Origin of the sequence: Bradyrhizobium sp. CCGE-LA001 (assembly GCF_000296215.2) — a bacterium.
Lineage (GTDB): Bacteria > Pseudomonadota > Alphaproteobacteria > Rhizobiales > Xanthobacteraceae > Bradyrhizobium.
Genome location: NZ_CP013949.1, coordinates 57,471 through 113,760, shown reverse-complemented (window position 1 = coordinate 113,760; position 56,290 = coordinate 57,471). Strand labels below are relative to the sequence as shown.

At 65.2% G+C, this 56,290-nt stretch carries 51 protein-coding genes and 1 tRNA gene (2 of these 52 only partly in view); 22 read left to right on the top strand and 30 right to left on the bottom strand.

All coding sequences use genetic code 11. The features are described from left to right. From BCCGELA001_RS00500 to BCCGELA001_RS00475, 6 genes are all read right to left on the bottom strand, one after another. Nucleotides 1-63, bottom strand: the 5' portion of a protein-coding gene (locus BCCGELA001_RS00500; RefSeq protein WP_008539960.1) for a sn-glycerol-3-phosphate import ATP-binding protein UgpC. 1,026 nt of this gene lie to the left of the window's left edge; the window shows 63 of its 1,089 coding nt (coding positions 1-63); it begins with the start codon at nt 61-63; its stop codon lies off the left edge, out of view. 108 nt (nt 64-171) lie between these two features. Further along, nucleotides 172-1,020: a sn-glycerol-3-phosphate ABC transporter permease UgpE gene (gene ugpE / locus BCCGELA001_RS00495; protein WP_008539961.1), complete on the bottom strand. Its 849-nt coding sequence runs from the start codon at nt 1,018-1,020 to the stop codon at nt 172-174. Further along, nucleotides 1,020-1,901: a sn-glycerol-3-phosphate ABC transporter permease UgpA gene (gene ugpA, locus BCCGELA001_RS00490; RefSeq protein ID WP_060734367.1), complete on the bottom strand. Its 882-nt coding sequence runs from the start codon at nt 1,899-1,901 to the stop codon at nt 1,020-1,022. Before ugpA ends, ugpE begins: the two co-directional genes overlap by 1 nt. A 47-nt stretch (nt 1,902-1,948) precedes the next feature. Further along, nucleotides 1,949-3,265, bottom strand: a complete 1,317-nt coding sequence (gene ugpB, locus BCCGELA001_RS00485) for a sn-glycerol-3-phosphate ABC transporter substrate-binding protein UgpB (protein WP_060734366.1) — start codon at nt 3,263-3,265, stop codon at nt 1,949-1,951. Between the two features lie 219 nt (nt 3,266-3,484). Continuing rightward, nucleotides 3,485-4,705, bottom strand: a complete 1,221-nt coding sequence (locus BCCGELA001_RS00480) for a CaiB/BaiF CoA transferase family protein (protein ID WP_060734365.1) — start codon at nt 4,703-4,705, stop codon at nt 3,485-3,487. A gap of 174 nt (nt 4,706-4,879) precedes the next feature. Further along, entirely contained in the window at nt 4,880-5,305 is a 426-nt protein-coding gene (locus BCCGELA001_RS00475; protein WP_008539979.1) for an organic hydroperoxide resistance protein, read from the bottom strand. 153 nt (nt 5,306-5,458) lie between these two features. Here BCCGELA001_RS00475 and BCCGELA001_RS00470 point away from each other — a divergent pair, with 153 nt between their 5' ends. Beyond that, entirely contained in the window at nt 5,459-5,920 is a 462-nt protein-coding gene (locus BCCGELA001_RS00470; protein WP_060734364.1) for a MarR family winged helix-turn-helix transcriptional regulator, read from the top strand. Between the two features lie 3 nt (nt 5,921-5,923). On the opposite strand, the gene BCCGELA001_RS00465 is transcribed toward BCCGELA001_RS00470, so the two are convergent. The 3 genes from BCCGELA001_RS00465 to BCCGELA001_RS00455 all read right to left on the bottom strand — a co-directional run bounded on the left by BCCGELA001_RS00465 (nt 5,924) and on the right by BCCGELA001_RS00455 (nt 6,893). Next, nucleotides 5,924-6,160, bottom strand: coding sequence for a GIY-YIG nuclease family protein (locus BCCGELA001_RS00465; protein WP_060734363.1), 237 nt, complete (start codon nt 6,158-6,160; stop codon nt 5,924-5,926). Between the two features lie 158 nt (nt 6,161-6,318). After that, a tRNA-Ala gene (locus tag BCCGELA001_RS00460) sits at nt 6,319-6,394 on the bottom strand. A gap of 94 nt (nt 6,395-6,488) precedes the next feature. Next, nucleotides 6,489-6,893 carry a TIGR02300 family protein gene (locus tag BCCGELA001_RS00455; RefSeq protein WP_060734362.1) on the bottom strand — a complete coding sequence of 135 codons (405 nt, stop codon included), beginning with the start codon at nt 6,891-6,893 and terminating at the stop codon, nt 6,489-6,491. A 158-nt stretch (nt 6,894-7,051) separates the two neighbouring features. Here BCCGELA001_RS00455 and aroA point away from each other — a divergent pair, with 158 nt between their 5' ends. The 12 genes from aroA (at nt 7,052) to BCCGELA001_RS00395 (ending at nt 19,297) form a co-directional block, all read left to right on the top strand. Next, nucleotides 7,052-8,389: a 3-phosphoshikimate 1-carboxyvinyltransferase gene (gene aroA, locus BCCGELA001_RS00450; protein WP_008539993.1), complete on the top strand. Its 1,338-nt coding sequence runs from the start codon at nt 7,052-7,054 to the stop codon at nt 8,387-8,389. Beyond that, a complete protein-coding gene (gene cmk / locus BCCGELA001_RS00445) occupies nt 8,386-9,024 on the top strand; it encodes a (d)CMP kinase (RefSeq protein WP_008539994.1) in 639 nt (212 codons plus the stop codon). Before aroA ends, cmk begins: the two co-directional genes overlap by 4 nt. A gap of 264 nt (nt 9,025-9,288) precedes the next feature. After that, nucleotides 9,289-10,995 carry a 30S ribosomal protein S1 gene (rpsA, locus tag BCCGELA001_RS00440; protein ID WP_060734361.1) on the top strand — a complete coding sequence of 569 codons (1,707 nt, stop codon included), beginning with the start codon at nt 9,289-9,291 and terminating at the stop codon, nt 10,993-10,995. 345 nt (nt 10,996-11,340) lie between these two features. Further along, a complete protein-coding gene (sppA, locus tag BCCGELA001_RS00435; protein ID WP_008539996.1) occupies nt 11,341-12,321 on the top strand; it encodes a signal peptide peptidase SppA in 981 nt (326 codons plus the stop codon). A gap of 171 nt (nt 12,322-12,492) precedes the next feature. Continuing rightward, complete coding sequence (locus BCCGELA001_RS00430) at nt 12,493-12,798, top strand: integration host factor subunit beta (protein ID WP_008539997.1); 306 nt, start codon at nt 12,493-12,495, stop codon at nt 12,796-12,798. Between the two features lie 71 nt (nt 12,799-12,869). Beyond that, a complete protein-coding gene (locus BCCGELA001_RS00425; protein WP_060737429.1) occupies nt 12,870-13,262 on the top strand; it encodes a lipopolysaccharide assembly protein LapA domain-containing protein in 393 nt (130 codons plus the stop codon). A gap of 65 nt (nt 13,263-13,327) precedes the next feature. Next, a complete protein-coding gene (locus BCCGELA001_RS00420; RefSeq protein ID WP_060734360.1) occupies nt 13,328-13,987 on the top strand; it encodes a phosphoribosylanthranilate isomerase in 660 nt (219 codons plus the stop codon). Further along, a complete protein-coding gene (trpB, locus tag BCCGELA001_RS00415; protein WP_060734359.1) occupies nt 13,984-15,201 on the top strand; it encodes a tryptophan synthase subunit beta in 1,218 nt (405 codons plus the stop codon). The genes BCCGELA001_RS00420 and trpB overlap by 4 nt, the downstream gene beginning before the upstream one ends. Next, nucleotides 15,198-16,034 (top strand): tryptophan synthase subunit alpha, encoded by an 837-nt coding sequence (gene trpA, locus BCCGELA001_RS00410; RefSeq protein ID WP_008540002.1) that lies wholly within the window; start codon nt 15,198-15,200, stop codon nt 16,032-16,034. The genes trpB and trpA overlap by 4 nt, the downstream gene beginning before the upstream one ends. A gap of 111 nt (nt 16,035-16,145) precedes the next feature. After that, nucleotides 16,146-17,087 (top strand): acetyl-CoA carboxylase, carboxyltransferase subunit beta, encoded by a 942-nt coding sequence (gene accD, locus BCCGELA001_RS00405; protein WP_008540003.1) that lies wholly within the window; start codon nt 16,146-16,148, stop codon nt 17,085-17,087. Beyond that, complete coding sequence (locus tag BCCGELA001_RS00400; protein WP_008540004.1) at nt 17,084-18,427, top strand: bifunctional folylpolyglutamate synthase/dihydrofolate synthase; 1,344 nt, start codon at nt 17,084-17,086, stop codon at nt 18,425-18,427. Before accD ends, BCCGELA001_RS00400 begins: the two co-directional genes overlap by 4 nt. 129 nt (nt 18,428-18,556) lie before the next feature. Further along, nucleotides 18,557-19,297: a metallophosphoesterase family protein gene (locus BCCGELA001_RS00395; protein WP_060734358.1), complete on the top strand. Its 741-nt coding sequence runs from the start codon at nt 18,557-18,559 to the stop codon at nt 19,295-19,297. Nucleotides 19,298-19,436: 139 nt separating this feature from the next. Here the strand turns inward: BCCGELA001_RS00395 and BCCGELA001_RS00390 are convergent, their stop codons facing one another. From BCCGELA001_RS00390 to ubiE, 12 genes are all read right to left on the bottom strand, one after another. Beyond that, a complete protein-coding gene (locus BCCGELA001_RS00390) occupies nt 19,437-20,444 on the bottom strand; it encodes an ATP-dependent DNA ligase (protein ID WP_060734357.1) in 1,008 nt (335 codons plus the stop codon). 145 nt (nt 20,445-20,589) lie between these two features. After that, a complete protein-coding gene (gene trxA, locus BCCGELA001_RS00385; RefSeq protein WP_008540017.1) occupies nt 20,590-20,910 on the bottom strand; it encodes a thioredoxin in 321 nt (106 codons plus the stop codon). A gap of 68 nt (nt 20,911-20,978) precedes the next feature. Next, nucleotides 20,979-24,488, bottom strand: coding sequence for a double-strand break repair helicase AddA (gene addA, locus BCCGELA001_RS00380; protein ID WP_060734356.1), 3,510 nt, complete (start codon nt 24,486-24,488; stop codon nt 20,979-20,981). Next, nucleotides 24,482-27,628, bottom strand: a complete 3,147-nt coding sequence (gene addB, locus BCCGELA001_RS00375) for a double-strand break repair protein AddB (protein ID WP_060734355.1) — start codon at nt 27,626-27,628, stop codon at nt 24,482-24,484. The genes addA and addB overlap by 7 nt, the downstream gene beginning before the upstream one ends. 215 nt (nt 27,629-27,843) lie before the next feature. Further along, nucleotides 27,844-28,566, bottom strand: a complete 723-nt coding sequence (locus BCCGELA001_RS00370) for a nucleotidyltransferase family protein (RefSeq protein ID WP_008540040.1) — start codon at nt 28,564-28,566, stop codon at nt 27,844-27,846. 124 nt (nt 28,567-28,690) lie between these two features. After that, nucleotides 28,691-29,008 (bottom strand): PilZ domain-containing protein, encoded by a 318-nt coding sequence (locus BCCGELA001_RS00365; protein WP_008540042.1) that lies wholly within the window; start codon nt 29,006-29,008, stop codon nt 28,691-28,693. A gap of 87 nt (nt 29,009-29,095) precedes the next feature. Then, complete coding sequence (gene tsaE / locus BCCGELA001_RS00360; protein WP_008540044.1) at nt 29,096-30,613, bottom strand: tRNA (adenosine(37)-N6)-threonylcarbamoyltransferase complex ATPase subunit type 1 TsaE; 1,518 nt, start codon at nt 30,611-30,613, stop codon at nt 29,096-29,098. Then, complete coding sequence (locus BCCGELA001_RS00355; RefSeq protein ID WP_060734354.1) at nt 30,610-33,114, bottom strand: PAS domain-containing sensor histidine kinase; 2,505 nt, start codon at nt 33,112-33,114, stop codon at nt 30,610-30,612. Before BCCGELA001_RS00355 ends, tsaE begins: the two co-directional genes overlap by 4 nt. A gap of 189 nt (nt 33,115-33,303) precedes the next feature. Beyond that, nucleotides 33,304-33,762 carry a dUTP diphosphatase gene (gene dut / locus BCCGELA001_RS00350; protein WP_008540055.1) on the bottom strand — a complete coding sequence of 153 codons (459 nt, stop codon included), beginning with the start codon at nt 33,760-33,762 and terminating at the stop codon, nt 33,304-33,306. Next, entirely contained in the window at nt 33,759-35,213 is a 1,455-nt protein-coding gene (gene coaBC, locus BCCGELA001_RS00345; protein ID WP_060734353.1) for a bifunctional phosphopantothenoylcysteine decarboxylase/phosphopantothenate--cysteine ligase CoaBC, read from the bottom strand. Before coaBC ends, dut begins: the two co-directional genes overlap by 4 nt. 55 nt (nt 35,214-35,268) lie before the next feature. Continuing rightward, complete coding sequence (gene ubiB / locus BCCGELA001_RS00340; RefSeq protein WP_060734352.1) at nt 35,269-36,843, bottom strand: 2-polyprenylphenol 6-hydroxylase; 1,575 nt, start codon at nt 36,841-36,843, stop codon at nt 35,269-35,271. Next, nucleotides 36,840-37,601, bottom strand: coding sequence for a bifunctional demethylmenaquinone methyltransferase/2-methoxy-6-polyprenyl-1,4-benzoquinol methylase UbiE (gene ubiE / locus BCCGELA001_RS00335; protein ID WP_060734351.1), 762 nt, complete (start codon nt 37,599-37,601; stop codon nt 36,840-36,842). The genes ubiB and ubiE overlap by 4 nt, the downstream gene beginning before the upstream one ends. 81 nt (nt 37,602-37,682) lie before the next feature. On the opposite strand from ubiE, the gene mutM reads away from it, so the two are divergent. Next, nucleotides 37,683-38,564 carry a bifunctional DNA-formamidopyrimidine glycosylase/DNA-(apurinic or apyrimidinic site) lyase gene (gene mutM / locus BCCGELA001_RS00330; protein ID WP_008540079.1) on the top strand — a complete coding sequence of 294 codons (882 nt, stop codon included), beginning with the start codon at nt 37,683-37,685 and terminating at the stop codon, nt 38,562-38,564. Nucleotides 38,565-38,671: 107 nt separating this feature from the next. On the opposite strand, the gene BCCGELA001_RS00325 is transcribed toward mutM, so the two are convergent. Then, on the bottom strand, nt 38,672-39,415 hold the full coding sequence (locus BCCGELA001_RS00325) for a ParA family protein (RefSeq protein ID WP_008540081.1): 744 nt from the start codon (nt 39,413-39,415) through the stop codon (nt 38,672-38,674). A gap of 239 nt (nt 39,416-39,654) precedes the next feature. Here BCCGELA001_RS00325 and ggt point away from each other — a divergent pair, with 239 nt between their 5' ends. Then, on the top strand, nt 39,655-41,334 hold the full coding sequence (gene ggt / locus BCCGELA001_RS00320) for a gamma-glutamyltransferase (RefSeq protein ID WP_060737428.1): 1,680 nt from the start codon (nt 39,655-39,657) through the stop codon (nt 41,332-41,334). Between the two features lie 140 nt (nt 41,335-41,474). On the opposite strand, the gene BCCGELA001_RS00315 is transcribed toward ggt, so the two are convergent. Beyond that, complete coding sequence (locus BCCGELA001_RS00315) at nt 41,475-42,830, bottom strand: serine protease (RefSeq protein WP_060737427.1); 1,356 nt, start codon at nt 42,828-42,830, stop codon at nt 41,475-41,477. Between the two features lie 264 nt (nt 42,831-43,094). Between BCCGELA001_RS00315 and BCCGELA001_RS00310 the strand changes: the two genes are divergently transcribed. After that, on the top strand, nt 43,095-43,898 hold the full coding sequence (locus BCCGELA001_RS00310) for a HesA/MoeB/ThiF family protein (protein ID WP_008540093.1): 804 nt from the start codon (nt 43,095-43,097) through the stop codon (nt 43,896-43,898). 6 nt (nt 43,899-43,904) lie between these two features. Here BCCGELA001_RS00310 and BCCGELA001_RS00305 read toward each other — a convergent pair whose 3' ends face one another. Next, a complete protein-coding gene (locus BCCGELA001_RS00305; protein ID WP_008540095.1) occupies nt 43,905-44,912 on the bottom strand; it encodes an aldo/keto reductase in 1,008 nt (335 codons plus the stop codon). A gap of 116 nt (nt 44,913-45,028) precedes the next feature. Between BCCGELA001_RS00305 and BCCGELA001_RS00300 the strand changes: the two genes are divergently transcribed. Continuing rightward, complete coding sequence (locus tag BCCGELA001_RS00300; RefSeq protein WP_008540096.1) at nt 45,029-45,940, top strand: LysR family transcriptional regulator; 912 nt, start codon at nt 45,029-45,031, stop codon at nt 45,938-45,940. Here the strand turns inward: BCCGELA001_RS00300 and BCCGELA001_RS00295 are convergent. Beyond that, a complete protein-coding gene (locus BCCGELA001_RS00295) occupies nt 45,937-46,938 on the bottom strand; it encodes a 2-hydroxyacid dehydrogenase (RefSeq protein WP_008540098.1) in 1,002 nt (333 codons plus the stop codon). The genes BCCGELA001_RS00300 and BCCGELA001_RS00295 overlap by 4 nt on opposite strands. A gap of 337 nt (nt 46,939-47,275) precedes the next feature. On the opposite strand from BCCGELA001_RS00295, the gene BCCGELA001_RS00290 reads away from it, so the two are divergent. Then, complete coding sequence (locus BCCGELA001_RS00290) at nt 47,276-47,806, top strand: SH3 domain-containing protein (RefSeq protein ID WP_060734350.1); 531 nt, start codon at nt 47,276-47,278, stop codon at nt 47,804-47,806. Nucleotides 47,807-47,942: 136 nt separating this feature from the next. Here BCCGELA001_RS00290 and irrA read toward each other — a convergent pair whose 3' ends face one another. Continuing rightward, entirely contained in the window at nt 47,943-48,434 is a 492-nt protein-coding gene (gene irrA / locus BCCGELA001_RS00285) for an iron response transcriptional regulator IrrA (protein ID WP_008540102.1), read from the bottom strand. A gap of 350 nt (nt 48,435-48,784) precedes the next feature. Between irrA and fabA the strand changes: the two genes are divergently transcribed. The 3 genes from fabA to fabI all read left to right on the top strand — a co-directional run bounded on the left by fabA (nt 48,785) and on the right by fabI (nt 51,507). Continuing rightward, nucleotides 48,785-49,306 (top strand): bifunctional 3-hydroxydecanoyl-ACP dehydratase/trans-2-decenoyl-ACP isomerase, encoded by a 522-nt coding sequence (gene fabA / locus BCCGELA001_RS00280; RefSeq protein ID WP_008540104.1) that lies wholly within the window; start codon nt 48,785-48,787, stop codon nt 49,304-49,306. Between the two features lie 39 nt (nt 49,307-49,345). Further along, the gene (gene fabB, locus BCCGELA001_RS00275) at nt 49,346-50,569 is read left to right on the top strand and encodes a beta-ketoacyl-ACP synthase I (RefSeq protein WP_008540106.1); all 1,224 of its coding nucleotides are present in this window, start codon (nt 49,346-49,348) and stop codon (nt 50,567-50,569) included. A 137-nt stretch (nt 50,570-50,706) separates the two neighbouring features. Beyond that, nucleotides 50,707-51,507 carry an enoyl-ACP reductase FabI gene (fabI, locus tag BCCGELA001_RS00270; protein WP_008540107.1) on the top strand — a complete coding sequence of 267 codons (801 nt, stop codon included), beginning with the start codon at nt 50,707-50,709 and terminating at the stop codon, nt 51,505-51,507. Here fabI and BCCGELA001_RS00265 read toward each other — a convergent pair. From BCCGELA001_RS00265 to BCCGELA001_RS00255, 3 genes are read right to left on the bottom strand one after another with little or no spacing between them, the layout of a single operon-like run. Then, a complete protein-coding gene (locus BCCGELA001_RS00265; protein ID WP_008540109.1) occupies nt 51,504-52,100 on the bottom strand; it encodes a glutathione S-transferase family protein in 597 nt (198 codons plus the stop codon). The genes fabI and BCCGELA001_RS00265 overlap by 4 nt on opposite strands. Next, nucleotides 52,097-52,561 carry a GNAT family N-acetyltransferase gene (locus tag BCCGELA001_RS00260; RefSeq protein WP_008540111.1) on the bottom strand — a complete coding sequence of 155 codons (465 nt, stop codon included), beginning with the start codon at nt 52,559-52,561 and terminating at the stop codon, nt 52,097-52,099. The genes BCCGELA001_RS00265 and BCCGELA001_RS00260 overlap by 4 nt, the downstream gene beginning before the upstream one ends. A 4-nt stretch (nt 52,562-52,565) precedes the next feature. Then, nucleotides 52,566-53,492 (bottom strand): hydrogen peroxide-inducible genes activator, encoded by a 927-nt coding sequence (locus BCCGELA001_RS00255; RefSeq protein ID WP_060734349.1) that lies wholly within the window; start codon nt 53,490-53,492, stop codon nt 52,566-52,568. Between the two features lie 115 nt (nt 53,493-53,607). On the opposite strand from BCCGELA001_RS00255, the gene katG reads away from it, so the two are divergent. After that, entirely contained in the window at nt 53,608-55,773 is a 2,166-nt protein-coding gene (gene katG, locus BCCGELA001_RS00250) for a catalase/peroxidase HPI (protein WP_060734348.1), read from the top strand. 63 nt (nt 55,774-55,836) lie between these two features. On the opposite strand, the gene BCCGELA001_RS00245 is transcribed toward katG, so the two are convergent. Then, nucleotides 55,837-56,290: the 3' portion of a superoxide dismutase gene (locus BCCGELA001_RS00245; protein WP_060734347.1), read on the bottom strand. The gene runs 278 nt beyond the window's last position; the window shows 454 of its 732 coding nt (coding positions 279-732); the start codon falls outside the window, past its right edge — the gene reads right to left on this strand; its stop codon occupies nt 55,837-55,839.

The following is a 56,290-nucleotide window of genomic DNA, read 5'->3' as shown; positions in this document are numbered from 1 at the left end:
CTTGATGGCCTCGAAGCCGCCGGGATAGGTCTTTCGGACGTTGCGCAGGGTGACGTTAGCCATGGGTTGCACCGGCGAATAGCGAGCAGGGAATAGCGAATGGGGAAGGGGTAGTACGCCAGGCGGACGCAGCGACCCCATTCGCTACTCGCCATTCACCATTCGCCATCTTCACTTTTCCGTCTCGACCAGCCCGCGCACGAACAGCTTCTGCATGACGACGACGACGAAGACGGGCGGCAGCATGGCCAGTACGGCGGTTGCCATCACGATCGGCCATTCGGTCAGCGCATCGGTGGTGGTGATCATTTTGCGGATGCCGATCTGGATGGTCTGCATGTCGTCGCGCGTGGTGATCAGCAGCGGCCAGAGATATTGATTCCAGCCGAGGATGAACAGGATCACGAACAGCGCGGCCATGTTGGTGCGCGACAGCGGCAGCAGCGTATCCCAGAAGAAGCGGAAGGGACCGGCACCGTCGATGCGCGAAGCTTCCAGCAGCTCGTCCGGTACGGTCATGAAGAACTGGCGGAACAGCAGCGTTGCGGTCGCGGATGCGATCAGCGGCAGCGACAGGCCGGCATAGCTGTCGAGCATGTGGAGATCGGCGACGATCTTGTAGGTCGGATAGATGCGCACCTCGACCGGCAGCATCAGGGTGATGAAGATGATCCAGAAGATCGCCATCCGGAACGGAAAGCGGAAATAGACGATCGCATAGGCCGAGATGATCGAGACCGCGATTTTGCCCACGGCGATCAAGAGCGCCATCACCAGCGAGTTCAGCATCATGTTGCCGACCGGCTCGCGGGTGGAGCCGCTCGTGCCGACGAAGATCGTCTGATAGTAGGTTTCGAGGAAATGGCCGCCCGGCAGCAGCGACATCTGGCCGTTGGCGATCACCGCGTTGTCCTGCGTGGAGGCGACGAAGGCGAGATAGACCGGGAAGGCGACGATCGCGATCCCGATCCAGAGGATGATGTGGGCGATGTAGCGCCGAAAGCCCTCTTCCTCCACCATCAGTAGGTCACCTTGCGTTCGACGAAGCGGAACTGGATTCCGGTCAGGACGATGACCATGATCATCAGGATCACCGATTGCGCTGCCGAGCTGCCGAGATTTCCGCCGAGCAGGCCGTCGGTATAGACCTTGTAGACCAGCGTCTCCGTCGACTTGCCAGGCCCGCCGCGGGTCATGGTGTCGATGATGCCGAATGTGTCGAAGAAGGCGTAGACGATGTTGACGACCAGCAGGAAGAAGATGGTCGGCGACAGCAGCGGAAAGGTCACGGTCCAGAACCTGCGCATCGGACGCGCGCCGTCGATTGCGGCGGCCTCGAGCACGCTGCGCGGGATGCTCTGGAGGCCGGCCAGGAAGAACAGGAAGTTGTAGGAGATCTGTTTCCAGGCGGCGGCGAGGATGATCAGCGCGGCGGCTTGGTCACCGTCGAGCAGCGGATTCCAGTCGATGCCCAGATTGCGCAAGTACCGCGAGAGCACGCCGAGCGAGGGATGCAGCATGAAGATCCAGAGCACGCCGACGACCGGCGGCGCCACCGCATAGGGCCAGATCAGCAGCGTGCGGTACAGCGTTCCGCCGCGCAGCGGCTTGTCCGCCATCACGGCGAGCAGCAGTGCGAACGACAGCGACGACACCGCAATGGCGAACGAGAAGAAGAAGGTCCGGACGATCGCCTCGAAATAGGCGCGGTCCTTGAACAGGTCGAGATAATTCTCGAACCAGACGAAGCTGGTCGACAGGCCGAAGGCGTCCTGGAGCAGGAAGGACTGGATTACGGCCTGCAGGGCCGGCCAGTAGAAAAAGATCAGCACGATCGCGAGCTGCGGCGCAACCAGCGCATAGGGCAACAGCTTTGATTGGAAGATGGCTTGCTTTTGCATGGTGCCCCGAAGCGGCAGGCCGCCTTAACGGCCTGCCGCTTATAATCTCACTTTACGGCGGTCTTTTCGAACTGGCGCAGCATCGTGTTGCCGCGTTCGACGGCGGCATCGAGCGCCTGCTTGGCGGTCTTCTTGCCGGCGAGCGCCTGCTCGATCTCTTCCGCCCAGACGTCGCGCAGCTGCACCATGTTGCCGAGGCGCAGGCCGCGCGAATTGTCGGTCGGCTCCTTGTTGGTCAGCTCGAGCAGCGGCGTCTCGAGATAGGGCTGGTCCTTGTAGAAGCCGTCGGCCTTGGCCTTGTCATAGGCGGCCTTGGTGATCGGCAAATAGCCCGAGGACTTGTGGATGAAGACCTGGCGATCGGTGTCCGAGAGGAAGGTCAGGAATTTCGCCACGCCCTTGTATTCGTCGGCCGACTTGCCGCCCATCACCCAGAGCGAGGCGCCGCCGATGATCGAGTTCTGCGGTGCGCCCTTAGCGTCGGGATAATAAGGCATCGGCACCGCGCTGAAGGCGAACTTGGCTTGCGCCTTGACGTTGCCGAAGAAGGCCGACGAGGTCAGGTAGAGCGGGCATTCGCCCGACGTGAAGCGGCCTTCGCCGGTGTTGGTGCGGCCGGCATAATCGTAGGTCTTGTCCTTCTGGAGCTCGACCAGGTTCTCGAGGTGCTTGACCTGGAGCGGTCCATTGAACGAGAGCACGGTGTCGAAGCCATCGAGGCCGTTGGCCTTGCTGGCGAGCGGCACGTTGTGCCAGGCGGAGAGCTGCTCGAGATTGACCCAGGTGACCCAGGAGTTGGAGAACCCGCAGGTGGCGTGGCCGGCCGCCTTCAGCTTCTTCGCCGCGTCGAACACCTCAGGCCAGGTCTTGGGAATCTCGACATTGGCCTTCTTCAGCGCGTCGAGATTGACCCACATCACGGTCGACGACGAGTTGAAGGGGAAGGACAGCATCTCGCCCTTCGAGGTCGAGTAGTAGCCGGTGATCGCAGGCAGATAGGCCTTGGGATCGAACTTCTCGCCGGCGTCCTGCATCAGCTTGTAGACCGGTTTGACCGCCCCGGTCGCGGCCATCATGGTCGCGGTGCCGACCTCGAACACCTGCATGATGTGCGGCGCGTTGCCGGCACGGAACGCGGCGATGCCGGCGTTCATCGTGTCGGCGTAGTTGCCCTTGTAGGTCGGAATCACCTTGTAGTCGCTCTGCGCGCCGTTGAAGTCGTTGGCGAGCTTGACGATGACGTCGTTGTTCGCGCCCGTCATCGCGTGCCACCACTGGATCTCGGTCACGGCCAGCGCCGGCGAAGCCGACAAGCCGACCGTGATTGCGAGTGCGGCAGCCGCACCAAAATGTCGAAGAGCCATCAAGAAAACCTCCCTTGCCCGTCACTAAAGAAGCGCTTGCGCTAGCAGCGCCATATGACGTTCACATGACTGTGTAAGCGGGAGAAACGAAAGCGGCAAGCGCAGGAAATGGGAAGCCGGAAAATAGGCGAATGCCGAGGGCAGCCGCTTTCGTTCGCGCTGCACCTGCGTGCCCGCGCCGCAATGCGGCATGGATATCGGATGTCGAAGGCCGGCGACCTAGCGCTTGCGCTCGGGGCCGCAGACCGTGCCCTTCTCCAGCATCGAGTCGATCTCGGCCTTGGAGTAGCCGAACTCGCCGAGCACCTCCGCCGCGTGCTGGCTGAATTTCGGCGGGACGCGGCGCAGGCTCGGCTTGCTGCGGTCGAGCCGGATCGGCGAGGCCACGCCCTTGTACCAGTCCTTCTCGATGATATCGCCGCGCGCGACCGTGTGCGGGTTGGTCAGCGCCTGGTCGATCTTCTGCACGGGACCTGCGGGCAGGCCCGCCGCGAGCAGACGGTTGCACAGCGGCTCGGCCTCGTGCTGGCTGAACACCGCGGCAAGCTCGGCGCGTAGCGCCTCGCGGTTGGCGATGCGGTCCTTGTTGCGGGCGAAACGCGGGTCGGTGCCGAGCTCGGGCTTGCCGATCTCCTTGACGAGCTTGCGGAACGTGCCGTCGTTGCCGACGCCGATGAAGATGTTGTCGGTCTTGGTCGGGAAGATCGCGTAGGGCACGAGGTTCGGGTGCTCGTTGCCGGTCAGCGAGGGTGGCTTGCCATGCATGAAATAATTCGCGGTGTGCGGATGCATGATGGCAAGGCCGGTCTCGTACAGCGTCGTCTCCAGGAACTGGCCCTTGCCCGAACGCTGCCGCTCGGACAGAGCCATCAGGATACCGATCGCCGCATAGAGACCGGTGGTAATGTCGACCAGCGGCACGCCGATCCGCATCGGTCCGCTCTCGGGCGAGCCGGTCGCGGCGATCATGCCGGTCATCGCCTGGATGATGGCGTCATAGCCGGGATTGCCGCCGCGCGGGCCGTCGGCGCCGAAGCCGCAGATCCGGCAATGCACGAGGCGCGGAAATCTTTTGCTGAGGACATCGTTGCCGATGCCCCATTTCTCCAGCGTGCCCGGCTTGAAATTCTCGATCAGGACGTCGGCGGTCTCCAGCATCTTGAGCAGCACGGCACGGCCGCCCTCGGAGGCGAGGTCGAGGCCGATCGAGCGCTTGTTGCGGTTGATACCGATGAAATAGGCCGCGTCCTCCTCGTGGAACGGAGGGCCCCATTCGCGCACCTCGTCGCCCGCAGGCGGCTCGACCTTGATCACGTCGGCGCCATGGTCGGCGAGGATCTGGGTGCAGTAGGGGCCGCCGAGCACGCGCGTGAGATCGATGACGCGCAATCCGCTCATGGCGCCCAGAACGGCTTCAGAACCCGCGGCTTTAGAACTCATGCCTTCGCTTCCCTGTGTCGACAATTGATCACAGGCCTAGCGAGGTTCGTGCACGCCAGCAATGGCCCCGCGGGCAGGGGCGTATGCGCCGCCTTGGCGCAATCCCGCGGAATGGCAAATCGGCGAAAGCGGCTGGCCCGAGGGGGATCCCGGGCCAGCCAATTCGCATGTCGGTCAGACGACTGTCAGGCGAACGTCGACATTGCCGCGCGTGGCATTGGAGTACGGGCACACCTGGTGCGCCTTCTCGACCAGCGCCTCAGCTTCAGTGCGGGCAAGGCCCGGCAGCGAGACGGCCAGATCGATGTCGAGACCGAAGCCGCCCTCCGAGCGCGGGCCGATGCCGACGGTCGAGGTCACGGAGGCGTCGGCGGGAACCTTGGGGCCGCCCTGCGAGGACACGAACTTCATCGCGCCGATGAAGCAGGCGGCATAGCCGGCCGCGAACAGCTGCTCGGGATTGTTGCCGGCACCGCCGCCGCCGCCGAGCTCCTTCGGCGTGGTCAGCTTGACGTCGAGCGCGCCGTCGAGGGTTGCCGCATGGCCGTCGCGGCCGCCGGTCGCCTTGGCGCTGGTCTTGTAGAGGACGTTCACGGACATTTTCATCTCCCTGGGGGTTCGGGTGGACGCGGTCTATATCGCAGACAATTAGATTGTGCGCAATCTAAATCGTAAAGTCTCACATTTAATTGTTCGCAATTGAATATGCGGCCGCGCACCCCCACAATGCGGCAAATCCCCGTGAGATTCTCCATGGCCCGAAAACCATCGGCGGCGGACGCGCCGCTGCGGCTCGACAACCAGATCTGCTTCGCGGTCTATTCGGCCGCGCACGCCTTCAACCGCGTTTACAAGCCGCTGCTCGACCGGCTTGGCCTCACCTATCCGCAATATCTGGTGATGCTGGTGCTGTGGGAGCGCGACGACGTGCCGGTGAAGGACATCGGCGAGAAGCTGTTCCTGGATTCCGGCACGCTGACGCCGCTACTCAAGCGGCTCGAGGCTGCTCATCTCGTCAAGCGCACGCGGTCGAAAGAGGACGAACGTCAGGTGCTGATCGCCCTGACGCCACAGGGCCACGCGCTGAAGGACAAGGCGCGCGCCGTGCCGCAATCGATCCTGGCGGCGTCGGATTGCTCGGTGTCGGAGCTGGTCGCGATGAAGGACGAGATCGTCGCGCTGAGGGATCGGCTGAATGCGGTGATCGGGGAGTAGGGGTTAGAGACGTTTCTTCGCAAAGGCACGGCCGGATGCTGACTTCAGGTACTTGTCAAACGCAACGGCTTGCTTTGCGTTACTGAACGCGACGTAAGTCTTGAGACGCCAAGGTCCGTATTTGGAAGTGTGGGGCACCTCGCCAGCGTTGTGCTTTGCCAGTCGGGCGCGCAAGTCGTCGGTGATGCCCACATAGAAGTGCAGGGTATCCAGGCTCTCGAGGATGTAGACGTACTTCACCGCACGCTCCCCAGGTGTCGAGGGAGGAGCTTACATCCCCGTTTTATCTGGTGAAGCCCGGCTTCGCCCTTCGGGCTACGCCGCGGCAGCCTTCGGTCACTTCGCTACGAGGGACTTCCCAAGCTTGCCGAGCCGAAGCTCGCGAAGCGAGCGAAGGCTGGTGGAGCCAGGCGGGATCGAACCGCCGACCTCTTGCATGCCATGCAAGCGCTCTCCCAGCTGAGCTATGGCCCCTTAACCTTCGACGGGTGAATCTGGTGGATCACCCCAACCGGCGAGCCCTAGGCGACTCGCGCGGTGCACCCTTTTTCACAGATCAGGACTGATCTCAAGTCTCTTCATCGCCTCCGACATCACCAATGATGTCGGTCACGTCCTCATCGCCCTCTTCCTCGTCGGCAATGAAGGTCGAATCATCGTCATCGTCGTCATCCAGGGTCTCGTCGACCTCGATGTCGTCCTCGGATTCGGGCACCACGGCCTTGACCTTGCCGGTGTTCTCCTCGGCGTCGGCCTCCTCGAGCGAGACCATCTCTTCGGCCTCCGCCGGCTCCGGCGCGGTGTCCTGGGCCACGTTGCGCTCGGCGCCGCGGGACGCGCGTGCGGGGGCAACGGGCGCGATAGGCACCACCTCGCCGGTATAGGGCGAGATCACCGGATTCTTGTTGAGGTCATAGAACTTCTTGCCCGTGGTCGGGCAAATACGTTTGGTTCCGAGTTCGGACTTGGCCACGGCAGGAATCCTGGGAATGTCTGAAAAGCGGTGTTTCACTTGGCTAGTTGGCGGCCCGCTGTCAATAGCGCATTACGGGAGAACGACATGCCCGTGACGGGGCGCGGACCATGTGATACCTGCGCGCCAGCCCATCGGGCCTATTCAAGGACACAATCTTGACTCATTCCGACCAACCGAGGCCGCTGCGGTCTCGCGCCAGCGGTCCCCTGACCGGGAAAGTACGGGTGCCCGGGGACAAGTCGATCTCTCACCGGGCCCTGATCCTGGGCGCGCTCGCGGTCGGCGAGACCAGGATTTCGGGCCTGCTGGAGGGCGAGGACGTCCTCAACACCGCCAAATCCATGCAGGCGCTGGGTGCCAGGGTCGAGCGGACCGGCGATTTCGCCTGGACGGTGAGCGGCGTTGGCGTCGGGGGCTTCGCGCAGCCCAAGGCGGCGCTGGATTTCGGCAATTCCGGCACCGGCTGCCGGCTGGTCATGGGTGCCGTCGCGGGCTGCCCGATCTCGGCAGTTTTCGACGGTGACGCCTCGCTGCGCAGCCGCCCGATGCGGAGAATCCTTGATCCGCTCGAAAAGATGGGTGCCAAGGTCGTCTCGGGCAGCGAGGGTGGGCGTCTGCCGCTGACCCTCCAGGGCGCGCGAGATCCCCTGCCGATCACCTACAAGACCCCGGTCGCCTCGGCCCAGATCAAGTCGGCCGTGCTGCTGGCGGGCCTGGCCGCGCCGGGCACCACCACGGTGATCGAGACCGAGGCCAGCCGCGACCACACCGAGCTGATGCTGAAGCATTTTGGTGCCGACGTCAGTTCGACGAGCGAAGGCCGGCACGGCCGCCGTATCACCCTGGCAGGTCAGGGCGAGCTTCATGGCGCCAACGTCATTGTGCCCGCCGATCCCTCCTCGGCAGCTTTCCCGGTCGTCGCAGCGCTGATCGCCGAGGGATCCGACGTCGTTCTGTCGGACGTGATGACCAATCCGCTGCGCACCGGCCTGTTCACCACGCTGCGCGAGATGGGCGGCTCGATCGAGGAGAGCGAGGTGCGCGGCGATGCCGGCGAGCCGATGGCGCGCCTGCGCGTGCGCGCATCGAAACTGCGCGGCGTCGAAGTGCCCCCGGAGCGCGCGCCCTCGATGATCGACGAATATCTGGTGCTGGCGGTGGCGGCGTCCTTCGCCGAAGGCACGACGATCATGCGCGGCCTGCAGGAGCTGCGCGTCAAGGAATCCGACCGCCTGGAGGCCACCGCCGCCATGCTGCGCGTCAACGGCGTCAAGGTTGAGATTTCGGGCGACGATTTGATCGTCGAGGGTCGCGGCCACGTTCCCGGCGGCGGCGTTGTCGCCACCCACATGGACCATCGCATCGCGATGTCCGCGCTGGTGATGGGCTGCGCCTCCGATCAGCCGGTGGGCGTCGACGACACCGCCTTCATCGCCACCAGTTTCCCGGACTTCATTCCGATGATGCGTTCCCTGGGGGCCGAGTTTTCATGATCATTGCCATCGACGGGCCCGCGGCCTCGGGCAAGGGGACGCTCGGCAAGCGTCTTGCCCACCATTACGGTTATCGCCACCTCGATACCGGCGTGATCTATCGCGCCGTCGCCTATGCCCTGATGCAGTCCGGTCACGATCTCAACGACGAGGCGGCCGCCGTGCAGGCCGCTTTGGAGCTCGATCCCGAAAAATTCGGCAATCCAGCCCTGAAGACCCAATTGGCGGGCGAGGGCGCCTCGATCGTGTCGGCGATCCCAAGGGTTCGGGAAGTCCTGCTCAATTTCCAGCGGCAATTCGCGGCGGATCCGCCCGGCGCGGTGCTTGACGGTCGCGACATTGGAACCGTGATCTGTCCGCATGCCGACGTGAAGATATTCGTCGTCGCCGATCCCAAGGTCCGCGCCCGCCGCCGGACCATGGAGGCCCGGGCGAGGGGCGAGGACGCGGACGAGGCCGCCGTGCTCGCCGACATCATCCAGCGCGACGACCGCGACAAGAACCGGCCGATTGCGCCTTTAAAACCCGCCCCGGATGCTTACTTGCTAGACAACTCCCAACTGGATATAGAAGGCGGCGTCCGGGCTGCCATCGACATTATCGAGGCCGTCCGAGCGGGCCGGTCGCGGGGTTAAGCCGCAGCCGTCATTGGAGGAAGTGCCCGCTCCCGCTCTTTGAGGTCGATAACTTCGGTTCCCGTTTGGGACCGGCGCGATCCAGCTTCCGGACAAGAATTTTCACGTATCGAACGCGCGGGCCTCAGCCGGCCCGCTTTCGCCGTTCCGGTGCCAGCCGGAGCAGCGAGCGGTCGCTCGAAGGTCTTGCGGACCTTCCGACACTGCGCGTGCGATGCGCCCATAAACCCAACGGCCGGCACGACATCCGCAACTGGAGAACCAATGGCTTCGACTTCTGCTGATACCTATAGCCCGTCGCGCGACGATTTCGCCGCGATGCTCGACGAGTCCTTTGCAGGTGGCAACCTGCAGGAAAGCTCCGTAGTCAAGGGCAAGGTGGTTGCAATTGAAAAGGACATGGCCGTCATCGACGTCGGCCTGAAGACCGAGGGCCGCGTGGCCCTGCGCGAATTTTCCGGCCCCGGCCGTGACTCCGATCTCAAGGTCGGCGACGAGGTGGAAGTGTTCCTCGATCGCATCGAGAATGCCCTCGGCGAGGCCGTCCTCTCGCGCGACAAGGCGCGCCGCGAAGAGAGCTGGGGCAAGCTCGAGAAGGCCTTCCAGAACAACGAGAAGGTCAACGGCGTCATCTTCAACCAGGTCAAGGGCGGCTTCACGGTCGACCTCGACGGTGCCGTGGCCTTCCTGCCGCGCTCGCAGGTCGACATTCGTCCGATCCGCGACGTTGCGCCGCTGATGAACAACTCGCAGCCGTTCCAGATCCTCAAGATGGACCGTCGCCGCGGCAACATCGTGGTGTCCCGCCGCACGGTTCTCGAAGAGACCCGCGCCGAGCAGCGTCAGGAGCTGGTGCAGAACCTCGAAGAGGGTCAGGTCATCGACGGCGTGGTCAAGAACATCACCGATTACGGTGCGTTCGTTGATCTCGGCGGCATCGACGGCCTGCTGCACGTCACCGACATCGCGTGGCGCCGTGTCAACCATCCGACCGAGGTGCTCTCGATCGGCCAGACCGTGAAGGTCAAGATCATCAAGATCAACCACGAGACGCACCGCATCTCGCTGGGTATGAAGCAGCTGCTGGACGATCCGTGGCAGGGTATCGAAGCCAAGTACCCGCTGGGTGCCCGCTTCACCGGCCGCGTCACCAACATCACCGACTACGGTGCGTTCGTCGAGCTCGAGCCGGGCATTGAAGGCCTGATCCACGTCTCCGAGATGTCGTGGACCAAGAAGAACATGCACCCCGGCAAGATCGTGTCGACATCGCAGGAAGTCGACGTGCAGGTGCTGGAAGTCGATTCCGTCAAGCGCCGCATCTCGCTCGGTCTCAAGCAGACCATGCGCAACCCCTGGGAGGTCTTCGTCGAAGGCCATCCGACCGGTTCGGTGGTCGAGGGCGAGGTCAAGAACAAGACCGAGTTCGGTCTGTTCCTGGGTCTCGAAGGCGACGTCGACGGCATGGTCCACCTCTCCGATCTCGACTGGAAGCTTCCGGGCGAGCAGGTGATCGACAACTACAAGAAGGGCGACGTGGTGAAAGCCGTGGTGCTCGATGTGGACGTCGAGAAGGAGCGTATCTCGCTCGGCATCAAGCAGCTCGAAGGCGACCCCTTCGCCGAGCCGGGCGATGTCAAGAAGGGCGCGGTCGTGACCTGCGAAGTGCTCGAAGTGAAGGAGAGCGGTATCGAGGTGAAGATCGCCGGTACCGACTTCTCCACCTTCATCAAGCGCTCGGAGCTCGCGCGTGACCGCAACGATCAGCGCGCCGAACGCTTCGCCGTCGGCGAGAAGGTCGATGCCCGCGTGATCCAGTTCGACAAGAAGGCCCGCAAGGTCCAGGTGTCGATCAAGGCGCTCGAAGTCGCCGAAGAGAAGGAAGCCATCGCGCAGTACGGCTCCTCCGATTCGGGTGCGACGCTCGGCGACATCCTCGGCACCGCGCTCAAGAACCGCGACAGCAAGTAAGCGAAACGCTTCGTTTCGCTGCATCGAAGCCCCGGCGCGAGCCGGGGCTTTTTTGTGGGCACATACTCCGCTGTCGTCCCTGACGAGCGGAGCGCAGATCAGGGGCCCAAACCACAGGGAGTGGTTTTGCGAAGACTCGCAGTTGCCAGCTCGCGTAACGACTTCTCCCTGTGGTTATTGGATCCCCGCCTTCGCGGGGATGACGACCGAGTTTGCGGCGGCTTGCTCACCCCGCCATCACAGCCTTGTTTTCTTCAAATTGCGTCGCAATTGATGTATCCAGATAAGCCATTGGTCATGCCGTGACGGCACAACGCGCCCGATCATTCATTTGGAGATATCTCGATGTCGCTCGATTCTGACATCATCGTCGATCGCCGCAGGATCCGCCGCAAACTGACGTTCTGGCGCGTGATGGCTGCGTTGATCGCGATCGCGGCGATTGCGAGCGTTGCGCTGATCGCGACCCCAGGCGCGCGCGGCACCTTCGCATCCGCCGGCTCGATCGCGCGCGTCAACATCGAGGGCTTGATCCGCAGCGATTCCGAACGCACCCAGGCGCTGGAGCGGCTGGAGAATTCGCAGGCTGCTGCCGTCATCGTGCACATCAACTCGCCGGGCGGCACCACTGCCGGATCTGAGCAGCTCTATGACTCGCTCACCCGGCTGAAGGCGAAGAAGCCGCTGGTCGTCGTGGTCGAAGGCCTTGCCGCCTCCGGCGGTTACATCACCGCGATCGCGAGCGACCACATCGTCGCCCAGCAGAGCTCGCTGGTCGGCTCGATCGGCGTGCTGTTCCAGTATCCGAACGTCACCGAGCTGTTGAAGACCATCGGCGTCAAGGTCGAGGAGGTGAAGTCGTCGCCGCTGAAGGCCGCGCCCAATGGTTTCGAGCCCACCAGCCCGGAGGCGCGCGCCGCGCTCGACGCGCTGGTGAAGGATTCCTATTCCTGGTTCAGGGGCCTGGTGAAGGAACGGCGTGGCATGGATGACACGCAGCTGGAGAAAGTGGCTGATGGCCGCGTCTTCACCGGCCGCCAAGCGATCGATCTCAAGCTGATCGACCAGATCGGCGACGAGAAGACGGCGGTGACCTGGCTGGTCGAGAACAAGGGCGTGAAGAAGGGCCTCAGCGTGCGCGATTACAAGCTCCAGCCGCGCTTGGGCGATCTGACGTTCCTCAGGACGGCCGCTGCCGTGACGCTGGAAGCGCTTGGTTTGGGCTCGATTGCGCAGCAAATCGGGCAAACCGGCGTCGTGCAGGCTGTCGATCGGTTCGGAATGGATGGAATGCTGGCCCTGTGGCAGCCGGCCGCGTCAAACTGAGGGAACCAGGCGAGTTCGGAAGGTTTTTCCCGTCTCGCGCGTGCCGGGCCAGCCTGCTTTTTCGGCATTTGTCACGCATTTTCACGACGCTCAACCTTGATTTAGCGTCTTGACAGATCACGGTATTTTCACGGAAATGGTCATCCGCACGCTTCCGGGTCCTATCTCTCGATGATCAAATCCGAACTTGTTCAGCGCATCGCCGAGCACAACCCGCATCTGTACCAGCGGGATGTCGAGAACATTGTGAATGCGATTCTCGAAGAGATCGTAGCGGCCCTCGCACGCGGCGATCGCGTCGAGCTGCGCGGCTTCGGTGCCTTCTCGGTCAAGCATCGCCCTGCACGCGCCGGGCGCAATCCGCGCACCGGCGCCCATGTGCCCGTCGATCAGAAGAGCGTTCCATTCTTCAAGACCGGCAAGGAAATGCGCGAGCGGCTGAACCGCGACCATCCGGATCCCGGCGCGGCAGACTGAGCCGGCGTCAGGGGAATCCCGCGGTCGCACACCATGCAGCCGGAAGCTTGATTCAAGGCGAACGAAGCGAGATGCGAAAGTTCCTGACCGCGCTGATCGTGATTCCGCTGGGCCTGATCCTGGTGACTTTCGCCGTCGCCAACCGGCAATTCGTCACCGTCTCCTTCGATCCCTTCATGACGGATGATCCGTCTCTTTCGGCCACCCTGCCGCTGTTCCTGCTTCTGATCCTGGTCGCCGCCTTCGGCGTCCTGGCGGGGGGATGCGCCGTCTGGCTCGGCCAGCGGCATTGGCGGCGCGCTGCGCGACGGAACGATGCGGATGCCCGGGCGGCCAGGGGCGAACTGGCCGATCTGCGGGCCCAGATGGCCGCAGCAAGGCCCGAAGCCCAGCGCCTCCCGGTCCCCTCGGGGGTCGACCTTTACGGGCCCATCGGGCGAGACAAGCAGCGCGCGACGTTGTAGAAGCGGCCCGACCTGAAAACCCGCTTCCCGGCCGCCGCTTGCGGCCTCCAGTTGCTTTTGAGACCATGTCCCTGCTCGTCAAGATCTGCGGCCTGTCCACGCGCGAGACGCTCGAAGTGGCGCTCGACGCGGGCGCCGACATGGTGGGATTCGTGTTCTTCCCTCCGTCGCCCCGGCATCTGTCGCTCGAGATGGGACGCGACCTCGGCCGCCAGGTGAAGCGACGCGCGCTCAAGGTTGCGCTCACCGTCGATGCCGATGACGCCACGCTCGACAACATCATGGATGCGCTGTCGCCGGACATGCTGCAGCTCCACGGCAAGGAGAGCGTCGCGCGGCTGCGCGACATCAAGCAGAAGTACGGCCGCCCGGTGATGAAAGCCGTACCGGTTGCGACCACCGCCGATCTCGCCGTGCTGCCCGGCTATGCCGCAGTCGCCGACAGCATCCTGTTCGATGCGCGCGCGCCGAAGGACGCAACCCGCCCCGGCGGCCTCGGCGCGCCCTTCGACTGGCACCTGCTCGAAAACCTCGATCTCAAATTGCCCTACATGGTCTCGGGCGGGCTTCACGCCGACAACGTCGCGGAAGCCCTCCGCGTCACCCGCGCCGGTGGCGTCGATGTGTCCTCGGGTGTCGAGAGCATTCCCGGCGTCAAGGATCCTGACATGATCAAGGCCTTCATCCGCGCCGCGCGCGCCATCCAAGAGTTGAGCGTACGATGAACATCGCCAAACCAAACTCCTACCGCAGCGGCCCCGACGACCGCGGTCATTTCGGCAATTTCGGCGGCCGCTTCGTCGCCGAAACCCTGATGCCGCTGATCCTCGATTTGGAGAAGGCTTACACCGCGGCCAAGGCCGATCCGGCCTTCCAGGGCGAGATGAACGGCTATCTCAAGAACTATGTCGGCCGGCCCTCGCCGCTGTATTTCGCTGAGCGTCTCACCGAGCATCTCGGCGGTGCCAAGATCTATCTCAAGCGCGAAGAACTCAACCACACCGGCTCGCACAAGGTGAACAACGTGCTCGGCCAGATCATGCTGGCGCGTCGCATGGGCAAGAAGCGCATCATCGCCGAGACCGGCGCCGGCCAGCACGGCGTCGCCACCGCGACGCTGTGCGCGCGCTTTGGCCTCGAATGCGTGGTCTATATGGGCGCCGTCGACGTCGAGCGGCAGCAGCCCAACGTCATCCGCATGGAGATGCTGGGTGCCAAGGTGATCCCGGTGCAGTCGGGCACGCGCACGCTGAAGGACGCGATGAACGAGGCGCTGCGCGACTGGGTCACCAACGTGCACAACACGTTCTATTGCATTGGCACGGTGGCCGGCCCGCACCCCTATCCGACGCTGGTGCGCGACTTCCAGTCGGTCATCGGCAACGAGACCAAGACGCAGATGCAGGAGATCGAGGGTCGCCTGCCGGATTCGCTGGTCGCCTGCATCGGCGGCGGCTCGAATGCGATGGGCCTGTTCCATCCGTTCCTCGATGATCCCTCCGTCGAGATCTTCGGCGTCGAGGCCGCAGGCCACGGCCTGACGCAGCTGCACGCGGCCTCGATCGCGGGCGGCCGTCCAGGCGTGCTGCATGGCAACCGCACCTATCTCCTGATGGACGCGGACGGCCAGATCCAGGACGCGCATTCGATCTCGGCCGGCCTCGACTATCCCGGCATCGGCCCCGAGCATTCCTGGCTGCACGAGGTCGGCCGCGTGAACTATCTCTCCGCGACCGACGAAGAAGCGCTTGGTGCGTTCCAGCTGCTGTCGAAGCTCGAAGGCATCATTCCCGCGCTGGAGCCGGCGCACGCCATCGCCAAGGTGATGGAGCTCGCCCCGAAGCGACCCCGGGATCACCTGATGGTCGTCAACCTCTCCGGCCGCGGCGACAAGGACGTCCCGCAGGTCGGCGACATCCTGAGGGGCAAGAGCAAGTGACCACGCGTATCGACACCCGTTTCGCCGAGCTGAAAAAGCAGGGCCGCGCGGCCTTCGTCACCTATGTGATGGCCGGCGATCCCGATCCGGCGACGTCGCTCGAGATCGTCAAGGCACTCTCGAAATCAGGCTCCGACGTCATCGAACTGGGCATTCCCTTCACCGATCCGATGGCGGATGGTCCCTCGATCCAGGCTGCAGGTCTACGTGCGCTCAAGGTCGGCATGACGCTGAAGAAGACGCTCGATCTCGTGCGCGACTTCCGCAAGGACGACAACCTCACGCCGCTGGTGCTGATGGGCTACTACAATCCGATCTACATTTACGGCGTCGACAAGTTCTTGGCGGACGCCAAGACATCAGGCGTTGACGGCCTGATCATCGTCGATTTGCCGCCGGAGGAAGACGACGAGCTCTGCATTCCCGCGCTGAAGGCCGGCCTGAATTTCATTCGCCTCGCGACCCCGACGACCGACGACAAGCGCCTGCCGGCGGTGCTCGCGAACACGTCAGGCTTCGTCTATTACGTCTCGATCGCCGGTATCACCGGTGCAGCGGCGGCGGACGCGAACGTAGTCGGTGAAGCCGTCGCGCGCATCAAGCGGCATACCAAGCTGCCGATCTGCGTCGGCTTCGGCATCCGCACGCCGGAAGCGGCGCGCGCCATTGCCGAGAAGGCCGATGGTTCGGTGGTCGGCACCGCACTGGTCGATGCGCTCCAGAACAGCCTCGATGCCGAGGGACGCGCGACGGCCAAAACGGTTAACGCGGTGGCTGAGTTGACGGCGGCCCTGGCCCAGGGCGTCAAGGGCGCGCAACAGGCGGCGGAATAGGCCATTATTTTCGCTGTTCGGACGGGTGACACGGCGGCTTGCCGGGCAGGGGCCCGGCAGCCATATATCCTTTCAGGCAGCCCTACGCGGGTTCGCACATCGGAGCAAACCATGAACTGGCTTACCAACGTGGTCCGGCCGAAGATCCGCAACATGCTGCGGCGGGAGACGCCGGAGAATTTGTGGATCAAGTGCCCGGATTCCGGACAGCTCGTGTTCTACAAGGACGTCGAGGCCAACCAGTTCGTCATCCCCGGCTCGAACTACCACATGCGCATGGGCGCGGTGGCCCGGTTGAAGTCGATCTTCGACAACGAAACCTGGTTCGACGTTGCGCTGCCCGAGGTCACGCCCGACCCGCTCAAGTTCCGCGACGAGAAGAAATACGTCGATCGCGTCAAGGACGCGCGCGCCCGCACCAATTTGAATGATGCGATCAAGGTCGGCTACGGCAAGCTCGAAGGCGCTGCGGTCGTCGTCGCCGTGCAGGATTTCGATTTCATGGGCGGCTCGCTCGGCATGGCCGCGGGCGAAGCCATCGTCCGCGGCATGGAGCTTGCGGTCGAGAAGAACTCGCCGTTCATCGTGTTCGCCGCGTCCGGCGGCGCGCGCATGCAGGAGGGCATCCTGTCGCTGATGCAGATGCCGCGCACGACCGTTGCGGTACAGATGCTGCGCGAGGCCAAGCTGCCCTATATCGTCGTGCTTACCAATCCCACCACCGGCGGCGTCACCGCGTCCTATGCGATGCTCGGCGACGTGCAGATCGCCGAGCCCGGCGCGCTGATCGGTTTCGCCGGCGCGCGCGTGATCGAGCAGACCATCCGCGAGAAGCTCCCCGAAGGTTTCCAGCGGGCCGAATATCTCAAGGAGCACGGCATGGTCGACATGGTCGTGCATCGCCACGAGCTGCGTCCGACCCTGGCGCGGCTCTGCCGCCTCTTGACCAAGGCGCCGGCGCAGGAAGGCGCATCGAAGTCGGTGCAGCCGGTCGCGAGCCCGGCGCAGATCGTCTCGGCCGCCGAGACGGCGCCGGCTGCGCCCCACGCGTGAACGCCTCCCCTGACAGTGCAAAGACCCCGCTCGGCGAAGTGATCGGGCGGCTGTCGGTCCTGCATCAGAAGCGCATCGATCTCGGGCTGGAGCGGATGCACCGCCTGCTCGAACGGCTCGGCCATCCCGAACGCAAGCTGCCGCCGGTGATCCATATCGCGGGCACCAACGGCAAGGGCTCGACGCTGGCCTATCTGCGCGCGATGCTGGAAGCGTCAGGCCAGCGCGTCCACGCCTACACCTCGCCCTATCTCGTCCGTATCAACGAATGCTTCCGGCTCGGCCGCGCCGGCGGCGGGGTGCTGGTCGGCGACGACGAGTTGCGCGCCGCGCTTGAAGAGGTCGAGCGCGTCAATGCTGGCGAAGCCGCAACCGTGTTCGAGCTGAAGACGGCGGCCGCCTTCCACTTGTTCGCGCAGAATCCGGCTGATGTGGTGCTGCTCGAAGTGGGCCTCGGCGGTCGGCTCGATTCGACCAATGTGGTCGACACGCCGGCGGCCTGCGTGATCACGCCTGTCAGCATGGACCACATGGAGTTTCTCGGGGACACCCTGGCATCGATCGCCGGCGAGAAGGCCGCGATCATCAAGCGCGGCGTGCCCGTGATTTGTGCCGAGCAGGAGCCGGACGCGATGGCGGTGATCGAAGCGCAAGCCAAACGCATGCGTGCGCCGCTGTTTGCGGCGAACGAGAGCTGGCACGTCAATGTCGAGCGCGGACGTCTGGTCTATTCCGACGATCGCGGCCTGATGGATCTGCCGGCGCCGCGCCTGTTCGGCCGCCACCAATTTGCCAATGCCGGGCTTGCGATCGCCACGCTACGCGCGCTTCCGCATCTGAAGGTCAATCACGTTGCGTTCGAGGCCGGCATCGTCGGCGCGGAGTGGCCGGCGCGGATGCAGCGCATCAGCGCGGGCGAATTGCTGTCCTGGGGGCCACAAGGCTCGGAGATCTGGCTCGACGGCGGGCACAATGCGGAAGGCGGCCGCGTCGCCGCGGCGGCGCTCGGCGATCTCGAAGAGCGGGTGTCGCGGCCGCTGGTGGTCATATCAGGCATGATGGCCAACAAGGACGCGCAGGGCTTCCTCGCCAATTTCGCCGGCCTCACCCGTCACATCATCGCGGTGCCGATCCCCGAGATCGAGAACGCGATGCCGGTCGACCGTCTCGCGGACGCCGCGCGCAGCCTCGGCATGCGCGTCGAGCCCGCGCCCGGCATCGAAACCGCGCTGCGCGGCTTGGCAAAGCTCGCCTACGAGGTCCCGCCGCGCATCCTGATCACGGGATCGCTGTATCTGGCCGGCCACGTGCTGGCGATCAACGGCACGCCGCCTGCATAGACGGTCTCGTGTCCCGGACGCGCGAAGCGCGAGCCGGGACCCAGAATGCCGCCACATGGGCCCCGGCTCTGCAGCGCACCGCGGAAGACGCGCTGCGCTGCGTCCGGGGCACGATAGAGAGACTGCCCCATGCGTTTCGCCGCGATTGCCGACGTCCACGGAAATCATCTCGCACTGGAAGCTGTCTTCGCCGACATCCGTGCCCTCGGCATTGCCGACATCGTCAATCTCGGCGACATGCTGAGCGGGCCGCTCGATGCGCGCCGCACCGTCGAGATCCTGATGCAGCTGGACGCCGTGCATGTGCTCGGCAATCACGATCGCTACCTGCTCGACCGTCCCCCGGAGAAGATGGGCTCGTGGGACCGTCCCGCCTATGAACAGCTCGATGCCGCGCACCTCGACTGGCTGCGGGCGCAGCCGATGACGCGGGTCTTCCGCGAGCAGGTGTTCCTGTGCCATGCGACGCCGGGGAACGACGAAGTCTATTGGCTCGACACCGTGAATCCCGACGGCGTGGTGGCGCTGTCGCCGCTCGATCGGATCGAGCAGCTCGCACAGGGCGTCACGCAGTCCCTGATCCTCTGCGCCCACACCCATCTCGCCCGCGCCGTGCGCCTGCGCGACGGTCGGCTGATCGTCAACCCCGGCAGCGTCGGCAGCCCCGGCTATCGCGACAAGCATCCGTATCCGCATGTGGTCGAGACTGGCACGCCGCACGCGCGTTATGCGATCCTCGAACTCGTCGGCGGCGCCTGGCAGGTGACGTTCCGACATGTCGGCTACAATCACGAAGCCATGGCCAACCTTGCACGGCGCAATGGACAGCCCGAGCTGGCGAACGCGCTCGCGACGGGATGGATTGGATAGTCACGGCTCGTGTCCCGGACGCGGTGCAGCACTAAGCGCTGCTCCGCAGAGCCGGGACCCAGAATGCCGCGGCATGGGCCCCGGCTCTGCAGCGCATCGCTGAAGACGCGCTGCGCTGCGTCCGGGGCACGAGACCGCGTCACTTCAACAGCTTCATCGGATCCGCCGCCTTCTGCTTCAGCTGATCGAAGCTGCATTGACGCGGCGCCTTGTCGGGGCGCCAGCGCAGGATCGATGTGCCGTGGCGGAAGCGTTCGCCGCTGAAATGGTCGTAGCAGACCTCGATCACAAGCTTCGGCTTCAGCGGGCACCATTTTGCGGAACGCTCGGTCGACCAGCGGCTCGGTCCGCCCGGCGCGTTGCCGGTGAAGCCGGGCTCGCCGATCAAGGCTTCGAGCCGGTCGGTCAGATCAGGCTTAGCCTCCGCCTTGATCGCCGAGGTGAAGCCGACATGATGCAGCAAGCCGTCATCGTCGTAGAGCCCGAGCAGCAGCGAGCCGACGACGTTCCGGCCCCTGATCTTGTTGGTGGCATAGCGGAAGCCGCCGACCACGCAATCGGCGCTGCGGAATTTCTTGATCTTCTGCATGCCGTCGCGATTGCCCGCCTGGTAGGGCAGGTCGATGCGCTTGGCGATGACGCCGTCCGAGCCGCAGCCGGATTGCGCCAGCCATTTCTTGGCCGTGGCGTAGCTCGTCGTCGACGGTGAAACGAGGAAGAGGCTGCCCTTGAGATTGGTCTTCGCGAAAGTGTCCAGCGCCGGCCGGCGCTCGAGCAACGTCTTTTCCGCCAGACCTTTCTCCAGAGCCGTCGCGAGCAGATCGAACACGAGGTAGAGCGCCGGTGTTTCCTGCGAGAGTTTCTTCACGCGGCTCGCCGCCGGATGAATCCGTTGCAGCAGCGCGTCGAAGGAAAAGCTCTTGCCGTGCGGCACGACGATCTCGCCGTCGAGCGTGAAGCGGTCCGTCTTTAGCTTCAACGCAGCGGCAACGACTTCCGGAAAATAACGCGCGAGATCCTCGCCCGACTTCGAGCGCAGATCGACATCGCTGCCGCTCCGCGACAGCAGGCAGCGGAAGCCATCCCATTTCGGTTCGTATTGCCATTCCTTGCCGCGCGGAATCTCGTCGACCGAACGCGCCTCCATCGCGACGAGAGAGGTAGCTTTGCGATCGCGCGTTCGGGGAGAAGCTGGCAAGGGCGGGACTCGTCATACGCTGAACACGTCCCATCAACGCAGAACGGCCGGCATTTCGCCGGCCGTTGTCGAAAATGATTGGAAGCGTGGTGGATCAGACCGCGGAGGTGATCCACTGCTGCAGCTTCGCCTTCGGCGCCGCGCCGACCTGGCGCGAGGCCATCTCGCCGCCCTTGAAGATCATCAGGGTTGGGATCGACATCACGCCGTACTTGGACGCGGTCTTGGGGCTTTCGTCGACGTTCAGCTTGACGATCTTGACCTTGTCGCCCATCGCACCGGCGATCTCGTCGAGGGCAGGCGCGATCATGCGACAGGGGCCGCACCATTCGGCCCAGAAATCGACGACCACTGGGCCGTTCGCCTTGAGCACTTCGGCTTCGAAATCGGCGTCGGAAACCTTGCTAACGGCCATTGGAGTACCTCACTCGGGTTGAACGAATCGGCGCGACCTGGAATCGCGCCCGGGATCATGGGGTGAACCTATGAACGGCTCCTTGCCGGGTCAAGGACGCTCACCCCGAGATGAAGGGATGCCAGCGCCGCGTCCAGCGCGGGGGCCGAAATCTCCATATATTCAAGGGTCTCGGTCCAGAGCAGGGCGGCTCTGACAGGCTTTTGGGGATAAAGCCGCGTCAGCACCGCCTGGTACAGCGCAAGCTGCCGGACATAGGCCGCGGGTGCTTCGGTCGCGCTCTTGGGCGCCGCCTGGTTGGTCTTGAAGTCGACGATCAGGACCTCGTCGGGGCGGACGACCAGCCGGTCGATCTGCCCGGATACCAGCGCCGGCGGCCGGCCCGGCCGTTCCAGTTTGCCTGCGATGGCGACCTCCGCCCGGCTGCCGGGGCCGAAGACCGGGGCGAAACGCGGCTTGGTGATCAGGGCGAGCACCTTGTCGGCGAGTGCAGTGCGGTCGGCCTCCAGCCAATCCGAGGCATTGCGCGCCATGAAGCCGAGCGCGGCCTCGCGGCGACGCTCGCTGGCGATGTCGGGCAGGGATTGCAGCAACCGGTGCACCAGCGTGCCGCGTTGCAGCGCGAGCGCGCGGGACTGGACCGACTCGCCCGACCGCACCGCACGCCCCTCCTCGGCAGGCTGGCCGGAGGGACGCACAGGATCATCGTCGGCGATCTCGCGCGGGGCCGGCAGACGCAGCCAATCGGGCAGGGCGATGGTCTGGCTGACGGAGGTCGCCGGCGTGCCGAGAGCTGCGACATCCTCGGGGCGGGCGAATCGCGTCACCTTGCCGAGCGGCGTCTCGATCACCTGCTTGTCGAGGCCTGAGCCTTTGAGCCCGGTGTCGACCAGATCGTACCAGCTCAGCTTGCGCACCGTCCTCATGTTGCCGGGCATGCAGCCGCCGACGATCAGGCGGTCGGCGGCGCGCGTCATCGCGACATAGAGCAGGCGGCGGTATTCGTCCTCGGTCTCCTCGATCATCGCCTTGCGCGCATCGGTGACGGGCTTGGGATCGTCGGCCTTGCGGCCGGCCCAGACCACGACCTCGCCGCCATTGCCGCGCGGCACGTGGATCAGCCGCAGCCGCTGCGAATCCGCGGGCGAGGAGGTGGTATCGACCATGAACACGACCGAGGCCTCCAGGCCCTTGGCACCGTGCACGGTCATCACCCGCACCTCGTCGCGCGAGATCTCCATGTCGCGCTTGACCTCGGTATCGGCCGAGCGCAGCCAGGCCATGAAACCTTGCAGCGAGGCCGGTGCCTTGCGCTCGTAGTTCAGCGCCAGCTCCAGGAACTCGTCGAGTGCGTCGTTAGCCTCATGGCCGAGGCGGCGCAGGATGCGCGCACGGCCACCATCGCCGCCGAGCAGCCAGGCGTAGAACGCGAACGGCGTCTCCTCGCGCGCGCGCATCTCACAGGCTTCCAGCCGCCGCAATGCCGTGGCGAACTTTTCGCCTCCAGCCGCATGCTCGCCGAGCGCGCGGCGCAGCGAGCCCTTGCGGTTATGGGCAAGCGTGAACAGGTCGTCGTCATCGAGCCCGAACAGCGGGCTCTTCAGCGCCACCGCCAGCGCGAGATCGTCCTGCGGCAGCAGCAGCGCGTCGGCAAGGTTCATCAGGTCGATGATGGCGATATGCTCGGTGAGCTTGAGCCGGTCGGCGCCGGCGACCGGCACGCCCGCGTGCTTCAGCGCCTGGATCACGGCGTCGAAGGCATTGCCGCGCCGGCGCACCAGGATCAGCATGTCGCCATACCGCAAGGGCCGGCGCTCGCCTTCGTGGCCGGTCAGCGTGCCGCTCTCGACCAGCCGCTTGATCTCGGCCTGGATGCGGCGCGCGAGCTTTACTTCCGGGCTGGTGACGGCGACGCCGTCGAAGGGGGCGCGCCAGCCCTCGATGTCCTGCCGCTCGTCGGCTTCCGCGAGATCCCACAGCTCGATTACGCTCGACCCGGCATCGGCGAGCGCATTGTGCAGGGGATGACCGATTTCGACGGAATGGATGCTCTTGTAGATCTGGGGATCGCGGAAAACGTGGTCGACCGAGTGCAGGATCGTCGCGCCCGAGCGGAATGAATAGGTGAAGGCGACGGGATCGAACTTCAGCCCCGCCGCGGTGAACTTGCGGTGCAACTCGCGCCGGCGCGCATCGAACTCGTGGGGAGCGGCGCCCTGAAACGAGAAGATCGACTGCTTTTCGTCGCCGACCGCAAACACCGTGCGGTTCAGCCCTTCGCGCGCGCCTTCTCCAGCTGTGAATTCCGAGATGATGTGTGCGACGATATCCCATTGCCGGGGACTGGTGTCCTGGGCCTCGTCGATCAGGACGTGATCGACGCCGCGGTCGAGCTTGTAATGCACCCAGCCCGAGGCGATGCGATTGAGCATCGCCAGCGTCTTGTCGATCAGATCGTCGTAGTCGAGCAGCCCGCGCTCCTGCTTCTCGCGGCGGTAGTTTGCGGCAGCAGCGGTGGCGATGTGGAGCAGGGCTGCGGTACGGTCGCGAACCGTCACGGCGCGACGCTTCTCGATCAACCCTGCAAGGCGCTGCGCCTCGGCTTCGAACAGGCGGGCCACCGACGGATTGTGATCGCAAAACTTCTTGGTCAGCACCGCCTTGCGCGGCAGCTTGTCGTCGGTGAGGAAGACGCAGAGATAGGCATCGACCTGCGCGCCGCCGGAAAAGACCTTGGCCTCGCGCAGCCGGCCGGCCTGGTCGTTGTCGGATTTGCTGCCGTCCTCCAGCGCGAAGGCGATGTCGTCCCAGCGCGACCGCGGCAGGAACGGGCCGTCGAGGATTTCCGTCTCGACATCCTCGATACGCTCGCCCGCATCGACGCCCAGCACAGCCGCCATCTGCTCGACCGCGGCCGCGGCATTGCCGGCCTCGTCGGTCCAGGCCATGAAATGGTCGCGGCTGAGACACGCCTCGCGCACGACCTCCTTGAAGGTGACGTCGGCGGCGCTCGCCATCGCGGTCAGCAGCGCGCGGCCGGTGACGCTGTCAGGATCGCGGGCGGCCTCCAGCAACACCTTCAGATTGGCGCGCTCCATCATGTCGGTCTGGTCGCGCTCGTCGATCACGGCAAAGCGCGCGGGAACATTGGCCTCGAATGGGAACTGCTGCAGCAGGCGCGTGCACAGCGCATGGATGGTCTGCACCTTCAACCCGCCCGGCGTCTCCAGCGCGCAGGCGAACAGTTTTCGCGCGTCGCGTCGCAGCTTCGCGCCGGGATGCGGGATGCCGACCGCGCGGATCGCGGCATCGAGCGCGGTGTCATCCAGCGTCACCCAATGACCAAGCGTGGTAAATACGCGCTCGGCCATATTGGCGGCGGCGGCCTTGGTGAAGGTGATGCAGAGGATCTTCTCCGGCGGCACGCCCGACAGCAAGAGACGGATCACCCGCTGCACCAGCACATGTGTCTTGCCCGAGCCGGCATTGGCCGACACGAAGGCCGATGCGGTCGGATCGGACGCGCGCGCCTGTCGCGCGCGCACCTCGTCGGGAATGGGACGCGGCGCCTTCACCATTCCTCGATCCCCAATCCGCCGGCCGCCGACCATTCCTTGATGCGGGCGAGATCGTCATAGGCGCCGTAGCGATTCGTCCACATCGGCAGGTTCAGCGAGGTATAGGGCTGGTTCTCGTCGTCGAAAGCGCGGATCAGCGCCTCCAACTTGGCACGTGCTTCTGCGGCAGCCGTATCTGGCGGCTGCGGCTCGTCGCCCTGCTTGTACTTGAGCTCGAGGATGCGCTCCTCGCCCGGTGGGTTGTTGCCGCTGAGGCGGACATAGACGAGCTGGCTCACGGACGAGCCGGCGTCGATATCGGCAAAGCCGCCCTCCCGCAGGATCGCGGCTTCGAGCGTGAGCTGCGGCGACAGGCCCATGCGGACCTGCTTGCCTGTCGGCGGCTGTCCCGTCTTGTAGTCGAGGATGGCATAGCCGCCGCCCCGGCGACGCTCGATGCGGTCGGCGCGCGCGGAGAGACGGAAGCTGCGCTGATGATCGAGCTTGATCGAGATCTCGCCATGAGTCTCGGCCGTGATGGCCTCGATCGCATAGCGCCTTGCCGTCTCCCATTCGCCGAACCAGCGCGCGATGCGCTGGAAGCGCGGCCACCACAGCGCTCGCGCCTCGGGGCGCTCCATCAGCGGGGCGAAATATTTCGCACCGATTGTGCGCAGCACGCGCGCGGGATCGTCGGGCAGGCGAGCGGCGTAAGTTTCGGTGAATTCACCGAGTGCATCGTGGATCGCCGAGCCGCGGTCGGCCGCGGACAGCGGCATGTCGACAGGATCGAGCGCATCGAGCCGCAGAATGTGCCTCGCGTAGATCGTGTAGGGATCGCGCAGCCAATCCTCGATCGCGGTGACCGACATTCTCAGCGGCCGCACCGCGCGCGGCGGCCGCGGCTCGGGCTGCTTGATCGGCTTGACCTCCGTGGGCTGGTCCAGCGCGGCGGCGAACTGCACATATGTCTCGCCGGCGCGAATGGCCGTCTTCCAGAGATCGTCGCCTGCGACAGCCTCCAACCGATGCAGGAAGCGCGAAGCGACGGCCGGCGCGCCGCCGGCCTTGGCGGAATGGGTGAGGATCACCTCGCTGCCGCCGAGCAGTTGCGCGAAGTCGTGTGCGGAGAGGCCGATGCGGCGCTCCGGCAGATCGAGGCCGAGCTCGTGCCGCATCGGCCGGCTGAGCCAGGGATCAATGCGCGGCGCCGGCGGCCAGACGCCCTCGATCAGGCCGCCGACGATGATGCGGTCGGACTGCATGAGGCGAGACTCGAGCGGGCCGTAGATCTGCAGGCGCGCGCCCGGTCTGTCGCGCCGCCGCACCGCGCGATCACTGAACGCGGTCTGGAAGACGTCGGGATAATCGGGCAGCGGCACCATCAATCCGCTGGTCGTGCCGCCGCGGAGGAGGTCGTCGAAGGCGCTGGCGAGCGCGAGACCTTCGCGTTCCTCGAACGCTAGCGAAAGGCCGTGCTCGTCGCGCGACAGCTCGATCATGAGCTCGCGATGCCTGTGCGCAAGCTCGGCGAAGTCGTACGGCTTCGATGCCGCCAAGCTCTCGATCGGTGCCAAGGCTTTTTGCAAGGCATCGATCAGCGACTGGACGCGATCGAGGTCCTCGGCCTTGAGCCGCGCACGGGGCTCGGCCCTGTGGAGCGCGGATGTCTCACTGCGCCACAGCTTTGCCAGCTCGTCGCGGAAGCGGTTGAATTCGCGGAGCAGGCCGGCCGTGCCTGCGGGCGGGCGTGTGCCGCGCAACACCGCGAGCTCCAGTCCCTCGATCGCGGCCTTCCATCCGCCAGGCGGCCGGCTGAGCCGGCACAGCGGATGTTTCAGCATCGCCAGCAGCGTCGGCGGCTCCAGGCCCTTGGTCGCGGCCTCCGCGGTGAGCCGGGCAAACACCCCGGCGGATGTTTCCATCAGTACGTCGCCGCCCGAATCATCAAAGGCGAGGTCCCATCGGGTCAGTGCGGCCATCACCCGACGCGCCAGCGCGCGGTCGGGCGTCACCAGCGCCGCCGTTTTGTCGAGATGCCGCGCCTCGCGCATGGCGATGGCGATGGCGAGCGCTTCCATTTCAGGATTGGGAGCTTCGACGACCTTGAGGTTCGTCATGCCGGCGGCGATCTTTGCGGCGACGTCCGGCTGCTTCAGCCGATCGTGCCAGACTTCCGTCTTGGCCGAGGGCCGCATCGATTCCGAGGCGAGCAGGTCGCGGCCGCCTTCGGCCGGCAGCTGGATGATCTCGACGTCGCTGCGCTTGATGCCGACGCGATCCAGCAGCGCATTCATGGCGTATTGCGGATGGTTCGAGGCCGGATGCTCCACGAATTTGCCGAGCGCATCGCGCACGCCGCCGATGCTGCGCCAGGCGTCGTCGTCGAGATCGGTGTCGAGCCCCGGCAGCACCACCGCGCCATGCGGCAGCGATGCGACCGCATGAAGGAATTTTGCGGTCGCAGGCATCGAGCCGGTCGAACCGGCCGCGATCACGGGACCACCAGGATGCGCGATCAGCCGTTTGGCTTCCGCCGCGATCAGCAGATCGCGCCGCGCCGCCGGCTCAATGCGGTTGATCTCGGCGAGATGGCCGGGCCAGGCAATGCGCGCGATGCGCAGGAATTCCAGCGAGTGTTGCCAGTAGCGGTCGAGGTTGTCAGGCACGAGCCCATCGAGCGCGCTCCAGTCGACGCCGCGCGTGACCATGTCGTCGATCAGGCGCGCGAGATCGGACGCCAGCGCGAGCGTCGAGGCGGGACCGCCGACCACCAGCGGCGACAGCACCGGACCCCTAGCCCAGGCCGCGACCAGCTGCGCCAGCGTCAGCCGCCGTTCGAGCTCGCCGAGCCGCGGCGGAATGTCGAGCGGCGTCGCGCCGGAAAACTGCTCACCTTCGTCAGCGAAAGCGAGCTCGTCCTCGTCGATGTCGCCGAGCGCGACGATGCGCGGCAGCACCACGGCGTCCGCCTTCATCTCGTCGAGGAAGATCTCGCGCACCACGCGCATCGCGCGCCGCGTGGGCAGATACAGCGTCGCATCCGCCAGCCGCGCCGGTTCCTTGCGCGCCTCGAACCCGTCGACCAGCCGGCCGTCGAGCAGGGCCGTGACGACCGTGCGCAGGAACGGAACTGAGAGGGGGACGCTGAAAACGCGCATGAGCTGCCTGATTCGAAGATCAGGGCAATATAGGGAGGTGGACTCAAATGGTCATGGGTGCGGGTGAGTAGTCCCCGCTGTTCGCCGGACTGGAACGGTGCCGTAGGGTGGGCAAAGGCGCACTTGCGCCGTGCCCACCATCTTCGTCACTCGGAGTCAGCTTTAGTCGTGGGCACGCTTCGCTTTGCCCACCCTACGGCACCATTTGCGTGCCCCTACGCCACGCTCTCCAAAAACGCCTCTTCGGCCGCATGCACCGCATCGGGCGTGCCGACATGCATCCAGACGCCGTCGAGGCGCAGACCGAACAGCCGCTCCTGCTCGTTGGCGCGGTCGAACATCTTCGTCAGCGAGAATTCGCCCTTGGGTGCATTGGCAAAGATCGACGGCGACATGATCGCCGCGCCGGCATAGACGAACGGAACGACCTCTTTCTCCTTGCGCTTGCGCAAGGCGCCGTCGGCCAGCATGCCGTAATCGCCGCGGCCGCCATAGCCGATGCTGGTCGCGGTCGGCGCCATCAAGAGCAGGATGTCCATGCGCGCGGGATCGAAGTTCTCCGCAAGCCGGGTCAGGTTCGAGCGCACGCCGTCGATCCACAGCGTGTCGGAATTGACGTGGAAGAACGGCGCATCACCGAGCAACGGCAGCGCCTTGACCACGCCGCCGCCGGTGCCGAGCACCTGGTCGCGTTCGTCGGAGATGGTCACGCGCGGATGCTGGCGCGATGCGGTGTGATCGATGATCTGGTCCGGCAGGTAATGCACGTTGACCACCGCCTCGGTCACGCCGGCCTGGCCGAGCTTGTCGAGCACGTGGTCGAGCAGCGGCTGGCCCGCCACCGGCACCATCGGCTTCGGCATCTTGTCCGTCAACGGACGCATGCGCAGGCCGAATCCTGCGGCAAGCACCATGGCTTTGGTCGGTTTGACGGACATCCTTCGCTTTCTCAGATCCCTCGATTTCGCTTTCGCGGCAATCCTAGCATGAGCCTCGGCCAGCCGCACCGCATCCCAACCGCCTTAATTGCCCGCCGTGACGGTTGTACGACGGGTGTTGCAGTCATGCTCCAACAGCTGTGGAGCGGACCTTTTTCTTCTTGTCGCCCACTTTGAGGAAATTGACGCCGATCTGGTCGCCATTGACCCAGGCCAGCTCGCAGCGCCGGTACGCAAGTCCGGTTGACGACAGCAGCAGAAAAAATTCCTTCAGATGAAGCCCTTCCACCGAGCCGTCGATGGTCAGCTTGGCGCCGGTCTCGGAGACGTCCTCCATGGTGCAGTCGCGCCGCCAGGTGCCGTCGATGCCCATCATCTGGGCCGGAACTCCGCGCTCGAAAATAACCCGGCTATTTCCGCGCTGATCCGCTTTCGCCGCCATCCGCCTCGCTCCAGCCCCGTGATCATCCGGCGCCCTCGCTGTCAGAATAGCGACATCTTGGCTAACGGCCGGTAAACCGGTCCTGAATCAGCCTGGCGGCGGGACGTTGGCGAGATACCAATCGCGCAACGGGCCAAGCGTGGGATGCGCCAGCGAGCGCTGGAGATAGGTCCAGATCCGCGGCTGGTGACGCAGATAATGCGGCTTGCCGTCGCGGCGGTTGAGGCGGGCGAAGGTGCCGAGCAAGCGCGTGTTCCGCTGCGCCGACATGATGGCGTAGAGCTCGGCGAAGCCGGCAGCATCGAAGCCGGGATCGTTCGCACGGCGCGCCTTGATGTAGCGCGACAGCAGCGTCAGCTCGATATTCTCGGGCACGTCGATGCGGGCGTCCTGGAGCAGCGACACCACGTCGTAGGATTGCGGACCGAGCACGGCATCCTGGAAGTCGATCACGCCGACGCGCTCGATGCCGCTGCGGTCCCCGAGCCAGATCAGATTGGGCGAGTGGTAGTCGCGGATCACCCACGTCTTCGGCGCCGCCAGCGGCTTTTTCAGCAGCGCGCGCCACATCGCGAAAAATTCCGCCCGCGCCGCTTCGCTCAGCGGCGCGTTGCGGTCGGGCAGATACCATTCCGGCATCAGGCCGATCTCGATCAAAAGCGCGTCGATGTCGAAGACCGGGATGTCGTAGCCTTGGCCGGCCAGCGGCAGGGTTTCCGGCAGCGACTTGGCGTGCAGCATGGCCAGCACGTCCACCGCAGCCTCGTAACGCTCGGGAATCGGCCGCGGCGGCTCGCCTTCGATCACGCCGTCGCTGCCGAAATCCTCGGTGATCAGGAAGCCATGGTCGAGATCGGAATGGTGGATGGCCGGGGCCGAAATGCCCTGTGCGCGCAGGGCTTCGTCGATCGCGACGAAGGGCTTCACATTCTCGGCAAGATGCACCGCGGCGCTATAGGATTTTCCATTGTACGTCGCAGCGCCGTCGGGCCGCTGCGGGAAGTTCATGAGGATGACGATCGCCTCGTCGCGCAGCAGCCGCGCATAGGAGCGGGTCGAAGCGTCGCCGGGCATGCGTTTGCGCGTCGCATTCATGTAGCCGGAGGCATCGAGGAATTCGCGCAGCGCCTGCAGCCGCGCGACGATGGCGGCGCACTTGCCGTGACCGGTGACGTCGGCGGCGCGTGCAGTCGAGCCCAGCGCCGGCCGATGCGTCAGCGCGATGTCGATGCGGTCCTGCGGCATCGCCGAGGGCGCGCGCTCCGGCCACTCGATCAGGACCAGCGTGGCATCGGGCAGCGGCGACAGGCCGATCTCCTCAAGCTCGCTCTCGTCCTCGACGCGGTAGAGATCGGCATGCAGCACGGGGAAGGGCGGCAGCTCGTAGCCCTGCACCAGCGTGAAGGTCGGGCTCGGCACTTCCAGCGCGTCGTCGGCGGCGAGATAGCGGATCAGGCTGCGCGCCGCCGCAGTCTTGCCGGCACCGAGATCGCCGGTGAGGGTGATGACATCGCCCGCGCCGACCAACAGCGCGAGGTCGGCCATCAATTGCGCCGTGGCCGTCTCGTTGTGAAGCGCGACGGAGAATGTGACGGGCTCGGTCATTCGGCGGCGTCGCGATGCGCCGCCTGGTCGGTCGGGAAATCGCAGATCACGACCGTGCCCCGGCCGACGATCGAATCCACCCGCACCTTGCCGCCATGCAGCTCGACGAAGGAGCGCACCAGCGACAGGCCGAGCCCGGCGCCGCGGTGACGCGAGCCCTGCGAGCGGCTTTCGAACCAGTTGAACACCTTGTCCTTCATGTCGGCGGGTATTCCAGGTCCCGAATCTGTCACGGTGAAGACCACGCTGCGTTCGGTGCGGCGCGCGCTGATCCCAACGGTGGAATCCTGTGGAGAAAACCCGACGGCGTTGGCGAGGAGGTTATAGAGCACCTGCACCACGCGCTTCTCGTCGCCGATGAAGCTGCCGATATCGGGCGCGATCTCGACCTTGAGGCGGATACGGTCGGTGGCAAGCCGGTCCTGGATGCCTTCGGCGGCAAGCTCGATGGTCTTGCTGACGTCGACCGGGCCGAGCTCCAGCTTCATGGCGCCGGCATCGATGGTGGCGAGGTCGAGGATGTTGTTGGTCAGCGCCAGCAGTGCGTTGGTCGATTTGGTGACGTATTCGAGATATTCGGCCTGTTTCGGCGTCAGCGGCCCGGTGGAGGGATCGCTGAGGAAATGCGCGAAGCCGATGATGGTGGTGAGCGGCGAGCGCAGCTCGTAGGAGACGTGGTGGACGAAATCCACCTTCATCTGATCCGCGGCCTCCAGCGCCTCGTTGCGCTCGCGCAGCGCGCGCTCGACGTTCTCGGTGTCGGTGATGTCCTGGAACGTCAACATGGTCGCGCCGTCATGCAGCGGGCGGATCATGCCGTCGAGCACGCTGCCGTCCTTGCGCTCCAGCTTCAGCGGCACGTCGGCGCGGTTCTCGATCGAGGTGATGGCCTCGCGGATCTGGCGCCAGACCACGGGGTCATCGAACAGCTGATGGCACCAGCCCTCCACGGTCTGGATGTGCGGCTCGTCGCGCATGGCATCGGCGGACAGCTTCCACATCCGGACGAAGGCCGGGTTGAACAGCTGCGCCTTGCCGTTGCTGCCGAACACCGCGACGCCCTCGGCGAGGCTGTCCAGCGTCTCGCGCTGGACCCGGATCATGCCGTCGAAGCGGCGGGCCAGCTCGAGGCTCTCGGTGACGTCGTCGAACAGATAGGTGACGCCGCCTTCGGGATTCGGCGTGGTGACGACGGACAGCGCGCGGCCGTCCGGCAAGTACCAGGTGTCCTTGGCGGTCTCGACAGCGCGATAGGCCTCGTGCAGCTTGGCCTTCCAGGCGCGGAAGTCCGGCTGCTCGGGCAGCTTGCGCGCGGCGCGGAGCTGGTCGAGCACGCTGGAATCGTCAGGGTTGGCGTCGAGGAAAGTGCGATCGAGGTCCCATAGCCGGCGATAGGAATCGTTGTAGAAGGCAAGGCGGCGCTGGCCGTCGAACACGGCGACGCCTGATGACAGCTGGTCCAGCGTGCGGCGATGCGCCTCCGCCATGCGCACGAGCGCCGAGCTCAGCGCATCCGCTTCGCTGGCATCGATGGCGACGCCGACACTGCCGCTGCCGACATTGACCGCGCGCACGTCGTAGATGCGCCGCTCGCCGCTGATGACGATCGGCAGTCGCGAGTTGAAAGTGGCAGCGTCCTTCAGGCCGCGCTCCATCGCGGTGCGGTCGGCACTGTCGAGCAGCTCGAGCTTGCGCTCCTGGGCGTCGGTGACGCTGGCGCCCTCGGTCGCGCGGACATAGGCCGGATTGGCATAGGTCAACGCGCCGTTCTCGCCCTTGGCCCAGATCGGCCAGGGCGCGGCGGCGGCGAAGCCACGCAGCATCTCGGTCTCATCGGAGAGCGCCTTGTAGCGCAGATGGGTCTCGGCGAGGTCGCGCCGCAGACCCGAGAGCTCGCGAATCCGGACAATGGCCTGGCCGCCGATGGCGCGGCCGATGGCCTCGAGCGTGTGGCCATGCGCGGTGGTCAGCGTGAGCTGGAATCCGTCGCCGCGCTCGCGCAGCGCGTCGACAGCGTGGTCCATCTGGAGCGCCGGTTCCGGCGGGAGCCAAGTTCCGAAAGCGAGCACGCGCTGCGGCGAGGAATCACGCGGCAGCACCATGGAGATATCGCCGGAAATCTGCGCGCGATTGTCGCCGGCCGGCCAGGAGATCAGGATCTGCGGTTCGGCGAACAGCAGCGCGCCGAATCGGTCGGCCTGGAGTTGCAGTTCCCCGATCCGTGCGCGTAGCCGGGCCTCGTTTTTAGCGGTGCGCACGCGCGTGCGCATCAAAAGGATGGCCGCCATCACCGAGAAGCCGAGCAGGGCCAGCGCGGTGGCGAGCACCGCGAGTTCCTGCCGGTTGAAATCCAGCATGATGGAGAGAGTGTCGATGACGTCGGCGGCCTCAGCCGGCGCAGCCGGCAGCAGAGCCGCCAGAGCGCCTCCCAATAGGCCGTTGCGCACGAGCGATGTGCACGACAGCAGCGTCCGACGCATCGACACGATCACGCCTGACATAGTTGCCCCAAGATCGCACGGATTTGCGCGCGACGACCCCCGTCGCGCGCGAATCAAAAGACAATACCCTCACCGTGACTCCGCCGGTAAGAGTCCAGATCGTGAACGTAAAGGCGGCCCAAGAAAAATGCGGGATGCGTTGTTCAAGCCACGCAATTCTTCGGATGATTCGGCTGGGATTGCCGTGCGTTAGCGGCCGGTCGAGCCGAAGCCGCCGGCGCCGCGATCGGTTGTCGACAAGGTGGCGACGGGAACCAGCTCAGCCTGCACCACGGGGGCGATCACCATCTGGGCGATGCGCTCGCCGCGCTTGATCACGAACGGCGTCTGGCCGTGATTGATCAAGATCACCTTGATCTCGCCGCGGTAGTCCGCATCGATCGTGCCCGGCGAGTTCAGCACGGTGACGCCGTGCTTGGCTGCAAGCCCCGAGCGCGGCCGCACCTGGGCCTCGTGCCCGGGCGGCAAGGCGATGGCGAGCCCCGTCGGCACTAGCGCATATTGGCCAGGCGCCAGCGTCAGCGGCTCGCTCTCCAGCACGGCAGCCATCAGGTCGAGGCCGGCGGCCTCGGCGGTCTGATAGGCGGGCAGCGGCAGGCCTTCGGCATGAGCGAGGCGTTGCAGTTCGACGGTGACCTTCGTGCTCAAGATGCCGGCTCCGGGGATTTCTCGGTCACGCTTTTCGTGACATGCGCGACCAGTTCGATAGCGACCTGTTCCTTGGTCATCACCGGCCAGGAATCAACTGCGATCTCGCCGTCCTTCGCACCATTCTTGCGGCTGATGAGATGGACGGTGTTGCGGTCGCCCCCCATCACGCCGGTGGCGGGCGAGACGTCGTTGGCGACGATCCAGTCGCAGCCCTTGCGGGCGAGCTTCGACTTGGCGTTGTCGATGAGGTGCTCGGTCTCCGCAGCAAAGCCGATCACCAGCGGCGGGCGCTTCTCGGTCAGTTTTGAAATCGTGGCGAGGATGTCGGGGTTTTCCACCAGCTGAAGCGGGGGCATGCCGGCCGCGGTTTTCTTCAGCTTCTGCTCGCCTTCATTGGCGACGCGCCAGTCGGCGACGGCGGCGGCAAAGATTGCGATGTCGGCGGGAAGCGAGGCCTGCACCTGCTCCAGCATCTGCCGCGCCGATTCGACATGTTTCACCGTCACGCCGGCGGGATCGTCGAGATCGACGGGGCCGCTGACCAGGATCACCTCGGCGCCAGCCGCCTGCGCGGCGGCGGCAATGGCAAAGCCCTGCTTGCCGGAGGAGCGGTTGGCGATATAGCGCACCGGATCAATCGGCTCATGGGTGGGGCCGGCGGTGATCAGCACGCGCTTGCCGGCGAGCGGCTTCGGCACCGGCGGCCGCAGCAGCCGCTCGGCGGCATTGGCGATCTCGATGGCTTCCGACATGCGCCCTGTCCCGGCTTCGCCGGCTTCCGCCATCTCGCCGGAATTCGGCCCGATCAGCACCGCGCCATCGCGCTGGAGCACACTGACGTTGCGCCGAGTCGCTGCGTTGTTCCACATCAGGGGGTTCATCGCCGGCGCCAGCAACACCTTGCGGTTGGTCGCGAGCAGGATGGCGCTGGCGAGATCGTCGGCATGGCCGTTGGCCATCTTGGCCATGAGGTCGGCGGTCGCCGGCGCCACCACGATCAGGTCGCAGTTGCGGGCCAGGCGAATATGGCCGGCGTCGAACTCGCTCTGAGGGTCGAACAAATCGGTATAGACGCGTTCATGCGACAGCGCGCTCACGGCCAGCGGCGTGACGAATTGCTGCGCGGCCTTGGTCAGGACGCAGCGGACCTCGATGCGGCGCTCCTTGAGCCGGCGGATCAGGTCGAGTGATTTGTAGGCCGCGATGCCGCCGCCGATGATCAGGGTGACGCTGGCCTGGGGGAGGGCGCCGGTGCGCTGGGGCGTCGGGGTGGTAGAAGACGCTGCCGGTGGCACAGCAAATGGCGTCAGCGGCTCCTCACGACCCTCGATCAGCTCCCGCAGGATGACCCGGACCTCTTCCTCGACCGACCTGTGATTCTTGGCCGAGCGCAGCCGCAGATAGGTTTTGACGCCCTCGTCGAGCTTGCGGATGGTCAGGCTTGCCATGACGCGTCTCCAGCGGAATGATAGCGATGCTATCAATCCGTTGATTGCAGTGCAATCACAAATTCCGGACTGCGATCAGGATTCCGATGAAGGTGGCGGCGATGATCCACAGCGCCACGGTGCGCCAGCGGTTCTTGCGCCCCTCGCTGCGTCCCATGGCCGCAATGCTTTCCGGCGACAGCCTGATGCCCTCGCGGGTCATGGTCTCGAGCTGCTCGAGTACTTTCACGGATCGCTCCGCGATCTCCGGCAGGCGCATTAGCACCCGCGCGATGTCTCCGGTACCCGCGAGCGCGCCCTGCACCCGGCCGATCGGCCCGAGATTGCGCTCGATCCATTCGCGCACCACGGGGTCGGCGATCTTCCAGATGTCGAGCTTGGGATCGAAACCGCGCGCGACGCCTTCGACCACCACCATGGTCTTCTGCAGCAGGATCAGCTCCGGCCGCGTCGTCATGTCGAACAGGCCGGTGACCTCGAGCAGCAGCGTCAAGAGCCGCGCCATCGAGATCTCCTCGGCGGTGCGGTTGTGGATCGGCTCGCCGATGGCACGGATGGCCTGTGCGAAATTCTCCACCGAATGATGTGCGGGCACATAGCCGGCTTCGAAATGCACCTCGGCGACGCGGCGATAATCGCGGGTGATGAAGCCGAGCAGGATCTCTGCGAGGAAGCGTCGCTCCTTCATGCCGAGCCGGCCCATGATGCCGAAATCGACCGCGACCAGCCGGCCGGCGTCATCGAGGAACAGATTGCCCGGATGCATGTCGGCGTGGAAGAAGCCGTCGCGCAGCGCGTGCCGCAGGAAGCTCTGGATCACCTTGCGGCCGAGATCGGGCAGGTCGACCTGGGCCTCCGCCAAGCGCTTGTGATCGTTCAGGGCGATGCCGTCGATCCACTCCATCGTCAGCACATTGTGCGTGGTGCGGTCCCAGTCGACGGCGGGCACGCGGAAATCAGGATCGTCGCGCGTGTTCTCCGCCATCTCCGACAGGGCCGCGGCCTCCAGCCGCAGGTCCATCTCCATGGCGACCGAGCGCGACATGGTGTTGATGACTTCGATCAGGCGCAGGCGCCGCGCCTCGGCAGAATAGGCCTCGGCCTTGTGTGCGACGAAGAAGAAATCGGAGAGGTCGCGGCGGAACCGCGCGGCGACGTTGGGCCTGAGCACCTTGATCGCGACCGACCTGCGGACGCCGTCGCGCAGCACCTCGCCGCGATGCACCTGCGCGATCGAGGCGGCCGCGACCGGCGGACCGAAGCTCGCAAACACGTCCTTCAGCGGACGTTCCAGCGAAATGGCGATCGTCGCTTCCGCTTCCGCCTGCGGAAACGGCGGCAGGCGGTCTTGCAGGCTTTCGAGGTCGCGCGCCATGATGACGCCAACGACGTCGGGGCGCGTCGCCAGGAACTGACCGAGCTTGAGATAGGCCGGGCCCATCCGCGTCAGAGCGCGCGAAATCCGTGGTCCCTGCTTGACGCCGCGGCGCTCAATGATGCGCGCCAGCTTGAGCGCCAGCTGTCCCGGCGGCGGCACCAGGCTCGGATCGACCGAACCGAACACGCCCTCGCGCGCAAAGACGAGCGCGGCGCGGATCAGGCGCGTAATGTGGGTGATGGCAGAGATCACAAACGCCAGCCTGAATGCAGTGCGACGATGCCGCCCGAGAGCGTCTGCCAGCTGACGCGGGCAAAGCCGGCGTCGCGGATCATGTCGGCGAAGACGGCCGGCTTTGGAAACTTGCGGATCGACTCGACCAAATACTGGTAGGACTCGGCATCGCCCGTGACCATGCGGCCGAGCGGGGGGATCACCTTGAACGAAAACAGGTCGTAGAGGCGATCGAGCCCGGGCATCTCGACGGTGGAGAACTCCAGACATAGGAAGCGGCTGCCGGGCTTCAACACGCGATAGGCCTCGCGCAGCGCAAGATCGATCTGCGGCACGTTGCGGATACCGAAAGCGATCGTATAGGCATCGAAGCTGCGATCGGCAAAGGCGAGCGCTTCGGCATTGCCCTCGACGAAATCGACCTTGCTTTCGAGATGCCGCTTGATGGCGCGCTCGCGCCCCACCGCCAGCATGTCGGCGTTGATGTCGCAGACCGTGGCATGGAAGCCGGGGCCCGCTGCCTTGGCGGCGCGAAACGAGATGTCGCCGGTGCCGCCGGCCACGTCGAGCAGCGCGAACGGCCGGTCGCTTCTCGGCGGGTCGAGCGCGTTGATCATGATGTCCTTCCAGACCCGGTGCAGGCCGGCGGACATCAAATCGTTCATCAGATCATAGCGCGATGCCACGCTGTGAAACACATCGTTCACCAGCGTCTGCTTGTCCCCCAGGGGAACGTCCCTGTAGCCAAAATGCGTGGTTTCGCCCGGCCGATCCATTACTCTACTCCACTGGGCGGACCATAGCGCGCCCGCCGCAATGGCGCTATCACACCGCCCTCATAAGGTGAATGCCCGATCATGCCTGAATTGCCCGAAGTCGAGACCGTCCGCCGCGGCCTTCAGCCCGTCATGGAGGGTGCGAAAATCCTGGTCGCGGAGGCCCGCCGGCCGGATCTGCGCTTTCCGTTCCAGCCGGATTTCGTGGCGCGGCTCAAGGGGCAGGTCGTCACCGGGCTCGGCCGCCGTGCAAAATATCTCATGGCCGATCTCGCCTCCGGCGACGTGCTGCTGATGCATCTGGGCATGTCGGGCTCTTTCCGCGTCATCAAGCCGGACAACGACGCGCAGCCCGGCGAGTTTCATTATCCGAAGGGCAAGGATTCCGCGCACGACCATGTGCTGTTTCGGATGTCCTCCGGCGCCGACATCGTCTTCAACGATCCACGCCGCTTCGGTTACATGAAGGTGATCGCGCGCAATGCGCTCGATGACGAACCGCTGCTGCGCGGGCTCGGCCCGGAACCGCTCGGCAACGAGTTCGATGCCGCGATGCTGGCGCGGTCCTGCGCTGGCAAGATCACGAGCCTGAAGGCGGCGTTGCTCGACCAGCGCGTGGTCGCCGGCCTCGGCAACATCTATGTCTGCGAGGCGCTGCACCGCTCGCATCTGTCGCCGCGCCGGATCGCGGCGACCTTATCGACAAAGAAGGGCGAGCCGACCGATCACGCCAAGCGATTGGTCGGCGCGATCCACACCGTGCTCAACGATGCGATCAAGGCCGGCGGATCGTCACTGCGCGACCATCGCCAGACCTCGGGCGAGCTCGGCTATTTCCAGCATTCCTTCAAGGTCTATGACCGCGAAGGCGAGACATGCACGACGCCGCGCTGCGGTGGCACGGTCAAACGGTTCACGCAGAACGGCCGATCGACCTTCTGGTGCTCGAAATGTCAGAAGTGAGTGGGGGCGCGCGAAGCAATCCGGCCGGGCTGGTGGCCGGATTGCTTCGTCGCTGAGGTCCTTCCCGGATGGTAAAGGGCCGGCTGTCGCCTGAGCGATCGCCCCGCTCAGGACGCCAGTGTCGTGGTCTCGTCAGCCGAGAGCTCTGTGGCCGCATGCAGCATGCCATCGGCCGCTGACATGACCTGGTCGATCAGGACGCTGGTGGTGGCTTCGAGCTCGAGCCGGTTTTCGATCCAGCGCCAGAGGCCGCGGATCTCGTCCGCTGACTTGCCGTTCGGCGCGAATTCGCTCACCGCGAGGCCGTTCGCGAGCGAGTCCTGGTGATCGTTGCGCATGACGATCAGCGGGCGCGCGAGCACGTCCGAAAGATCGAGCGCGGCTTCCTCGGCGAGGGTGTTGGCGGCGTTGTCGATGCGCTGGCCTCGGATCGGCGTCTGGTTCAGCACGAAGCTGTAAGGCCGCTTCCAGGCGCGCGCGACGCTGAGCGTCGAGACGGTCGCTTCGATGTCGGCGACGGTCGGACGGGCTGGGATCAGGCAGAGATCGGAATGGCGAATCGCCGCGGTGGTGGCGGCGCTGAGGCCGGCTGCGGTGTCGACGATCGCGAGCTGGAGTCCGCTGTCGGCCAGCATTTTCAGCCGCGGCGCGATGTCGGCGGCATGATAGATCGGTTCCACCACGAGATCATCGGTGCTGCGGCGGCGCTGCCAGTTGGACAGCGTGCCCTGCGGGTCGGTCTCGATCAGGCGAACGGTGAAGCCGGCCTGCTTGGCGGCCAGCGCAAGGCCAATGGCGAGCGTGCTCTTGCCGCTGCCGCCCTTTTGGGTGGCCAGTACGATCGTGTGCATTGAAGATCAATCCTTTGGAGTGCTTGGGTCAGGAAAACGCCACGCGAACGTGCATCGCTTCGCGATGCTGAGCTCTTCTCGCTCAGGACGTGCCCTGCCCGATCCAAAGGGGACCGCGGATGTCCGAATCAATAAAGGCGAGGGTGGCAGAATTGGGAATGTCAGCTAATCCGTACCAATACTGGACCCGTAGTCGCGCGTATGATGTGCTCGCCGCCGTGAACAAAAGGGCGGGCGGCATGGGCGGAAACTGGCGCGATCGGACGGCAACCACTTTTGAATGTCAGAAGATGCCGGCGGTCTCGAGCCGCGGCATGGTGGTCAGCAACCATCCCCTGGCCTCCAGCGCCGGCGCGGAGATGCTGGCTTCTGGCGGCAATGCCATCGATGCTGCCATCGCGACGCTGTTTGCCCTGACCGTGGTCGAGCCAATGATGGTCGGGATCATCGGCGGCGGCATGGCGCACATCCGGCTCGCCGATGGCAGCCATCGCTTCATCGATGGCCAGAGCACCGTGCCCGCGGCGGTGCGTGACACCACCTACACGTCCGAACCAGGCTCGGCTCATGACGTGTTCGACACCGTCGGCAACGAGAATCTCAACGGTCCGAAGGCGGTCGCAGTGCCGGGCTCGCTGAAGGCCTGGTGCGAGACGCTGCGCCGGTTCGGCACCATGAGCCTCGCCGACATCATGCAGCCCGCAATCAAGCACGCCGCGCGCGGCTACGCGGCGACGCCCTATTTGCGCGAATGCATCAGCGAGAGCGCTGAGGAGATGCGCAAGGACAAGCCAATCGCGGCGATCTATCTGCCGGATGGCGAGCCCCTCAAGGTCGGCGAGCGCGTGGTGCAAGCCGAATATGCCGAGACGCTGCGCCATATCGCCGACCACGGCGAGAAGGCGCTCTACGAAGGGCCGTTGGGCGACATCCTCGTCGACTACATGGAGAAGACCGGCGGCTTTATCCGCCGAAACGACCTCACGAGCTACAAGACGGTCGAGCGGCAGCCGATCCGCGCCGACTATCGCGGCTGGACCATCTTTGGTCCGCCGCCTCCCGCCGCCTCAGGCGTGCACATTGCGCAGATGCTGAACATCCTAGAGGACTACGATATCGCCGGCCTCGGCTTCGGCACACCCGAGACCATCCATTATCTCGCGGAGGTCCTGAAGATCGCCTTTGCCGATCGCGCCGCGGCCAGCGGCGATCCTGACTATGTCGGCGTGCCCGTGGAAAAGCTGACCTCGAAAGCCTACGCCGAGGAGCGCCGCCGCGCCATCGATCCGGCCCGGGCGCAGGCCTGGGGCGCGGGCGTCTCTCAGCTCGAGGGCGCTCACACCACGCATATGACGGCAGCGGATGCCTTCGGCAACGTGGTCGCGACCACGCAGACCATCAACAATCTGTTCGGCGCTAAGATCATGATCCCGGGTCTGGGCGCCATCGCCAACAACTACATGAACCTGTTCGATCCCCGTCCCGGCCATGCGCTGTCGCTGGCGCCGGGCAAGCGCGTCACCACGTCGATGTCGCCGATGATGGCTCTGCGCGACGGCAAGCTGCGCTATGCGCTCGGCCTGCCCGGAGGCAAGCGCATTTTCCCGAGCGCGATGCAGGCGCTGGTCAATCTGATCGACCACGGCATGAGCCTGCAGGAGGCGGTCGAGGCGCCGCGCGTCTGGACCGAGGGCAACGCGCTCGAAGTCGAACAGACGGTGCCGGAGAGCGTCCGTACGAAACTTACGGAGATGGGCCACGAGGTCCTGCCGGTCGCGACCGTCGCCGGCGGCATGAACGGCATCGCCTTCCATGAGGACGGCACCATGACCGGCGCGGCATGCTGGCGCGCAGATGGCACGCCGGTAGGAATTTCGGGCGGACTGGCAAAGGGCGGGATCCGCTTCAGATTGAGCTAGCCCTCGTGCCCCGACTCTGCAGCGCATAGCGATGCGCTGCAGAGTCGGGGCCCAGGGGTTTCTTGCATGGAATGTGGATGCATGGGTCCCGGCTCTACGCAGCAACGCTGGCGCGTTGCAGCGCGTCCGGGACACGAGAGTTACTTTCGCACGCAGATCACGCGGACGACGGCGGCTTTCGCGTCGCTCGACGTGCCGTTGGCAGTGACGTCTTTCGCCTTGAGGAAATTGCGCACGATCTCACCGGAGACCATCAGCGCCTGTGATGCCGGCGCCGTCGCGGGTCCTGCGACCATCGCGGGCTTCAATAGCGCGATCCCTGCGAACTTACCGTCGACGTCGACCGCCGGGCTGCCGGAGAAGCCGACCGGGGGTGGCGGCGACAGCGCGGCATTGCCGGGCGTCACCGGCGCCAGCGTCGCCTTGAGGCCCGACACGCCGGCCGCGCCGCCCTGGCTCTGCGGATCGGCAATGCCGATGACGTCGATAGTCGTGCTCGCTGCACCGCCGGCAAGGCCGAGCGGCTTCAGGCCGCGTGCGCCGTAGATGCGCAGGAGCGCGAGATCGTGCTCCTTGTTCTCGGCGATGCGATCGGCATTGCCGTAGCCGCCGATTGTGATCGCGAGACAGCCATCGGTGACGAGGCGGTCGGTGACGATCGCGCCGTCGTCACTGACGACGATCCCAGTGCCGTATTCGACGGTCTTGCGCGGCGGCGGTCCGGCCTGCGGTCCCAGCGGGAACGCATTGAAGGCGCTCGACATCGCGATCACCACCGGCTCGACCGTGTTCTCGGTCGCCTGGTCGTAGAGGATCGTCATGGTGCGGACTTCGTCGCCCTTGAATGTGCCGCGGACGTAGAACTTCTTCTGGCCCTGCAATCCCGACAGCACGAAGAAGTCCGGCTTCACCACGGTGTAGTCGACTTTGCGTCCGGACGGCTCCTTCTCGAGATCCGCGAGCTTGGCCGAGGTCGGGTTCACTTCCTTGCGGCGGCTGAGAACCACCTGCACCGTTCCTGTCGGTGACGTCCATTTCGATCCGTTGGCGTCGCTTGCCTGCTGCGGCACCAGCTTGCCGGGAATGCCGAGGCGGGCGCCGCTGGTCGGCTCGGTCACGATCTTCCAGCCGACGCTCTCCTGCTTCTTGCGGGCCGTCTCGGCGAGCGCGGCGCGCTCCTGCGGATTGAGCACGCCGGTCGGCTTGCCGCCCTTAGCCTTCTGGTACTCCTTGATGGCGCTGACCATGCGCTCGCTGACGTCGCCGGTGATGGCACCGTTATATTGGCCGACCCAGGCCAGGTCGGACTGGAGCGAGAGCCGCTCTGGCTTGGTCATAGTGTCAGCCGTCGCCGACGGCGTTTGCGTCGCAGGCGGCTTGACCGGAACGGTCTGGACCGTTTTCGGGGTGGTGCCGGGCACTTGGGCCGTCGTCATCTGTGCCTGCGCGCCCGTGGCGGTCGCGAACATCAGTGTTGCCGCAAGCATCGATCTCATGACAAATCCAGCCAGTCCATTGAACGCCAAAACATTGAAAAGCATGCCATCGAAGCACATCTCGTTGGTCGCGAACAATGTAGCGGTGGTTCAGGCCCGAGGCCGAGCCAAGCAAACAGGCCCTCATCCTGACGAGCGGCCTCTTGGCCGCGTCTCGAAGGATGGCAGCGGGCGAGATCGGGGCCTGCATGGTTCGAGACGCGCGTTCCGCGCTCCTCACCATGAGGATCGAGAGCAAGGGCGTATTAGGAGAGGCGTACGACGATGCTGAGCCCGGACGAACTCGAACGCTATGCCCGCCATATCGTCCTGCGCGATGTCGGCGGTCCCGGTCAGGCTGCGCTGAAGCGAGCCTCGGTGCTGGTGATCGGCGCCGGCGGGCTCGGCGCGCCCGCCTTGATGTATCTGGCCGCGGCCGGTATCGGCACGCTCGGCGTGGTCGACGACGACGTGGTGTCGCTGTCCAATCTGCAGCGCCAGGTGATCCATACGACGCCCGACATCGGCCGGCACAAGGTCGAGAGCGCGGCCGAGCGAATTGCGGCGCTCAATCCGCATGTCCGATTCATCGGTCATGCCACCTGGCTCAACGCCGACAATGCGCTCAACCTGATCAGCGACTACGACCTCGTGCTCGACGGCTCCGACAATTTCTCGACGCGCTATCTGGTCTCGGACGCCTGCTTCTTCGCCAAGCGGCCGCTGATCACGGCGGCGCTCGGCACCTTCGACGGTTCGCTCACGACCATCCGCGCGCATGAGACGAACGAAGCGGGCGAGTTCAATCCGACCTATCGCTGCCTGTTTCCCGAGGCGCCGCCGCCCGGCACGGTGCCGGCCTGCGCGGAGGCCGGCGTGATGGGCGCGCTCGCAGGCGTGCTCGGCTCGATGATGGCGCTGGAAGCGATCCGCGAGATCGTCGGCTTCGGCGACGGCCTTGTCGGGCGTCTCCTGATGATCGATGCGCGCGCAATGCGCTTCGAGACGCTGCGCTACTCGCGCGATCCTGCCAATCCGCTCAACGGCGATGGGCCCGTGGTCACCGACCTCAGCGCCCATCGCACCTGACCGCCATTACTTGCTGGCCGGCTTCTCGCTGTCGAGATGCGCCATCTGCTCGGCCGCGTAGCGCGTGCCGGCTGCGACGTTGGGCGGGAAGGCTTCGGCCAGCGTCGCCAGATGGGCCGGTGTCAGCATGACGCTGGTCGCGCCGAGCGCTTCGGTGAGACGATTGCGGGTTCTTGCGCCGACCAGCGGCACGATCTCCTTGCCCTGTGCCGCGACCCAGGCGATCGCGACCTGTGCCGGCGTTGCGCCGATCTCGGTGGCGATCGCACGCAGCGAGTCCGCCAGCGCGAGATTGGCGTCGATATTTGCGCCCTGGAAGCGCGGCGTCATCAGCCGGTAGTCCTTGCCGCCCTTGCCGCTGTCCTTGGTCCAGTGCCCGCTGATCAGCCCGCGCGCGAGCACGCCATAGGCGGTGATGCCGATGCCGAGCTCGCGGCAGGTCTGCAGGATATCGCGCTCGATGCCGCGCTCGATCAGGGAATATTCGATCTGCAGATCGGAGATCGGATGCACGGCGTGCGCGCGGCGGATGGTGTCCGCCCCGACCTCGGACAGGCCGATATGCCTGACATAGCCGGCCTTCACGAGATCGGCGAGGCCGCCGATGGTCTCCTCGATCGGCACGTGCGGATCGAGCCGCGCCGGACGATAGACGTCGAGGTAGTCCGTGCCGAGCCGTTGCAGCGAATAGGCAAGGAAGTTCTTGGTCGCAGCAGGCCTCGTGTCCATGCCCGCGAATTCGCCGGCCGGGCCGCGCAGTGCGCCGTACTTGACGCTGAGCTGAACCTTGTCGCGCGGCACAACCCTCAGCGCCTCGCGGACCAGCATCTCATTGTGGCCCATAGCGTAGAAATCGCCGGTATCGACGAGCGTGATGCCGGCATCGATCGCCGCCTGCACCGTGGCGATGGCCTCCCCGCGATCGGCGGAGCCATAGACGTCCGACATGCCCATGCAGCCGAGCCCGAGGGCGGATACGGTGGGGCCGGTCGAACCGAGTTTGCGCTGTTCCATGATGGCTCTCCTTGAAAAGGCGGCTGACGGCGCCGCGTGACGCGGCCAGATATGCGCCCGCTCCATTGCGCCGATAAGCTGGACAATCAGGAATGCCTTGTTCACATTAGCGAACAATGGCCGAGCCTGACCTGCGCGATCTCGACGTCTTCGTAGCGGTGGCCCGCACCCGCAATTTCCGCCGCGCGGCGGTCGAAATTCGCGTGTCGGTGTCGAGCCTTAGCCAGCGTCCGCGGGACCTGGAGGAGCGCCTTGGCGTCCGCCTGGTGAACCGCACCACCCGCAGCGTTGCCCTGACCGAGGCGGGCGAATTGCTGCTGTCGCGCGTGGCGCCGGCGCTACGCGATGTCGGCGATGCCCTGGACCAGGTCCGGGGCCTGCGCGAGGTCGCCGCGGGCCGCCTGCGCATCAACGCGCCGCCGCCGGCAGTGGATCTGGTGCTGGCGCCGATGGTCGGGCCGTTCCTGCAAGCGCATCCGCAAGTCGATCTCGACATCGTCTCCGAGAGCGGGTTCGTCGACATCGTCAGCGGCGGTTACGACGCCGGCGCGCGCTATGGCGAGCATCTCGCGCAGGACATGGTGGCGATCCCGCTGAGCGGCCCGCAGCGTTACGTCGTCGTCGCTTCGCCCGACTACATCGCGCGGCGCGGCAGGCCGAAACATCCGAAGGATTTGCTGGAGCACGATTGCATCCGCCCGCGCTACTCGAGCGGCGTCATGCACGATCTCGAGTTCGAGAAGACCGGCCAGATCGTGAAGGTCGATCCGCCCGCGAAGCTGATCTCGACCAATATGAATCTCGCCATGCGCGCCGCACTGGACGGCGTCGGCGTCTGGGCAACGATGGATGGTTATGTGCACGAGGCCCTGAAATCCGGTGCACTGGTCAGCTTGATGGAGGACTGGTGCGAGCCGTTTCCGGGACCGTTCCTGTACTATCCGAGCCGCCGCCAGGTGCCGCCGGCACTGCGTGCCTTCATCGATTTCGTCGCGGACTGGCGCCGACGCAGGGCCGATAAACCCTAGAGCATGCTCGGCAGCACGCGATCCGGCGGCTTGTGGGCGTCGAGGAAGGTGCGGATGTTGATGATCACCTTCTCGCCCATCTCGACGCGGCCTTCGATCGTGGCCGAGCCCATATGCGGCAGCAGCGTGACCTTGCCGGCCTTGGCGAGCCGCACCAGCTTTGGATTGACCGCGGGCTCGTGCTCGTAGACGTCGAGCCCGGCGCCTCCGATCTCACCGCCTTCGATCAGCTTGATCAGCGTGTCCTCGTCGGTGACCTCGCCGCGCGCGGTGTTGACGATGTAGGCGTCCTTGCGGATCAGCTTCAGCCGGCGCGCCGACAGCAGATGATAGGTTGCCGGCGTGTGCGGACAGTTCACCGAGATGATGTCCATCCGCGCCAGCATCTGGTCGAGGCTTTCCCAATAGGTCGCGCCCAGCTCCTCGGCGATGACGGGGGCCACTGGGCGGCGGTTGTGATAGTGGATCTGCAGGCCGAAGGCGCGGGCGCGGCGCGCCACCGCCTGGCCGATGCGGCCCATGCCGATGATGCCGAGCCGCTTGCCGCCGATGCGGTGGCCGAGCATCCAGGTCGGCGACCAGCCCGCCCAGGGTTTTCCGTCGGTCAGGATCGAGGCGCCTTCGATCATCCGCCGGGGCACCGCGAGGATCAGCGCCATGGTCATGTCGGCGGTGTCTTCGGTCAGGACTTTCGGCGTGTTGGTGACGGTGATGCCGCGGGCATGCGCGGCCGCGACGTCGATATTGTCGACGCCGTTGCCGAAATTGGCGATCAGGCGGAGCTTGCAGTCGGGCTGGTTCACGACCTCGGCGCTGATGTGGTCGGTCACGGTGGGGACCAGCACGTCGGCGGTGCGCGCGGCCTCGAGGATCTGCTCGGGCGACATCGGCGTGTCGTCCAGATTGATCCGCGCATCGAACAGCTCGCGCATCCGCGTCTCGATCGAATCCGGCAGCTTGCGCGTCACGACGACGAGGGGCTTTTTCTTCACCGACATGTCCTGCTCTCATGAAGCATCGCAAGCCGCCTTTGTCGCCAAAGGCCGGCCGTTGAGGCCTCATTAACCCGGTTGTTCGACACTGCCCTTGCCGTGTCGTCCCCGGCGCTTCCTTCAAGCTCTCCCGACGTTTCCAGGCCGGAAAATCGGGGCAAACTGGTTGTTCAAGCGTCCGTCCTCTCTAGCAGAAGGCCGGGCCAAGACAAGAACCACGGGTTCGGGCTTCGGACCTGGCTTGGGAACATCCGCGTGGGGCGGGACAGGGCTGACGCGGCAGCGGTTTTGGAATTTGGGGTGGGGGTCCGGCGAGGCCGGGCCTTCGACAGGAGACGGGTTGATGGCGTTGGGGCGTTTTTGTTCGGTGATGGCGCTCGTTTGCACCTGGTTGAGCGCCTCGGTCAGCCCCTCGCATGCGGCGAAGGACAACACGACCCAGAGCGCCAGCGGCCTGCCGGTGCCGCGCTATGTCAGCCTCAAATCGGATCACGTCAACGTTCGCGCCGGCCCGACCAAGGACAATGACGTGGCCTGGGTCTATACCCGCGCCGGCCTGCCAGTCGAAATCACCGCAGAGTTCGAGAACTGGCGCCGGGTGCGCGATTCCGAAGGTGCCGAGGGCTGGGTCTATCACTCACTGCTGTCGGGTCGCCGCACCGCGGTCGTCACCATGAAGCACAAGGACGACCTCGCGCCGATCTACGACCGCCCCGATCTCGACAGCGCGGTTGCGGCCAAGCTCCAAGCCGGTGTCGTCACGCAGGTGAAGAAGTGCACTGCAAGCTGGTGCTACGTCACCGGCAACGGCTTTGAAGGCTGGATCCAGCAGGAGCGCCTTTGGGGCGTCTATTCGGACGAGAAGGTGAACTGAGGTTGTAGGAGCTGCTGCCTCAGTCGTCCTGCCCGAGCTTGTCCCGGGCATCCACGTACTTCCACGCTTGGCCCAAGAACGTGGATGGCCGGGACAAGCCCGGCCATGACGACAATCTCAGCGTTTTAAGACGATCTCAGCGCTTCTTGCGCAGGCGCACGACCATGTCGATGCGCGCGATCTCGTAACCCTCCGGCACCTCCGGCATCTTGGACAGCGCCAGATGCGGATCCTCGATGTCGACCAGCTCGTGGCTGTTCTCGAGGTAATAGTGGTGGTGGGTGGTGACGTTGGTGTCGAAATAGGTCTTGGTGCCGTCCACGCTGACCTGGCGGAGCAGGCCCGCATCGGTAAGCTGGTTCAACGTATTGTAGACGGTCGCCAGCGACACCGGAACTTTGGCCAGGGTCGCTTCCTCGTAGAGCATTTCAGCCGTCAGGTGGCGCGCGCCCTTGCCGAACAGGAGCCAGCCAAGCGCCATGCGCTGGCGCGTCGGACGAAGCCCCGCAGACTGGAGCATTTCGTTGACGTCATGCCACGGGCAGCCCGTCAGCGCCGGCTGGCGGCCGGACAGGAGAGCCGCAGCGTGGACGTCGTCGTCGTGATGGGGCGCTGAATTCTCGCTCATTTCCAGATTTCGGGCACGCGTGAACAATATCTCTCGGCAATATAAGAACAGAAAGATGCAGATGCAAGTTTCTCGCAACTAGAGAGGTTCTAATCAGGTTTGGAACCGAGCAAGGAAGCCGTCATTTTACCTTCATGGACGCGCTTTGCCACCTGAATAGCCTGTGTTAGAGAGCGCGCGGTTCCGCCTAGCCGATTTTGGCGCAGCCGGGCATCGTGGCCCGGTCCGCAGTCCATTCGGGGCTTGCGGGAGCAGCACCTGACGGTAGCAATTGGCGTTGCTCACCGATTGAGACGGGACCCATTTTCGCCAAAAAACGTCGCTCAATCGGATTGAACAGAGGCTCGTGCATGCTGAACAGGCGCAACGGTTACGAATACGAAGATTTGCTGGCATGTGCCCGCGGCGAGATGTTCGGTCCGGGCAATGCCCAGCTGCCGCTGCCACCGATGCTGATGTTCGACCGCATCACGGAAATTAACGACAAAGGCGGCGAGTTCGGCAAGGGGGTGGTTCGCGCCGAGCTCGACGTGAAGCCCGACCTCTGGTTCTTCGGCTGTCACTTCAAGAATGATCCGGTGATGCCCGGCTGCCTCGGCCTCGATGCGCTGTGGCAGATGGTCGGCTTTTATCTCGGCTGGATCGGCGGCGAAGGTCGGGGCCGCGCGCTCGGCTTGAACGAGCTGAAATTCAGTGGTCAGGTGCTGACCGAAGCCCGCAAGGTTGTGTACAACGTCGATATCAAACGCGTGATGCGGGCAAAGCTCGTGCTCGGTATCGCCGACGGGTGGCTTTCGGTCGATGACCAGATTATTTATCGCGCCAAGGATCTGAAGGTCGGCCTGTTCAAGCAGGGCACGAGCCTGGGCTGAGCGCATTATCCAAGAAGACAACGATGAGGCGAGGCTGACATGAGGCGGGTTGTGGTCACCGGAATGGGCATCGTCTCGTCCATCGGAAACAACACCCAGGAAGTGCTTGCGAGCCTTCACGAGGCGAAGTCGGGCATTTCGCGGGCTGAGAAATACGCCGAGCTCGGCTTCCGTTCGCAGGTCGCCGGCGAACCATCGCTCGATCCCGCGACGGTGGTCGACCGCCGCGCGATGCGTTTCCTCGGCCAGGGTGCCGCTTGGAATCACGTCGCGATGGAGCAGGCGATCCAGGATTCCGGCCTATCACCGGATGAAGTCTCCAACATCCGCACCGGCATCATCATGGGCTCCGGCGGGCCCTCGGCGCGCACCATCGTCGAATCCGCAGACATCACCCGCTCCAAGGGACCGAAGCGCGTCGGCCCGTTTGCAGTGCCGAAGGCGATGTCGTCGACGGCCTCCGCGACGCTCGCGACCTGGTTCAAGATCAAGGGCGTGAACTATTCGATCTCGTCGGCCTGCGCGACGTCGAACCATTGCGTCGGCAACGCCTATGAGACGATCCAGATCGGCAAGCAGGACATCATCTTCGCCGGCGGCTGCGAGGAGCTGGACTGGTCGCTGTCGGTGCTGTTCGACGCCATGGGCGCGATGTCCTCGAAGTACAACGACACGCCCGCCACCGCCTCGCGTCCCTACGACCTCAATCGCGACGGCTTCGTCATTGCCGGCGGTGCCGGCGTGCTGGTGCTGGAAGAGCTCGAGCATGCCAAGGCGCGCGGCGCACGCATCTATGGCGAGATCGTCGGCTATGGTGCGACCTCTGATGGCCACGACATGGTGGCGCCGTCGGGTGAAGGTGCCGAGCGCTGCATGCGCATGGCGATGTCGACGGTGAAGACCAAGGTCGACTACATCAACCCGCACGCGACCTCGACGCCCGCCGGCGATCCGCCGGAGATCGAGGCGATCCGAAAGGTGTTCGGCGTCGGCGAGAAGTGCCCGCCGATCTCGGCGACCAAGGCGCTGACCGGGCACTCCCTGGGCGCGACCGGCGTGCAGGAGGCGATCTATTCGCTGCTGATGATGAACAACGGCTTCATCTGCGAGAGCGCGCACATCCAGGAGCTCGATCCCGTGTTCGCCGACATGCCGATCGTGCGCAAGCGCATCGACAACGTCAAGATCGGCACCGTGCTGTCGAACTCGTTCGGCTTCGGCGGCACCAACGCCACGCTGGTGTTCAGCCGGCTGGATGCGTGAGGCCTTGCGTTCGCATTGGTAGTTTTTCGTCATGGCCGGGCTCGTCCCGGCCATCCACGTCTTTGCTACCGGCTGCGGACAAACGTGGATGCCCGGGACGAGCCCGGGCATGACGGACAGCGGAGAGTAATCGCGAGATGGAAGGTTTGATGAAGGGCAAGCGCGGTCTGATCATGGGCATCGCCAATGATCATTCGATCGCCTGGGGCATGGCGAAGACGCTGCATGCCCACGGTGCCGAGCTGGCCTTCACCTTCCAGGGTGAGGCCCTCGGTAAACGCGTCAAGCCGCTGGCGGAGCAGCTCGGCGTCGATCTGGTGCTGCCGTGCGACGTCGAGGACATCGCCAGCGTCGATGCGACCTTCGCGGCGCTCCGCGACAAGTGGGGCAAGCTCGACTTCGTGATCCACGCGATCGGCTTCGCCGACAAGAACGAGCTGAAGGGCCGCTACGCCGACACCAGCCGCGAGAACTTTTCGCGCACCATGGTGATCTCCTGCTTCTCGTTCACAGAGATTGCGAAGCGTGCGGCCGAACTGATGACCGAAGGCGGCAGCATGATCACGCTGACCTTCGGCGCGTCGGAACGCGCGATGCCGAATTACAACGTGATGGGCGTGGCCAAGGCGGCGCTGGAAGCCTCCGTGCGCTATCTCGCCGCCGATTTCGGACCGCGCGGCATCCGCGTCAATGCGATCTCCGCAGGTCCCATCCGCACGCTCGCCGGCTCAGGCATCGGCGAGGCGCGCGCGATGTTCGCCTACATGCAGAAGCATGCGCCGCTGCGCCGCGGCGTCACGCTCGACGAGCTCGGCGGCTCGGCGCTGTATCTGCTGTCGGACTTGTCCGGCGGCGTCACCGGCGAGATCCACTATGTCGATTCCGGCTACAACGTCATCCTGATGCCGAGGCCGGACGATTTGAAGACGCAGGACTAACCCGCCGCGATTGTCTCCGCGCGCTGGAATGCCGGGCGCGCCATGCAGCGCGCAAGGTAAGCGTCGAAGGCCGGCCGCGGCGGCACCATCTTGAACAGCCGCACCGCGAAATTCAGGCCCGAGCCGATGGTGATGTCGGCGGCGGAGAAATCCTCGCCGAGAATCCACGGGCCCTTCTCGAGCGCAGCTTCCAGCACGTCGAAGACCTGGGTCGCGCTGCCCCACGCTGCGGTCGAGGTCGGGATCTCGATCTTGGTGAAGATCTGGATGATGGCCGGCTCGATGCAGCCCGGCGAGAAGAACAGCCATTGCAGATAGCGCGCACGGCGCGGATCGGTCACCGCAGGCGCGAGCCTGGCCTCAGGATAGCGATCGGCAATGTAGGCGCAGATCGCAGCCGCCTCGCCGAGCGATGCGTCGCCGTCGGTCAGCGCCGGCACCTTGCCCATCGGGTTGACCTTGAGGAATTCCGGCGCCTTCTGCGCGCCGGTCGAGATGTCGGTCAGCACGCGCTCATAGGGCAAGCCGCTTTCTTCCATCAGCCAGAGCGTCGTGAACGAGCGCGAGCGAGGCGACCAATAAAGCTTGATCATCGGGCGTTTCCTTTGTTCTCCCACCGATAATACTTCATCATGAACCCGTTCGACGGCTCGACCTCTTCCTTCTCGAACACAAACCCTTCGCGCTCGTACCAGCGCCAGGCCTTTTCGTTTTCGCGCACGCAGCGCAGATGCATCTCATCGGGCATTTGCGTGCGCGTGAAGGCGAGCAATCTCCGTCCCACCGATTGGCCCTGATAGGCGGGCGCGACGAAAAGCATGTCGAGATAGAGCTTTGGCAGATGCAGCGCCAGCATGGCGGCGATCGTGCCGCGATCGTCGGCGACGAACAGGCTCCAGCCGTTCTCGATCTCGCGCCGGATACGCGCACGCAAGTTTGCCAGCAGAAAGTGGCTCGCCTCGCCAAGTCCTGTCGAGACCCAGCTCTCCATCCAGACGCGGCCGACCTCATCATATTCGTCCGGGCGGGCGTCGCGAATGACGGGCTGTGACATTCACTCAAGCCCGTTGGTTGCGCGCGGCCTGGCGTGGGCGCGCCTTGCCGGCCGACAGGCACACCACCTCGGAGATTTGCAGCAATTGCCGCGCCAGCGGGCTAGTCTTGCGCCAGACCATGCCGATGGTGCGCGATGGCTCGGGATCGCGGAAGCGCGCCAGCGAGACCGACGCCGATCGCGTCTCCACCGGCACCGCCATCTCGGGAATCAGCGTGACGCCGATGCCGGCGCTGACCATCTGGACCAGCGTCGAGAGCGAATTGGCGTCCAGCATCTCGCGCGGCGGCGCCGCTTGCATGTTGCAGAAGGAGAGCGCCTGGTCGCGGAAGCAGTGGCCCTCTTCGAGCAACAACAGCCGCATCTCCCGCATCATCTCGCGCGATGGCACCGGCGTTCCCTCGTCCGAGCCCGGCCGCACCAGCAAGAACTTCTCATCGAACAGCGCGACCTCCGTGAGTGAAGGCTCGGACACCGGCAGCGCCACGATGGCGGTGTCGAGCCGGCCCTCGACGAGCTCCTGGATCAGGCGCGGGGTCATGGTCTCACGCACGCGGATGTCGAGCTCCGGATGCATGCGCGTGAGGTTCTTGGTGATCTTGGGCAGGAGATAGGGCGCAATCGTCGGGATCATGCCGATGCGCAGGCGGCCGGCGAAACGGTCTTGTGACGCCCGGGCGAAATCGCCGAGCTCATCGACCGAGCGCAAGATGTCGCGGACGCGTTGCGCGAGCTCCTCGCCGAACCGGGTCAGGGCAACCTGCCGCGCGCTGCGCTCCAGCAGCAGGCCGCCGAGGGTTTCCTCCAACTCCTTGATCTGCATCGACAAGGCCGGCTGCGAGATCGAGCAGGACTCGGCCGCCCGGCCGAAATGGCCGTGGCGCGCCAGCGCATCGAAATAGCGGAGTTGGCGCAGCGTCAGGTTCATCATCAGAAAATCCTATCGCAGCGATCACTAAAGTCAACTTTACCTGATAGGAGGCGATGCTTAGAGTGGTTCTACCTGGTCAAAGGGCGCCGTCGGACGCCACCAGAGGAGGTAATTCATGGATGACACGTCGAAGTGCCCGTTCACGGGCGGAAAACCCACGCGCACGAACCGCGACTGGTGGCCAACCCAGCTCAACATCGAGGTCCTGCACAAGAACTCTGACAAGTCCGATCCGATGGACAAGGACTTCGACTATGCCAAGGAGTTCAAGTCGCTCGACCTGAATGCGGTCATCAAGGACCTCACCGCCCTGATGACGGATTCGCAGGAATGGTGGCCGGCCGACTTCGGTCACTATGGCGGCCTGATGATCCGCATGGCCTGGCACAGCGCGGGCACCTATCGCACCACTGACGGCCGCGGTGGCGCCGGCGCCGGTCAGCAGCGTTTCGCCCCGCTCAACAGCTGGCCCGACAACGCCAACCTCGACAAGGCACGCCGCCTGCTCTGGCCGATCAAGCAGAAATATGGCCGCAAGATTTCCTGGGCCGACCTAATGGTGCTGGCCGGCAACGTCGCGCTGGAATCGATGGGCTTCAAGACGTTTGGTTTTGCGGGTGGTCGCGCCGACGTCTGGGAGCCGGAAGAGCTCTATTGGGGCCCGGAAGGCACCTGGCTCGGCGATGAGCGCTACAGCGGTGAGCGCCAGCTCGCCGAGCCGCTCGGCGCCGTGCAGATGGGCCTCATCTACGTCAATCCGGAAGGTCCGAACGGCAAGCCGGATCCGGTCGCTGCGGCCAAGGACATCCGCGAAACGTTTGCTCGCATGGCGATGAACGATGAAGAAACCGTCGCGCTGATCGCCGGCGGCCACAGCTTCGGCAAGACTCACGGCGCGGGCGATCCTTCGCTGGTCGGTCCGGAGCCGGAAGCTGGCGCGTTGGAAGATCAGGGCCTCGGCTGGAAGAGCAAGCACGCGTCGGGCCACTCAGGCGATGCCATCACCAGCGGCCTCGAAGTGACCTGGACGGCGACGCCGACGAAGTGGAGCAACAACTTCTTCGAGAACCTGTTCAATTTCGAATGGGAGCTGACGAAGAGCCCGGGCGGTGCGAACCAGTGGACGGCCAAGGGTGCCGACGCGATCATCCCCGACGCCTTCGACAAGTCGAAGAAGCATCGGCCGACGATGCTGACGACCGACCTCTCGCTGCGCTTCGATCCTGCCTATGAGAAGATCTCGCGCCGCTTCCTGGAGAACCCCGACCAGTTCGCGGACGCTTTCGCCCGCGCCTGGTTCAAGCTCACCCATCGCGACATGGGCCCGATCCAGCGTTATCTCGGTCCGCTGGTGCCGAAGGAGACGCTGATCTGGCAGGATCCGATCCCGGCGGTGAATCACGAGCTGGTCAGCGATCAGGATATCGCCGCGCTCAAGACCAAGATCCTGGCTTCGGGCCTCTCGGTCTCCGAGCTGGTGTCGACCGCCTGGGCGTCGGCCTCGACCTTCCGCGGCTCCGACAAGCGTGGCGGCGCCAACGGCGCGCGCATCCGTCTCGCCCCGCAGAAGGATTGGGAGGTGAACCAGCCGGCCCAGCTCGCCAAGGTTCTGGGCAAGCTCGAAGCGATCCAGAAGGACTTCAACGCGTCGTCCGGCGCCAAGAAGGTCTCGCTCGCGGACCTCATTGTCCTCGGCGGTACCGCCGCGGTCGAGAAGGCCGCGAAGGATGGCGGCGTCGAGGTCAAGGTCGGCTTCACGCCGGGCCGCATGGATGCCTCGCAGGAGCAGACCGATGCGGCCTCTTTCGCACCGCTGGAGCCGCGGGCCGATGGCTTCCGCAACTACGTCGGCAAGCGGCATCAGTTCATGCAGGAAGAAGAGGCGCTGGTCGATCGCGCGCAGCTTCTCAGACTCACTGGTCCCGAAATGACGGTTCTGGTCGGCGGCCTGCGGGTGCTCGGCGCCAACGCGAACGGGTCGAAGCATGGCGTTTTCACCTCGAAGGTGGGCACGCTCAGCAACGACTTCTTCGTCAACCTGCTCGGCATGAGCGCGCAGTGGACACCGGCGGCCGACGGCACCTATGAGGCGCGCGACCGCAAGACCAATGCGGTGAAGTGGACCGGCACGCGCTCCGACCTGATCTTCGGCGCGCACTCGCAGCTCCGCGCCTTCGCCGAGGTTTATGCCACCTCGGACTCCAAGGAGAAGTTCGTCAAGGACTTCGCCAAGGCCTGGACCAAAGTGATGAACCTCGACCGCTACGACATCGCAGCGTGATCGCGATCAGCAGGCAATAGTCAAAGGGCGGCCGAGAGGCCGCCCTTTTGTTTTTGCTTGTCCTCATACCTCGAGTGTGCCTGCCTTCGCGGCAGCGTAGCGCTCGCCCACGACCTTCCAGTTCACCGTGTTCCACCATGCCTTGAGATAATCGGCGCGGCGGTTCTGGTAGTTCAGATAATAGGCATGCTCCCAGACGTCGTTGCCGAGCAACGCCCGCTTGCCCTCCATCATCGGGTTATCCTGGTTGGGGCGCGTCTCGATCGCGAGCTTGCCATCCTTGCTGACGGTCACGAACACCCAGCCCGAGCCGAACACGCGGCCGCCGGCAGCGTTGAAGTCGGCCTGCAGCTTCTCCATGCCTCCGAGATCGCCGTCGATTGCGGTGAGCAAGGCACCGTCCGGCTTGCCGCCGTTCGGTCCCATGATCTGCCAGAACATGGTGTGGTTGGCGTGGCCGCCCATGTTGTTGCGGACGCCGGTGCGGATGGCGTCCGGGACGGCGCCGAGGTTGCCC

Bases quoted from the DNA above. Each gene is read 5' to 3' on its own strand.
- ugpE (WP_008539961.1), bottom strand. From the start codon at position 1,020: ATGGTGGAGGAAGAGGGCTTTCGGCGCTACATCGCCCACATCATCCTC.
- ugpA (WP_060734367.1), bottom strand. From the start codon at position 1,901: ATGCAAAAGCAAGCCATCTTCCAATCAAAGCTGTTGCCCTATGCGCTG.
- ugpB (WP_060734366.1), bottom strand. From the start codon at position 3,265: ATGGCTCTTCGACATTTTGGTGCGGCTGCCGCACTCGCAATCACGGTC.
- BCCGELA001_RS00480 (WP_060734365.1), bottom strand. From the start codon at position 4,705: ATGAGTTCTAAAGCCGCGGGTTCTGAAGCCGTTCTGGGCGCCATGAGC.
- BCCGELA001_RS00475 (WP_008539979.1), bottom strand. From the start codon at position 5,305: ATGTCCGTGAACGTCCTCTACAAGACCAGCGCCAAGGCGACCGGCGGC.
- BCCGELA001_RS00470 (WP_060734364.1), top strand. From the start codon at position 5,459: ATGGCCCGAAAACCATCGGCGGCGGACGCGCCGCTGCGGCTCGACAAC.
- cmk (WP_008539994.1), top strand. From the start codon at position 8,386: ATGATCATTGCCATCGACGGGCCCGCGGCCTCGGGCAAGGGGACGCTC.
- rpsA (WP_060734361.1), top strand. From the start codon at position 9,289: ATGGCTTCGACTTCTGCTGATACCTATAGCCCGTCGCGCGACGATTTC.
- sppA (WP_008539996.1), top strand. From the start codon at position 11,341: ATGTCGCTCGATTCTGACATCATCGTCGATCGCCGCAGGATCCGCCGC.
- BCCGELA001_RS00430 (WP_008539997.1), top strand. From the start codon at position 12,493: ATGATCAAATCCGAACTTGTTCAGCGCATCGCCGAGCACAACCCGCAT.
- BCCGELA001_RS00425 (WP_060737429.1), top strand. From the start codon at position 12,870: ATGCGAAAGTTCCTGACCGCGCTGATCGTGATTCCGCTGGGCCTGATC.
- BCCGELA001_RS00420 (WP_060734360.1), top strand. From the start codon at position 13,328: ATGTCCCTGCTCGTCAAGATCTGCGGCCTGTCCACGCGCGAGACGCTC.
- trpB (WP_060734359.1), top strand. From the start codon at position 13,984: ATGAACATCGCCAAACCAAACTCCTACCGCAGCGGCCCCGACGACCGC.
- accD (WP_008540003.1), top strand. From the start codon at position 16,146: ATGAACTGGCTTACCAACGTGGTCCGGCCGAAGATCCGCAACATGCTG.
- BCCGELA001_RS00395 (WP_060734358.1), top strand. From the start codon at position 18,557: ATGCGTTTCGCCGCGATTGCCGACGTCCACGGAAATCATCTCGCACTG.
- BCCGELA001_RS00390 (WP_060734357.1), bottom strand. From the start codon at position 20,444: ATGGAGGCGCGTTCGGTCGACGAGATTCCGCGCGGCAAGGAATGGCAA.
- trxA (WP_008540017.1), bottom strand. From the start codon at position 20,910: ATGGCCGTTAGCAAGGTTTCCGACGCCGATTTCGAAGCCGAAGTGCTC.
- addA (WP_060734356.1), bottom strand. From the start codon at position 24,488: ATGGTGAAGGCGCCGCGTCCCATTCCCGACGAGGTGCGCGCGCGACAG.
- addB (WP_060734355.1), bottom strand. From the start codon at position 27,628: ATGCGCGTTTTCAGCGTCCCCCTCTCAGTTCCGTTCCTGCGCACGGTC.
- BCCGELA001_RS00370 (WP_008540040.1), bottom strand. From the start codon at position 28,566: ATGTCCGTCAAACCGACCAAAGCCATGGTGCTTGCCGCAGGATTCGGC.
- BCCGELA001_RS00365 (WP_008540042.1), bottom strand. From the start codon at position 29,008: ATGGCGGCGAAAGCGGATCAGCGCGGAAATAGCCGGGTTATTTTCGAG.
- tsaE (WP_008540044.1), bottom strand. From the start codon at position 30,613: ATGACCGAGCCCGTCACATTCTCCGTCGCGCTTCACAACGAGACGGCC.
- BCCGELA001_RS00355 (WP_060734354.1), bottom strand. From the start codon at position 33,114: ATGTCAGGCGTGATCGTGTCGATGCGTCGGACGCTGCTGTCGTGCACA.
- coaBC (WP_060734353.1), bottom strand. From the start codon at position 35,213: ATGGCAAGCCTGACCATCCGCAAGCTCGACGAGGGCGTCAAAACCTAT.
- ubiE (WP_060734351.1), bottom strand. From the start codon at position 37,601: ATGGATCGGCCGGGCGAAACCACGCATTTTGGCTACAGGGACGTTCCC.
- mutM (WP_008540079.1), top strand. From the start codon at position 37,683: ATGCCTGAATTGCCCGAAGTCGAGACCGTCCGCCGCGGCCTTCAGCCC.
- BCCGELA001_RS00325 (WP_008540081.1), bottom strand. From the start codon at position 39,415: ATGCACACGATCGTACTGGCCACCCAAAAGGGCGGCAGCGGCAAGAGC.
- ggt (WP_060737428.1), top strand. From the start codon at position 39,655: ATGGGCGGAAACTGGCGCGATCGGACGGCAACCACTTTTGAATGTCAG.
- BCCGELA001_RS00315 (WP_060737427.1), bottom strand. From the start codon at position 42,830: ATGAGATCGATGCTTGCGGCAACACTGATGTTCGCGACCGCCACGGGC.
- BCCGELA001_RS00310 (WP_008540093.1), top strand. From the start codon at position 43,095: ATGCTGAGCCCGGACGAACTCGAACGCTATGCCCGCCATATCGTCCTG.
- BCCGELA001_RS00305 (WP_008540095.1), bottom strand. From the start codon at position 44,912: ATGGAACAGCGCAAACTCGGTTCGACCGGCCCCACCGTATCCGCCCTC.
- BCCGELA001_RS00300 (WP_008540096.1), top strand. From the start codon at position 45,029: ATGGCCGAGCCTGACCTGCGCGATCTCGACGTCTTCGTAGCGGTGGCC.
- BCCGELA001_RS00295 (WP_008540098.1), bottom strand. From the start codon at position 46,938: ATGTCGGTGAAGAAAAAGCCCCTCGTCGTCGTGACGCGCAAGCTGCCG.
- BCCGELA001_RS00290 (WP_060734350.1), top strand. From the start codon at position 47,276: ATGGCGTTGGGGCGTTTTTGTTCGGTGATGGCGCTCGTTTGCACCTGG.
- irrA (WP_008540102.1), bottom strand. From the start codon at position 48,434: ATGAGCGAGAATTCAGCGCCCCATCACGACGACGACGTCCACGCTGCG.
- fabA (WP_008540104.1), top strand. From the start codon at position 48,785: ATGCTGAACAGGCGCAACGGTTACGAATACGAAGATTTGCTGGCATGT.
- fabB (WP_008540106.1), top strand. From the start codon at position 49,346: ATGAGGCGGGTTGTGGTCACCGGAATGGGCATCGTCTCGTCCATCGGA.
- fabI (WP_008540107.1), top strand. From the start codon at position 50,707: ATGGAAGGTTTGATGAAGGGCAAGCGCGGTCTGATCATGGGCATCGCC.
- BCCGELA001_RS00265 (WP_008540109.1), bottom strand. From the start codon at position 52,100: ATGATCAAGCTTTATTGGTCGCCTCGCTCGCGCTCGTTCACGACGCTC.
- BCCGELA001_RS00260 (WP_008540111.1), bottom strand. From the start codon at position 52,561: ATGTCACAGCCCGTCATTCGCGACGCCCGCCCGGACGAATATGATGAG.
- BCCGELA001_RS00255 (WP_060734349.1), bottom strand. From the start codon at position 53,492: ATGATGAACCTGACGCTGCGCCAACTCCGCTATTTCGATGCGCTGGCG.
- katG (WP_060734348.1), top strand. From the start codon at position 53,608: ATGGATGACACGTCGAAGTGCCCGTTCACGGGCGGAAAACCCACGCGC.